This window comes from Paenibacillus favisporus (assembly GCF_040545415.1).
Classification (GTDB): domain Bacteria; phylum Bacillota; class Bacilli; order Paenibacillales; family Paenibacillaceae; genus Paenibacillus_AQ; species Paenibacillus_AQ favisporus.
On sequence record NZ_JBEPLV010000001.1, the window covers coordinates 975,415 to 1,033,085 of the forward strand.

The 57,671-nt window shown below is 54.9% G+C and carries 48 protein-coding genes (1 of these 48 running past the window's edge); 44 read left to right on the top strand and 4 right to left on the bottom strand.

Annotation, left to right across the window (positions count from 1 at the left end; genetic code table 11):
- From ggt to ABID47_RS04810, 33 genes are all read left to right on the top strand, one after another.
- Window positions 1-305: the final stretch of a gamma-glutamyltransferase gene (gene ggt, locus ABID47_RS04650; protein ID WP_354495073.1), read on the top strand. The gene continues 1,276 nt to the left of window position 1, outside the view; 305 of the gene's 1,581 nt are visible here — the last part of the coding sequence; its start codon lies beyond the left edge, outside the window; its stop codon occupies window positions 303-305.
- A gap of 189 nt (window positions 306-494) precedes the next feature.
- Window positions 495-2,174, top strand: coding sequence for a CocE/NonD family hydrolase (locus ABID47_RS04655; protein WP_354495074.1), 1,680 nt, complete (start codon window positions 495-497; stop codon window positions 2,172-2,174).
- Window positions 2,175-2,343: 169 nt separating this feature from the next.
- Window positions 2,344-3,711 carry an amidohydrolase family protein gene (locus tag ABID47_RS04660; RefSeq protein WP_354495075.1) on the top strand — a complete coding sequence of 456 codons (1,368 nt, stop codon included), beginning with the start codon at window positions 2,344-2,346 and terminating at the stop codon, window positions 3,709-3,711.
- Between the two features lie 55 nt (window positions 3,712-3,766).
- Window positions 3,767-4,471, top strand: coding sequence for an NAD(P)H:quinone oxidoreductase type IV (gene wrbA, locus ABID47_RS04665; protein WP_354495076.1), 705 nt, complete (start codon window positions 3,767-3,769; stop codon window positions 4,469-4,471).
- A gap of 230 nt (window positions 4,472-4,701) precedes the next feature.
- Complete coding sequence (locus tag ABID47_RS04670) at window positions 4,702-5,514, top strand: ABC transporter ATP-binding protein (RefSeq protein WP_145024327.1); 813 nt, start codon at window positions 4,702-4,704, stop codon at window positions 5,512-5,514.
- A 56-nt stretch (window positions 5,515-5,570) separates the two neighbouring features.
- Window positions 5,571-6,479 (top strand): ABC transporter permease, encoded by a 909-nt coding sequence (locus tag ABID47_RS04675; protein ID WP_435530584.1) that lies wholly within the window; start codon window positions 5,571-5,573, stop codon window positions 6,477-6,479.
- A gap of 51 nt (window positions 6,480-6,530) precedes the next feature.
- On the top strand, window positions 6,531-7,313 hold the full coding sequence (locus ABID47_RS04680; protein WP_354495077.1) for a cysteine hydrolase family protein: 783 nt from the start codon (window positions 6,531-6,533) through the stop codon (window positions 7,311-7,313).
- Window positions 7,310-7,762 (top strand): cupin domain-containing protein, encoded by a 453-nt coding sequence (locus ABID47_RS04685; protein WP_145158892.1) that lies wholly within the window; start codon window positions 7,310-7,312, stop codon window positions 7,760-7,762. The genes ABID47_RS04680 and ABID47_RS04685 overlap by 4 nt, the downstream gene beginning before the upstream one ends.
- A 17-nt stretch (window positions 7,763-7,779) precedes the next feature.
- Window positions 7,780-8,982, top strand: coding sequence for an amidase (locus ABID47_RS04690; RefSeq protein ID WP_354495078.1), 1,203 nt, complete (start codon window positions 7,780-7,782; stop codon window positions 8,980-8,982).
- A gap of 15 nt (window positions 8,983-8,997) precedes the next feature.
- Window positions 8,998-9,828: a creatininase family protein gene (locus tag ABID47_RS04695; protein WP_354495079.1), complete on the top strand. Its 831-nt coding sequence runs from the start codon at window positions 8,998-9,000 to the stop codon at window positions 9,826-9,828.
- A complete protein-coding gene (locus ABID47_RS04700) occupies window positions 9,825-10,706 on the top strand; it encodes a fumarylacetoacetate hydrolase family protein (RefSeq protein WP_354495080.1) in 882 nt (293 codons plus the stop codon). Before ABID47_RS04695 ends, ABID47_RS04700 begins: the two co-directional genes overlap by 4 nt.
- A 76-nt stretch (window positions 10,707-10,782) precedes the next feature.
- Window positions 10,783-12,102 carry an FAD-binding oxidoreductase gene (locus ABID47_RS04705; protein ID WP_354495081.1) on the top strand — a complete coding sequence of 440 codons (1,320 nt, stop codon included), beginning with the start codon at window positions 10,783-10,785 and terminating at the stop codon, window positions 12,100-12,102.
- Between the two features lie 93 nt (window positions 12,103-12,195).
- On the top strand, window positions 12,196-13,518 hold the full coding sequence (locus tag ABID47_RS04710; protein WP_354495082.1) for a 5'-deoxyadenosine deaminase: 1,323 nt from the start codon (window positions 12,196-12,198) through the stop codon (window positions 13,516-13,518).
- 60 nt (window positions 13,519-13,578) lie between these two features.
- On the top strand, window positions 13,579-14,538 hold the full coding sequence (locus ABID47_RS04715; protein ID WP_354495083.1) for an XdhC family protein: 960 nt from the start codon (window positions 13,579-13,581) through the stop codon (window positions 14,536-14,538).
- Window positions 14,535-15,191 carry a nucleotidyltransferase family protein gene (locus ABID47_RS04720; RefSeq protein ID WP_354495084.1) on the top strand — a complete coding sequence of 219 codons (657 nt, stop codon included), beginning with the start codon at window positions 14,535-14,537 and terminating at the stop codon, window positions 15,189-15,191. The genes ABID47_RS04715 and ABID47_RS04720 overlap by 4 nt, the downstream gene beginning before the upstream one ends.
- Before the next feature lie 194 nt (window positions 15,192-15,385).
- Window positions 15,386-16,348 (top strand): FAD binding domain-containing protein, encoded by a 963-nt coding sequence (locus tag ABID47_RS04725; protein WP_354495085.1) that lies wholly within the window; start codon window positions 15,386-15,388, stop codon window positions 16,346-16,348.
- Window positions 16,342-18,618: a xanthine dehydrogenase subunit D gene (gene pucD, locus ABID47_RS04730; protein WP_354495086.1), complete on the top strand. Its 2,277-nt coding sequence runs from the start codon at window positions 16,342-16,344 to the stop codon at window positions 18,616-18,618. The genes ABID47_RS04725 and pucD overlap by 7 nt, the downstream gene beginning before the upstream one ends.
- Window positions 18,615-19,145 carry a (2Fe-2S)-binding protein gene (locus ABID47_RS04735; RefSeq protein WP_354495087.1) on the top strand — a complete coding sequence of 177 codons (531 nt, stop codon included), beginning with the start codon at window positions 18,615-18,617 and terminating at the stop codon, window positions 19,143-19,145. Before pucD ends, ABID47_RS04735 begins: the two co-directional genes overlap by 4 nt.
- The gene (gene uraD / locus ABID47_RS04740) at window positions 19,142-19,651 is read left to right on the top strand and encodes a 2-oxo-4-hydroxy-4-carboxy-5-ureidoimidazoline decarboxylase (RefSeq protein ID WP_354495088.1); all 510 of its coding nucleotides are present in this window, start codon (window positions 19,142-19,144) and stop codon (window positions 19,649-19,651) included. The genes ABID47_RS04735 and uraD overlap by 4 nt, the downstream gene beginning before the upstream one ends.
- A 16-nt stretch (window positions 19,652-19,667) precedes the next feature.
- Window positions 19,668-20,648: a factor-independent urate hydroxylase gene (gene pucL, locus ABID47_RS04745; protein WP_354495089.1), complete on the top strand. Its 981-nt coding sequence runs from the start codon at window positions 19,668-19,670 to the stop codon at window positions 20,646-20,648.
- Complete coding sequence (uraH, locus tag ABID47_RS04750; protein WP_354495090.1) at window positions 20,645-21,004, top strand: hydroxyisourate hydrolase; 360 nt, start codon at window positions 20,645-20,647, stop codon at window positions 21,002-21,004. Before pucL ends, uraH begins: the two co-directional genes overlap by 4 nt.
- 20 nt (window positions 21,005-21,024) lie before the next feature.
- Window positions 21,025-22,446 (top strand): allantoinase AllB, encoded by a 1,422-nt coding sequence (gene allB / locus ABID47_RS04755; RefSeq protein ID WP_354495091.1) that lies wholly within the window; start codon window positions 21,025-21,027, stop codon window positions 22,444-22,446.
- Window positions 22,443-23,702, top strand: a complete 1,260-nt coding sequence (locus ABID47_RS04760) for a Zn-dependent hydrolase (protein ID WP_354495092.1) — start codon at window positions 22,443-22,445, stop codon at window positions 23,700-23,702. Before allB ends, ABID47_RS04760 begins: the two co-directional genes overlap by 4 nt.
- Window positions 23,699-24,970 carry a pyridoxal-phosphate-dependent aminotransferase family protein gene (locus tag ABID47_RS04765; RefSeq protein WP_435530585.1) on the top strand — a complete coding sequence of 424 codons (1,272 nt, stop codon included), beginning with the start codon at window positions 23,699-23,701 and terminating at the stop codon, window positions 24,968-24,970. Before ABID47_RS04760 ends, ABID47_RS04765 begins: the two co-directional genes overlap by 4 nt.
- A gap of 309 nt (window positions 24,971-25,279) precedes the next feature.
- A complete protein-coding gene (locus ABID47_RS04770) occupies window positions 25,280-26,335 on the top strand; it encodes an ABC transporter substrate-binding protein (RefSeq protein ID WP_354495093.1) in 1,056 nt (351 codons plus the stop codon).
- 280 nt (window positions 26,336-26,615) lie between these two features.
- Window positions 26,616-27,470: an ABC transporter ATP-binding protein gene (locus ABID47_RS04775; protein ID WP_354495094.1), complete on the top strand. Its 855-nt coding sequence runs from the start codon at window positions 26,616-26,618 to the stop codon at window positions 27,468-27,470.
- Window positions 27,463-28,119 carry an ABC-2 transporter permease gene (locus ABID47_RS04780; protein ID WP_354495095.1) on the top strand — a complete coding sequence of 219 codons (657 nt, stop codon included), beginning with the start codon at window positions 27,463-27,465 and terminating at the stop codon, window positions 28,117-28,119. Before ABID47_RS04775 ends, ABID47_RS04780 begins: the two co-directional genes overlap by 8 nt.
- A complete protein-coding gene (locus ABID47_RS04785) occupies window positions 28,116-28,481 on the top strand; it encodes a GntR family transcriptional regulator (protein ID WP_105442306.1) in 366 nt (121 codons plus the stop codon). Before ABID47_RS04780 ends, ABID47_RS04785 begins: the two co-directional genes overlap by 4 nt.
- A 259-nt stretch (window positions 28,482-28,740) precedes the next feature.
- Window positions 28,741-30,489 carry a sensor histidine kinase gene (locus tag ABID47_RS04790; RefSeq protein ID WP_354495096.1) on the top strand — a complete coding sequence of 583 codons (1,749 nt, stop codon included), beginning with the start codon at window positions 28,741-28,743 and terminating at the stop codon, window positions 30,487-30,489.
- Entirely contained in the window at window positions 30,482-31,912 is a 1,431-nt protein-coding gene (locus tag ABID47_RS04795) for a response regulator transcription factor (RefSeq protein ID WP_354495097.1), read from the top strand. The genes ABID47_RS04790 and ABID47_RS04795 overlap by 8 nt, the downstream gene beginning before the upstream one ends.
- A gap of 180 nt (window positions 31,913-32,092) precedes the next feature.
- Window positions 32,093-33,769: an extracellular solute-binding protein gene (locus ABID47_RS04800; protein WP_354495098.1), complete on the top strand. Its 1,677-nt coding sequence runs from the start codon at window positions 32,093-32,095 to the stop codon at window positions 33,767-33,769.
- Between the two features lie 93 nt (window positions 33,770-33,862).
- Entirely contained in the window at window positions 33,863-34,753 is an 891-nt protein-coding gene (locus tag ABID47_RS04805; protein ID WP_116229958.1) for an ABC transporter permease, read from the top strand.
- Window positions 34,754-34,775: 22 nt separating this feature from the next.
- Complete coding sequence (locus tag ABID47_RS04810) at window positions 34,776-35,660, top strand: carbohydrate ABC transporter permease (protein WP_354495099.1); 885 nt, start codon at window positions 34,776-34,778, stop codon at window positions 35,658-35,660.
- A gap of 176 nt (window positions 35,661-35,836) precedes the next feature.
- Here the strand turns inward: ABID47_RS04810 and ABID47_RS04815 are convergent, their stop codons facing one another.
- Entirely contained in the window at window positions 35,837-37,210 is a 1,374-nt protein-coding gene (locus ABID47_RS04815) for a serine hydrolase (RefSeq protein ID WP_354495100.1), read from the bottom strand.
- A gap of 757 nt (window positions 37,211-37,967) precedes the next feature.
- Between ABID47_RS04815 and ABID47_RS04820 the strand changes: the two genes are divergently transcribed.
- The 3 genes from ABID47_RS04820 (at window position 37,968) to ABID47_RS04830 (ending at window position 41,104) form a co-directional block, all read left to right on the top strand.
- Window positions 37,968-39,299: an ABC transporter substrate-binding protein gene (locus ABID47_RS04820; protein ID WP_076171508.1), complete on the top strand. Its 1,332-nt coding sequence runs from the start codon at window positions 37,968-37,970 to the stop codon at window positions 39,297-39,299.
- 75 nt (window positions 39,300-39,374) lie between these two features.
- Window positions 39,375-40,268 carry a carbohydrate ABC transporter permease gene (locus ABID47_RS04825; protein ID WP_354495101.1) on the top strand — a complete coding sequence of 298 codons (894 nt, stop codon included), beginning with the start codon at window positions 39,375-39,377 and terminating at the stop codon, window positions 40,266-40,268.
- 2 nt (window positions 40,269-40,270) lie between these two features.
- On the top strand, window positions 40,271-41,104 hold the full coding sequence (locus ABID47_RS04830) for a carbohydrate ABC transporter permease (RefSeq protein WP_354495102.1): 834 nt from the start codon (window positions 40,271-40,273) through the stop codon (window positions 41,102-41,104).
- A gap of 101 nt (window positions 41,105-41,205) precedes the next feature.
- Here ABID47_RS04830 and ABID47_RS04835 read toward each other — a convergent pair whose 3' ends face one another.
- On the bottom strand, window positions 41,206-42,117 hold the full coding sequence (locus ABID47_RS04835; RefSeq protein ID WP_354495103.1) for an EamA family transporter: 912 nt from the start codon (window positions 42,115-42,117) through the stop codon (window positions 41,206-41,208).
- Between the two features lie 110 nt (window positions 42,118-42,227).
- Between ABID47_RS04835 and ABID47_RS04840 the strand changes: the two genes are divergently transcribed.
- On the top strand, window positions 42,228-43,121 hold the full coding sequence (locus ABID47_RS04840; protein ID WP_354495104.1) for an AraC family transcriptional regulator: 894 nt from the start codon (window positions 42,228-42,230) through the stop codon (window positions 43,119-43,121).
- 24 nt (window positions 43,122-43,145) lie between these two features.
- Here ABID47_RS04840 and ABID47_RS04845 read toward each other — a convergent pair whose 3' ends face one another.
- Window positions 43,146-44,036, bottom strand: coding sequence for a LysR family transcriptional regulator (locus ABID47_RS04845; RefSeq protein WP_354495105.1), 891 nt, complete (start codon window positions 44,034-44,036; stop codon window positions 43,146-43,148).
- 173 nt (window positions 44,037-44,209) lie between these two features.
- Here ABID47_RS04845 and aroC point away from each other — a divergent pair, with 173 nt between their 5' ends.
- From aroC to ABID47_RS04880, 7 genes are all read left to right on the top strand, one after another.
- A complete protein-coding gene (gene aroC / locus ABID47_RS04850) occupies window positions 44,210-45,265 on the top strand; it encodes a chorismate synthase (RefSeq protein ID WP_192715439.1) in 1,056 nt (351 codons plus the stop codon).
- A gap of 140 nt (window positions 45,266-45,405) precedes the next feature.
- Complete coding sequence (locus tag ABID47_RS04855; RefSeq protein WP_354495106.1) at window positions 45,406-46,110, top strand: hypothetical protein; 705 nt, start codon at window positions 45,406-45,408, stop codon at window positions 46,108-46,110.
- Window positions 46,053-46,820 (top strand): CD3324 family protein, encoded by a 768-nt coding sequence (locus ABID47_RS04860; RefSeq protein WP_354495107.1) that lies wholly within the window; start codon window positions 46,053-46,055, stop codon window positions 46,818-46,820. The genes ABID47_RS04855 and ABID47_RS04860 overlap by 58 nt, the downstream gene beginning before the upstream one ends.
- A 12-nt stretch (window positions 46,821-46,832) precedes the next feature.
- On the top strand, window positions 46,833-48,188 hold the full coding sequence (locus ABID47_RS04865; protein WP_354495108.1) for an ATP-binding protein: 1,356 nt from the start codon (window positions 46,833-46,835) through the stop codon (window positions 48,186-48,188).
- A gap of 176 nt (window positions 48,189-48,364) precedes the next feature.
- Complete coding sequence (gene mraY / locus ABID47_RS04870) at window positions 48,365-49,318, top strand: phospho-N-acetylmuramoyl-pentapeptide-transferase (protein WP_251676642.1); 954 nt, start codon at window positions 48,365-48,367, stop codon at window positions 49,316-49,318.
- Between the two features lie 121 nt (window positions 49,319-49,439).
- Window positions 49,440-51,032 carry an amidohydrolase gene (locus ABID47_RS04875; RefSeq protein ID WP_354495109.1) on the top strand — a complete coding sequence of 531 codons (1,593 nt, stop codon included), beginning with the start codon at window positions 49,440-49,442 and terminating at the stop codon, window positions 51,030-51,032.
- A 363-nt stretch (window positions 51,033-51,395) separates the two neighbouring features.
- Entirely contained in the window at window positions 51,396-52,391 is a 996-nt protein-coding gene (locus ABID47_RS04880) for a phosphotransferase family protein (protein ID WP_354495110.1), read from the top strand.
- Window positions 52,392-52,450: 59 nt separating this feature from the next.
- Here the strand turns inward: ABID47_RS04880 and ABID47_RS04885 are convergent, their stop codons facing one another.
- The gene (locus ABID47_RS04885) at window positions 52,451-57,394 is read right to left on the bottom strand and encodes a S8 family serine peptidase (RefSeq protein WP_354495111.1); all 4,944 of its coding nucleotides are present in this window, start codon (window positions 57,392-57,394) and stop codon (window positions 52,451-52,453) included.
- Window positions 57,395-57,671: the final 277 nt, after the last annotated feature.

Sequence of the window (57,671 nt, forward strand, 5' to 3'; positions counted from 1 at the left end):
AGCCGCAGACGCAGACGGCGCTTCTGACCCGGATCGTCGATTACCGAATGGACCCTCAGGAAGCGATTAACGAACCTCGCTGGGTGTGGGGAAGGACATGGGGCGAAGCCTCCACGGAACTGAAGATGGAAGCCAGGGTGGGGAAGCAGGTGCTCGGCGGGCTGGCCGCCATGGGGCATGAGGTTCGAAAGATCGGCGACTGGGATGCCTTGACCGGGCATGCGCAGGCGATCCTTCTGGACGCTCACGGTTTTCGGATCGGCGGCTCGGACCCCCGCTCCGACGGAGCGGCGATCGGCTGGTAGTTCACCATATCATAAAGAAGTTATGAAATATGACATAGTAAACGGGTTCCTTGTGGCCGATGTCCAAACATCGGCCTATTTATTGTGCTTCGTCACAAAGATGCCTCCTGAACCGTTGTAGACTCCTGTATTGTCTGTTATAAAATGTAACATCTAACGAAAAACAGGATCGCACTGGGGGGGACAGCCGTGGAATTCGGACATGTGAAAGTGGAGAGGAAAGCAGCCTGCGTCATGCGGGACGGCATCACGCTGTATGCCGACGTTTACCGTCCGGCGGAGGAAGGAACATACCCGGTACTGCTGATGCGGCAGCCGTACGGCCGGAAAATCGCCTCAACGGTTACATACGCCCATCCCGTTTGGTACGCTGCGCGGGGGTATATCGTCGTCATTCAGGACGTACGGGGGCGCGGGGATTCGGAGGGAGAGTTCACGCCATTCGTGAGCGAAGCCGAAGACGGCTATGACACTGTCGAATGGGCCGCAGGGTTGGAAGGGGCCAGCGGAAAGGTCGGCATGTACGGCTTTTCCTATCAGGGAGCGACGCAGTGGGCTGCCGCTTCGCAGCATCCGCCGCATTTGGCTGCCATCGCGCCTGCGATGACTGCGGCCGACCTGTACCACGGCTGGATGTACACATTCGGCAGCTTCGATCTGCAGAGCTGCCTGCCCTGGGCCTATCAGCTGGCCAGGGATACGGCGAGAAGGAAGGGCGACGCGGAAGCCGAAGCGGCGTGTTCGCGCGTGATGAGCGATCCTTCCGGTGTGCTGGCCCAACTGCCAATGGCGCAGGGACACCCGCTGCTCGAAGCTTACCTCCCCGCATATTTCGATTGGTTGGGCCATCCCTCGTATGATGAGTATTGGTCCCGGCTGAACTGGCTGGACGCCTTCAAGGAACAGCCGGTTCCGGCGCTGCATATCGCGGGCTGGTACGATTTTCTGCTGGAAGGTACGCTGCAGTCTTACAATGCACTGCAAGCACAGGAGATGAGGGCGGACTGCTTCCACCGTTTGGTGGTCGGGCCATGGACGCATATTCCATGGGGCCGCAAAGCAGGCGGAACGGATTACGGACCGAAGGCGGACGGCGATATCCACCTGGAACAGCTGGCCTGGTTCGACTATTGGCTGAAGGGGAAAGGCGGTTCAGCCCTCAAGGAGCGGCATCCGGTCCGTTATTATGAAGCCGGCAGCGGCGTTTGGGTCGAAGCCGAAGCGTATCCGGCCGGAGCGGAGGGCGACAGCCGGTGGTATTTAACCGGTACGCAGCTGCCTGCGAACGGGGCTTCCGGCGGCGGCCGGCTCTCTGTGAGCGCAGGCGCGGAGCCCGGCCGGGCTGCGGACGTGTTCGTCTACGACGCGCGCCTGCCGATGCCGCTTCGCTCGGTGCTCCCGCAGGACCGGAGCGCCCAGCAGGACCGCTTCGAAATCCTGGTGTATACCGGGGAGCCTGCCGGCGAGCCGCTGCGGATCCTTGGCGCCCCGGAGGTAACCGTCTCCTGCCAGGTGATGGACGGTCCTACCGACCTTACGGCCATCCTCACGCAGGTCACATCAGCGGGCGAAGCGAGGTTTCTGTCCGTGGGGCGCACGGAGATCGGCGCTTCCGGCGGCATCAGCGGCTGGGAGACGGCGACGATCCGGATGCGGCCGCTGGCCGCCGAGCTCCCGGTCGGTTCAATGCTCCGGCTGGAACTGAGCGGCAGCGCATACCCGCTGCTGCTTCGCCACCCCAACGGCATTCCGCTGCAGGAAGCCGCACGCCAAGGGCCGGATGCGCTGCAGATTGCCACAGTGGCGGTGGATGCCAGTGGAGGCGCCTCGTGGCTTCAGCTGCCGATTCTTGGTGACACCTCGGAATAAAGCGGACTATGAAAAGAACCATTGCGTGACAACGGAGCGGGAGCCTGCATTCAAACGCTTATTGCCCGCCGGGTCGAACGCATACGCCCTTTATGTCCTCAGAGCCTGGCGCACGAAAGTGCAGAAGTAGAAAACATAAATACCGACGGATGAAAGGAGCGGGATTGATATGGAACAAGAAGTGGTGATCTTCAACGCCTCCCTGCCGCTGCAATCAGAGGAGACGCTGTACACGCTGGCTATCGGCGGCGGAAAGTGGACGTCGGTGACGGCCCAAACCGGTGAAGTGGAGGCTCCTGAGGCGGTATGCCTGGACAAATGGAACGGATCCACTGCGGATGCGCGTCTGCTGCTCGACGCAAAGGGAAAAATCGTTCTGCCGGGTTTCGTGGACGCCCATATGCATCTGGATAAAGCTTTTTCGCTCCCGGAGGTCGGGAATGTCTCCGGCACGCTTGGCGAAGCGGTCGTCAATTACGCCGCAGCCGCCCCGAGGTTTTCCAAGGAGGAGATCAAAGCACGCATCATGCGCTCGGCGCTGCAGTCCATTTCTTACGGAACGGTGGTGCTGCGCAGCCATCTCGATTTTCACGTCAAGCATGGAAAAGACGTCGCGATGCGCACCATCGAAGCTGCGATCGAAGTCAAAGAGGAGCTGAAGCCGTATGCAGAACTGCAGCTGTTCCCGCTGCTCCCATATTTTGAGCTCAGTGAAGCAGCTCTGGATACAGCCGAGGAATCGGTTGCGATGGGCGTGACGGGATTGGGCGGCGCCCCTCATCTTTCCCCCAACCCGGAACCCGACATCGACAGGCTGTTCGCCTTGGCCGATAAGCTGGGCTGCCCGGTTGATCTGCATACGGACGAGAGCGACGATCCGAACCAGCGGACGGCAATCCATATCGCTCGGCGCGCGATGGAATACGGCTGGAGGGGAAAAGTCACGGCAGGGCATTTATGCTCATTAGCCGCCATGAAGGATGAGGATGCCGCCATGATCATTGGACTTATGGCCGAGGCAGGCATGGGCGCCGTTACTCTTCCCGGAGCGAATCTGTACCTGCAGGGCCGGCATGACGCCTTCCCGGTGCGCAGGGGGGTCACCCGAGTCAAGGAGCTGCTGGCGGCCGGCATTCCGCTGGCAGCGGCTTCAGACAATATGCATGACCCGTTTCATCCGTTCGGAAGGGGGGACCTGCTGCTGATCGCCCTGGTTACTGCCTATGCCGCCCATATGGGCAGTCCTGCCGAGATGCGCGAAGTGCTGCGGATGATCACCGAGTACCCGGCCAGGGTAACGGGTGCTGACGGTTACGGCATCCTGTCGGGGAACCCGGCCCATTTTGTGGCGCTTGATGCCAGGACGCCGGAGGAACTGTTGACCATGCTGCCGGAACGCCGCTGGGTATGGCGCGGCGGCACCTGCCTGAAAGCAGCCCCGGCGAAGGAGAAATGGAGCTCCGCATTGTTACAGGGCTATTGGGAAGACTCGTGCGAACGAGTCGACTTTGTCCAGAAACGTGCGCTCATGCTATGATTCGATCCGTTTGAAGGCATGATCCGTTTCCACTATGCAATGAGGAGGTATGAGGATGAGCCGCACATTGGTGCTTTATTACAGCGCATACGGCCATGTCTTGGACATGGCGCGGGCGGCCGCTGATGGAGCGCGCAGGGCGGGAGCCGATGTCCGCATCTGCCGCATTCCCGAGCTGGAATCAGAGCGTAACCGGACCCCGTATCAGGATAAGCACCGCACCGGGGAGCCGGGTGAATCTTCGCAGCTGAAGACCCGTTTTAAGACGGTTGACCGCTTCGCCAAATACGAAGAAACAATGCGCCGGCAGCAGGACATACCGGTGGCCACGAACGAAGATTTAAGTTGGGCGGACGGCATCGTCTGGGGATTTCCAACGTATTACGGCTCTATGCCCGCGCAGGTCAAACTGTTTCTGGAATTTGCCGGGGACCTGTGCGCCGACGGGAGCCTGGAAGGCAAACCGGCGGGTCTGCTGACGAGCACCGGATCGATCCATACCGGGCACGAAGCGAATGTGCTGACGTCAATGGTGCCGCTGTTTCATTTCGGCATGATCATGGTCGGGCTGCCCTATTCCGAAAATCCGGAATACTTGACCGCCGATCCGATCGGCTGCTCTCCTTACGGAGCTTCCACATTGGCGGGTCCTGACAGCAGCCTCAAGCCGGATGAACGCGAACTGATGATGGCCGGCCGGCTCGGACGGCGCGTGGCGCTGTGCGCGGAGGCACTGAAGGCCCAAGGTTTTTTGAAGTAACCGGTAACGGCAGAAGGTGGCATCGATCGCCGAGGTATTTCATGAAAGTCCGGATGAATTCCGGACTTTTTTGTGTTAGGTAAAATGACATTTATGATCATATCTTTCGTAAATGAACCCAAAAGAATTACGTTTTATTGTAATTAACCACAAAAACAACGGATATTCATTGAGCAGCATAGGCATAGATGTTATTTATTATTACATAAAGGATTGGAGGAGGGCTGGAAATGTATACAGCACAGCAAACCGCAGCAAATCCGCAGCCGCCCGGAAGTCCCGGCGCTCCCGAGCTATTGGTCGGCATGGACCAGATCGGTAAGGTATACCCGAATGGAACGATTGCCGTTCAGCAGGTCAATCTGCGAGCGGGGGAGGGGGAGTTCCTTTGTTTTGTCGGACCGTCGGGATGCGGAAAATCGACCATGTTTAACATGATTGCCGGCTTGACCGAGCCGTCGACCGGCCAGCTTTCGGTCCTCGGTACGACGCCGCGCGAAGCGCGGAAGCAGAACGAAATCGCTTTTGTGTTCCAGGAGCACACCCTGCTGCCTTGGGCGAAGCTTCTGGACAACGTGACGATGCCGCTCACCCTCCGCGGCGTTCCGAAAAAGGCTCGCAACGAAGAAGGTGAACGCGTGCTGGAATTGGTTGGACTCAAAGATTACCGGAAAGTACTGCCGAGACAGCTCTCGGGAGGCATGAAGATGCGGGCGTCGATCGCCCGTGCGCTCATAGCCCGGCCGAAGCTGCTGCTGATGGACGAACCGTTCGGGGCGCTGGACGAAATCACCCGCCAGACGCTGCAGGATGAATTGCTGGGCATTTGGCGCCAGGATCAGAAGATGACCGTGCTTTTCATTACCCATAACGTGTTCGAAGCGGTGTTTCTATCCACCCGGGTTGTCGTCATGACGCCGCGGCCGGGGAAGATTTCCGATATCGTGCCGATTGAGGCGCCGTATCCGCGTACGGATGAATTCCGGACCACGTCCGAGTTCGGCAAATATGTGCGCAGCATAACCGAAGTGCTGAATCACTGAGGCTCGCAGAAGCCGGTGCTTCCTGGATAATGGGAAATTTAGAGGTGCATGGAAACATGCCACTTACGAAAGGAGTCGTTGAGGTCATGGAAAAAGCAGCAGTGAGCGCGGTTCCCGATGCGGCGAAGCAGGCTTCGCCGGCCGTGCCTATGGTCAGGAGGAGTGTCGGCAGCGGCAGCCATGTCTGGGGGAAAATGGTATCTCGGGTCGTACCGCCGCTGAGCGTATTCGTCTTCGTCGTCTTTGTATGGGAAATGGTACTGCGGCTGACCGGCACCCCAGAGTACTTGCTGCCCAAGCCGTCCGATATCGTTCAAGCGGTGTCGCAGAACGGGCACAATCTGGTGGTGTCAGTGAGCACGACCATCATGGAGGCAGTCTTGGGATTTGCCCTTAGCGCCATTCTCGGCGTGGCTGTTGCCATTTTGCTTGCGCTGTCCAAAACGGTCGAACGGAGCGTGTACCCTTATGCGATCATTTTGCAGACGATCCCGATCGTGGCGATTGCGCCCATCATCGTCATCTGGTTTGGGGCCGGCATGAACGCCATCGTTATTATAGCCTTTCTGATCAGTTTCTTTCCGATTTTGTCCAATACGCTGATCGGGCTAAACTCGACAGAGCAGAACATGAAGAATCTGTTCTATCTGTATAACGCCACGAAGATGCAGACGATCTGGAGGCTCAGACTTCCGGCAGCGCTGCCCTACATTTTGGCCGGCTTTAAAATCTCCTGCTCCCTGTCGGTCGTCGGGGCCATCGTCGGCGAGTATATCGCGGGCATCGGCGGGCTGAACGGCGGGCTCGGTTACGCGATTACGGTCGCGGCAACGCGGATGCAGACGGCGTATTTGTTCGCCTGCGGCTTGTCGGCCGCCGTGGTCGGCATCGTCTTTTTCCTGCTGATCAATGCCCTGTCGAACCGGCTTCTGCGTTCCTGGCATGACTCGGCCATCACCGGCTAACCGCATCCGCCAAGCCGAGCGGCAAGTTTGTAACAAAGGAGGGGAGTTCCCATGCACAAACTGGGGAATTCGAAAAATTACTGGAACGTGTCGGAGGAGCTGGCCGATTTGTCCAGGAGCGATCCCAAACCGCTCGTCACCGTGACCCTGCCGGCGCTGCCGCAGCGGATCACACTGGATCTCGCCAAAACCGCCGTCGTCATCATTGATATGCAGAACGATTTTTGCAGCCCGGGCGGGTGGTTGGACTCTATCGGAGTCAATACCGCCCCGCTGTTGGCCCCCGCCAAGCCGCTTCAGCGGCTGCTTCCGGCCCTACGCGAACAGGGGGTTCCGGTGCTGTGGGTCAACTGGGGCAATCGGGAGGACCGGATGAACTTGAGCCCTTCGGTGCTCCACGTATATAATCCGGACGGTGTCAGCCATGGAATCGGCAGCCCGCTGCCGGATACAGGCTCCAAGGTGCTGGAACAGGGGAGCTGGGGCGCGGCGCTGATTGATCGGATGGTACCGGAGCCCGGGGATATCCGGGTGGATAAATACCGTATCAGCGGTTTTTGGGATACGCCGCTGGACAGCATTCTCCGCAATTTGGACGTGAAGACGCTGCTGTTTGCCGGTGTCAACCTTGACCAGTGCGTGATGCATACGCTTCAGGATGCCGTATGCCTCGGATACGACGCCATTCTGCTGGAAGACTGCTGCGCGACAAGTTCTCCGGCTTACTGCGCGGAGGCTGCCTTATACAATATCAAACAGTGCTATGGCTTTGTTGCCGGTTCCGAGGATCTGCTGCAGGCCTGCGCACGAAAAGAAAGGGATGAATTGATATGATCGATGGTCTGGTTCTGGGGCATTTCGAGCAATGCGAGGTACGCAAAATATCAAGCAAGGATTCCAACAAGTTTGTCATGCTGTGCGACGGGACGCAGGTGCCGTTCGTGTCCGTTGTGGAAATTTTCGATGCCGGCGGACAGACGCCGCCGAACGAGCACAGCGGAGCGTATGAGTATTTTTACGTGCTGGCCGGAGAAGGCATTGCCATCGTAGGCGATATGGAAACCGGGATTCGCACAGGATCGTTCTTCGTCGTTCCTCCCGGCAACAACCATCAGGTCAAAAATACCGGTGAGGGCAGGCTTTACGTTCTGACGACCATGGTGCCCGACGAGAAGTTTTCCGATTTGATCAAGTCAGGTCCGGCGGCAAGCCTGGACGAGGAGGATTTGGCGGTGCTGCGCGGAGCGGCTCTCCCGGGAGCAGCCGCTCCCGCGAACTCATAACGATTGGAGGAACTCGTATGCAGCCAGAATGCACGCCGTGGATTCGGTTGGGAACGGAGGCGAGACACGCGGAAGGCGGTCCCCTTCAAGGGCTCAACTTTGCCGTAAAGGACGTGTTTGCCGTGGCGGGACACACCAATGCTGCCGGCAATCCCGATTGGCTTCACACGCACAAGCCTGCCGTGAAGCATTCGGCCGCCGTGGAACGTCTTCTCGGCAGCGGAGCAAAGCTTCGTGGAATGACTCACACCGATGAGCTGATGTTCAGCCTGAACGGGGAAAATGTGCATTACGGCACGCCGCTGAACCCAATCGCTCCAGGACATATTCCCGGCGGTTCCTCAAGCGGCTCGGCGTCTGCTGTTGCCTCCGGGGAAGTGGACTTTGGCCTTGGCACCGATACTGCCGGTTCGGTGCGGATTCCCTCCTCTTTTTGCGGTATTTACGGATTTCGCCCGACACACGGCGGCGTGCCCATGGAGGGCGTCATCCCGCTGGCTCCGGCCTTTGACACGGTCGGCTGGATGGCACGCCGGGCAAGCACCTTGCTGCAGGTCGGCCGCGTGCTTCTTGAGGAACCGCTTGATGACGGCGGGGGATTCGCTCGAATGATGCTGCCGGTTGAAGCGTGGGCAGCTGCCGAGCCTGGCTGCGCCGAATCGCTCCGCGGTGCGCTTGAATCTTTCGGATCGCTTGGAACGTTCGAACCCATCCGTTTGACGGACGGGGAACTCGCGGCGTGGGCCGGCATTTTCCGCACGATTCAGGGGTACGAAATATGGTCCGCCCATGGCGCATGGATCACGGCGCAGCATCCCCGATTCGGTCCCGGCATCGCCGAAAGATTTGCCTGGACCGCCACGATTTCCGAGGGAGCGTACCGGGAAGCGAGCCAGCGGCAGCAAGCGATTGCTGCCCGGCTTGAGGCCCTTCTCGGAAGCGAAGGCGTGCTCGTCATCCCCACAGCGCCTTGCGGAGCCCCTGTGATCGGGCTGCCCGGCGAGGAAATTGAAATGACGCGCACGCGGATCCTGCAGCTGTCCTGCATCGCCGGGCTGGGCGGGCTGCCGCAGGTTACACTGCCGCTGGCTAAGACGGACGGTCTGCCGGTCGGGCTGTCGCTCATTGCCGGCAGAGGCCAGGACCTGAAGCTGCTTCGATGGGCAGCGGATATCGAGGCGTCGATGCAGCCCGCGGCCGTGATCAACCAAATCCAATAGCAAAGGAACATGCCGATGTTTACACGATACGAAGGAGCAGCCTGGGAGGAGAGATTCCTGCCAAGGCTGACCAGCAAGCAGATTAAGGAGCTTCCCAAGGAAAGCACGCTGGTCATTCTGCCGGTCGGCGCGATCGAACAGCATGGACCGCATCTGCCGGTCATGACCGATACGCTGATCGGGGAGGCTACGGTGACCCTGGCGCTCGAAAAGCTGAAGCCCGATGCGCGGGTGTGGCTGCTGCCGCCGGTTTCGTACGGCAAAAGCAATGAGCATCTCGGCCTGCCGGGAACCATTTCGCTGTCGGCAACGACCCTGCAGAGCGTGATCATGGATATCGCCGAAAGCCTGCGGCTGAGCGGTTTCCATAAGCTGCTGCTGTTTAATACGCATGGCGGCAATACCGACTTGCTGAACGTGGTGTCCCGGGAAATCCGCATTCGCCACGATATGCTTGTCTTTTATTTATCGCCCTCCTCCCTGGGAGGGGCGGAGGATCTCATGCCCGCCGATGAACTGGAATACGGCATTCATGGCGGGGACTACGAAACGTCGATCGTGAAGGCCATCAAACCGGGATGGGTGCAGGATCAATGGCTCGTCTCAGAGACCCCGTCCATGACCGGGCAGAAATTTTTGACCCTTGAGGGGAAAATACGCTTCGCCTGGCGGATGGCGGACATTTCCGATAGCGGCATATGCGGCGATGCGACCCAGGCGACGGCAGCCAAAGGCAGCATCATTCAGGAACGGGTGACCGACATTCTAGCGGAGGTGTTTCGTGAGCTGAGCGAATTCGAGTTCGGCGATATCCGGGCCAAGGCGGAAGCGGGAGCCGAGCGATGAGGCTCGTCACCTTGGCGGGAAGCGGGCCAGGCAGCGCGGGAATCGTCGCAGCTAATCGGGTATTTCCATTAACCGGGATCAATGAATCGCTTGGAACGGTTTGGCCGACGACCGTTCTGGAACTGCTGCGGACCGGCGAGGCGGCGGCGCTGTCCGGATGGCTGCGGGAACGAGGGAAGGAGGTGCTGACCGCCATCCCCTCCGTTCCCCTGGAGCAGGCACATCTTGGCCCCTTGTATCATGGTGCGGTCAATGTCTGGGGCGTTGGCGCGAATTTCCGGAAAAAGGCCGCGGATATGGCCGTGGTGCCGCCGGAGCAAGAGCCTATCTGTTTCTTGAAGCCGGCAAGCACGATGATCGGCCCAGGCGAAGCCATTCTGCTTCCGGACGGGGCCGGACGCATTACTGCCGAGGCGGAGATCGGCCTGGTGATCGGTAAGACCTGCAAGCACGTCAGCCCCGAAGAGGCGCCGCATGTACTTGCCGGCATCGTTCCGACGCTGGATATGACTGCCCAGGACATCCATGCCCGCAACCCGCGTTTTCTTGGACGCTCGAAAAGTTATGACACCTTCTTCAGTTTCGGACCGGAGCTGGTCGGCATGGACGAAATCGGGGACCTGGATGCACTGGATATACAGACCGTGCTTAACGGATCGGTCCGGTACAGAAGTAGTGTATCCGACATGATCTATTCCCCATGGATGATACTCTCGTATTTCTCGCGGATGATGACCCTTTACCCCGGCGATATCATCATGACCGGGACACCGGGATCGGTAGACGTCCAGGATGGGGATATGGCCGAATGCCGGATCGGCTCCCTGCTTCCCCTGCGGAATCCGGTCGTTCAGGAACGGATTAGCACCGTTTTATGAAATCGAAAAATTGTCCTCACGAAATGTTCTTCTATATGGAGTAAGCTGTGAATCCAAAGAAAGCGGGTGGTTCCTCATGTCAATGGTATGGAAGCCTGAAATGCCTGAAGCGTTCAGCGCACTGAAGCTGCTTACCGACGAAACGGCGGTCGAAAAGCTGTCGAAGGATTTTTATTGGTATTCCCCCGTGCTGAGCGGAAAACTGAAGGACAAAAAAGCGGATGCCGTTCTCGTACCCGCTACGGTCGATGAAATCCGTGAAGCGCTGCGCATTGCTTACCGGCACCGGATTCCCGTCACTGTCCGCGGAGCGGGAACCGGGAACTACGGACAGGCGATCCCGCTCGAAGGCGGCCTGGTGCTGGACCTCAGCGGCATGAACGAAATCTTGGAGATTGGCAGCGGCTATGCCCGTGTACAGTGCGGCGTCAAGCTCGGCGTCCTGGAGAAGACGGCCCGGGAGCAGGGACAGGAGCTGCGGATTTACCCGAGCACTTTCGCCAAGGCGACGGTCGGCGGGTTCGTGTGCGGCGGCTCCGGGGGCGTCGGGTCGATTACCTGGGGCGACCTGTGGGACGGCAACGTGCTGGAGGCGACCGTCCTGACGATGGAAGAGGAGCCGCAGGTTCTCCGAGTCCACGGCGAGGATCTCAAGGACTATATTCATAACTACGGGACGACGGGCATCGTCACCGAGCTGGTCATTCCTTTGGCACCCCGGACCGAGTGGGCACAGGTGGTGGTGAACTTCGATCGCTTGGAAGATGCGGTCCGATTCGGGGAAGCGCTGGCGGAGGAAGCGGCCATCCCCAAACGGCTGATCACGCCGATGGAGTGGCCGATTCCCTCCTTCTTCAAGCCACTGGAAAAAGTGATCGCACACGGCAAATCGGTGGTTTTTACCGAAATCGCCGGGCATGCTGCCGAAGCGCTGCCGGCACTTGCCGCAGCTTTCGGCGGGGAAATCGGCTATGTCATTGACCCCGAGAAGTACCGCAAATCGATCGGGCTGTCCGATTTTACCTGGAACCATACGACGCTCTGGGCGCTGAAGCGTGACCCGGCCTATACCTACCTGCAAGCAGGTTTCAAGCGGGACTGCTACTTGGAGCAGATCCGGACGCTGAAATCGATGTTCGGGGACGAAATGCTGCTGCATTTTGAATGGATCCGCTCGAGGGGCAAACTCCAGCCGAACGGCCTGCCCGTCGTCCGCTACAGCACGGAAGAACGGCTGTACCATATCGTAGACACCTGCCGGTCCATCGGCGTGGAAATTTATGATCCCCATACCTGGCTGCTGGACAATGGTGGACGCGGGGCAATACCCGGCATGCAGGAACGCAAGAGGCATAACGATCCGCTCGGCCTTTTGAATCCGGGGAAAATGGGCTGAGCAGCCGGGCGATGCGAGGAAGAACCGTGTCCGGGAGAAGCGGCATTCGTGCGGCAGCTCCCGGACTTTCCGTACAAGAAGGGGGAAGCGCCTTTGACAACGACGATCATACGCAATGCCATCATCATGACAATGAATCCGGCCGACGAAATTATCCATGGCGATGTTCGGATTGAGGACAACCGCATTACTCATATTGGACCCGGCGCGCCGAGCGAAGCCGACCGGGTGATCGAAGCCGGGGGCAAAGTATTGCTGCCCGGCTTTGTGCAAACGCACATCCATTTATGCCAGACGCTCTTTCGCGGACGGGCCGACGACCTGGAGCTGATTGATTGGCTAAAACAAAAAATTTGGCCGCTCGAAGCCGCGCATGACGAGGAGTCGGTGTACTATTCGGCGCTGCTTGGCCTCGGTGAACTGATCCGCAGCGGGACGACGACCATTCTCGATATGGAAACCGTGCACCATACCTCTATGGCCTTTCAGGCGATCGAGGAAAGCGGCATTCGGGCGTTTTCCGGCAAAGTGATGATGGATCACGGCGATGAGGTACCCCTGGCGCTTCAGGAGGATACGGATCGCTCCCTCCGGGAAAGCGTCGATTTGCTGCAAGTGTGGGACGGGGCTGCCGAGGGGCGGATCCGTTATGCGTTCTGCCCGCGTTTTGTCGTCTCCTGCACCGAGCGCCTGCTGACCGAAGTCCGGGATTTGGCAGAGCATTACGGTGTTCTGGTGCACACGCACGCGTCGGAAAACCGGGGCGAGATCGCCATGGTCGAGGCCGAACGGGGGATGCGGAATGTGATTTATCTGGACCATATCGGCCTTGCCCGACCGAATCTCGTGCTCGCGCACAGCATTTGGCTCGATGAGGAGGAAAAGCGGATCATCCGCGAGCGCGGCGTCAAAGTCACCCACTGTCCGGGATCCAACCTGAAGCTGGCATCCGGGATTGCAGAAGTGCCGGAATTGATGCGAAGTGGTATCCCGGTCGGCCTCGGCGCGGACGGAGCCCCGTGCAACAACAACCTTGACATGTTTCAGGAAATGAGGTTATCCGCATACATGCAGAAGGTGGAGCACGGCCCGACGGTCATGAACGCGAGGACCGTGCTGCGAATGGCCACGATTGGCGGAGCGGAAGTGCTTGGCATGGAACGGAAGATCGGAAGCATTGAGACGGGAAAGCTTGCAGACCTGATTTTGCTGGACCTGGAAGATTATCATGTCTATCCTTCCTTTGACGCGGATTGGTTCTCACGGGTCGTCTACGCCGCCACCCGCGGGGATGTTGAAATGGTGATGATCGACGGTCATGTTGTGATGGAAGGAAGGCAGGTGCTGACCCTGGATAAGCCGCGGGTACTGGCCGGAGCGAACCTGGCCTTGCAAAAGCTGCTCCGTAGATTGTAATCCTACTCCAAGGAACAGGATCGCTGTTTTTTAGGGAAATGCATGTAAGGAGGAGTTCGGATGGAGACGGAAAGTATTCTCCGGTACGTGCAGAATGAAGAGGGGACGGCGGTGCTTGCGAGCCTGGTATCGGTTCGCGGCCATGCTTACCGCAAGTCCGGAGCCATGATGCTGATGGACGCGGATGGACACCGCATCGGCAACATCAGCCCCGGCTGTCTGGAAGCGGATCTCGCTGCAAGGGTTCCCCGGATTCTCGAGCGCGGCCGGTTCGAATGGGTGAGCTATAATACCGAGCCTGGCGTCGACCCGATCTGGGGAGAGGATATGGGCTGCGGAGGCGAGCTGGTCATTTTGCTGGAGCCGATCGAAGGCCGTCTTCTAGCGGTGCTTCAGGAAGCGGCCAAAATCGTCCTACAGGGGACGGCTGTCCGGCTCATTCGGGAACTCCGCAAAGATCAAGAGATGGATTACCGGCTTGAGGAAGACGGCCCCATACAGGATTCGGTTGCAGGGCGGGGAGTGTTCTTCTATGCGACCCGGCTGGCTCCGAGCCGCCGGCTTATCATTTTCGGCGCCGGGGAGGAAGCGGCGGCGCTGGAGGCGATGGCGCGCTCCATCGGATTTGCGACAGCGGTGGCGGATTGGCGCGAGGATTGGTGCAGCAGGGAGCGGTTCCCGCTGGCCCAAACGGTTGTTGGCGATGCCGGCAGGATCGTTGAGGAGCTGCGCATCGGCATCCGCGATTACGTCGTCCTTGCCAGCCATCATTTGCGCCGCGACCAGGAGATGCTGCAGCGCCTTCTTCCACTGCAGCCGGAGTACGTCGGCGTCATCGGCTCCGCGCGGCGGATCGGGCTGCTCTTTGGTGAGCTGCCGCTCCCGGACTTCGTGGATGCTCCTGCAGGTCTTCCCATTGGCGCGGAAGGCGCCGCCGAAATCGCCGTCAGCATCGCGGCCCGGCTGGTGCAGTGGAAGAGCGGCGCTGAGGCGGCTGTTCGGGACAGGCGGCGTGCATGAGCATCATGGGCGTATACCTTGCGGCGGGAAGCAGCCGGAGAATGGGCTGCCGCAAGCAGTCCTTGGAGCTTGCACCAGGTATGCATCTGGCCGGCAGCGGCTTGGCGGCGCTTCGGGACAGCGGCGTGAGCGGGTTGATTGTAGTCGTTCATCCCGAAGACCCGCTGGTATGGCTGGACGCCGGCCTCCTTGCAGACCAAGCGGACGGCCCTGGCATTGTCGTCGCTGTCTGCCTGGAAGCGGATCAAGGCATGGCGCTCTCGCTGCAGTGCGGCATCCGTGCTGCTTCCGATGCAGGTGCCGATGCTGTGCTTGTGGCGTTGGCCGACCAGCCGTACGTGTCGCCGGCTTGGCTGATGCAGCTGATCGACGCGTGGCGATCGGCTCCCGGGCTGGATTATGTGATGAGCAAGGCGGAAAGGGAGGCGATGCCGCCTGCGGTTCTGTCGGCAACGATGTTTGAGGTGGCTGCCGGACTGAAAGGGGATCAGGGGGCGAAGCGCCTTCTGGATTCTTCGCGGTTTCAAGGGCTCCGCTTGGCCCCTGCTAATCCTTTGCTTCTTTTGGATATTGACACGCCGGAAGAGTGGGCGGAGGCCAAACGAATATGGATGCTTCAGACGAACCAGCATCCCCCTATGTGTAAGAAATGATGACATAATTTTGAAGAGTCGTGCCCAATTTTGGCATCGGGCACAATGCGAACAAACATGATTGTGCATGACTCCTAAATCGAAGTTAAGTTTATTTACACAAACACGGTGGCGGCGTATAGTGTGAAAAACCAACCAATCTATTCCATTAAAACACCAGTATGCATTCAAGACACTGCAAAGGAGAGATGGCCATGGATGCTGCCTTCAACCCGGTGATGAGTGCACCGACTGTATGGCATCCGGCAAATGCCCGGGAAGCCTATTTGCTGAAACGCCGTTTTGGTCAGCAAGCGGACTATGTCGCTGGCGGCACACTCCTCCGTACGGAATGGGAAGCCGGAACACGGAGTATTTCCCCGCATTGGATCGACCTACAGCGTGTGACCGGCATACGGGAGGTGTTCATGCAGGCCGGAGGATTGTGCATCGGTTCCCAGGTGACCCTCGGGACATGCCGGAGACATCCGACCCTAGCCAGCCTTTACCCTTTGGTGGGGGAAGCCATCCGCAGCACGGCAGCGTCGTCCGTACGAAACGTGGCGACGCTTGGAGGTAACGTATGCTCCGGCGTGGGGGACGTGCTGCCGGCGCTGCTCCTCTACGACGCAGAGTTGGAATGGCAGGATGAACACGGCCCCGTGGCGCCGCTGCCTTTGACGGAATGGCTGGAGCTTCGTGCCGCCGATGCCTTGGACCCTAACCGGATCCTGCTGACGATCAGGCTTCCTGCAAGGGTGGATGCAACCGGGATCCAACAGGCATCGGGCGGCGATAACGGCTTGCCTTCGCTGCTTCGGATCGCGGTCTACCACAAAGTAGGGAGACGCGAAGCCTTCTCTCCGTCGCTCGTAACGACGGCGGTGTCTGCGGAAATCGATGCCGCCGGCTGTTTCCGGCAGGTGAAGATCGCGACAGGCGGCGGGAAAGCAAAGCCAGCCCGCCTTGACGCTCTTGAAGCATGGCTGGAAGGGAGCAAGGCAGACCTGAGCCGGCTTCCGGACGTTTATGAACGGGTCATGGAAGAGTACAGACCGGCTGGCGATATATTCGCCGGAGAATCCTACCGCCGCAAGACGGCAGCATCGCTGATCACCGCAGATTTGTGGCAGCTGCTTCAACAGACTGCATCCGAAGGAGGGGAGACGCTATGCTGAACCGATCCAGCAGCGGAACGCGCTGGAGGGTGCGTCCGGACGGCCCGGATAAAGTGACGGGGCAGCTCAAGTATTTGACGGACATGAGCGCGCCGGATATGCTGTACGGCCGGGTGCTGCGTGCGGCTTATCCGCATGCGGCCATCCGGTCCGTACGGACGGAACGGGCGTTGGCGCTGCCCGGCGTGGAGGCGGTCCTGACCTGGAAGGATGTGCCCGGGCTGAACCGTTTCGGCATCGCCCGCGCCGACCAGCCGGTCTTCTGCGAGGAGCGTGTCCGGTATACAGGCGATGCCGTGGCGGCCGTCGCAGCGGCTACACCGGAAGCCGCCGAATACGCCCTTCAGCTGATCGAGGTGGATTACGAGCCGCTCCGGGTTCTTACCGAGCCTGATGAAGCTTTGGCCGAAGGTGCGCCGCAGCTTCATCAGGACGGCAACATGCTTCACCGAAGCGAGTACCGCCGTGGCGATGCCGACGAGGCGTTCGGGATGTGCGCTCATATCGTGGAGGCGACCTACCGGACGCCGCGCCAGATGCACACCTATATGGAAACGGAAGGCGGGCTGTTCGTTCCGGGAGAAGACGGGAGACTTAACGTCTACTCTCCTACACAGCACGGCCTGATGGACCGGCTGCAGCTGGCGCGGATTTTGGCGGTCCCGCCGGAGTCGATCCGGGTCGTGTCCAGCCCGATCGGGGGCTCCTTCGGCGGGAAGGACGAACTGAACGTCCAGCCGTACGGGGCGCTTCTCGCCAGGGTGACGGGCAAACCGGTGAAGATTCACCAATCCCGCATGGAATCGGTACGGGCCGGCCTGAAGCGCCATCCGATGACCATCCGCATGAAAACCGGCGCGGACGCATCGGGACGTATCCTTGCCCATCAGGTCAGAGTTCTGGCCGATACGGGCCCTTACGCCACGTTGGGTGCGGAGGTGCTGAACTTTGCGACGGAGCATGCCGTTGGTTCTTATGCCTTCGGCGCCGTCGATGCCGTAAGCATCTCGGTGTTCACAAACAACGGCATGTCCGGCGAGTTCCGGGGATTTGGCGGCAATCAGGCGCTGTTTGCGCTGGAGGGCCAGATGGACCGTCTCGCCGAGGCGCTCGGCATGGACCCATGGGAATTCCGCCGCATCAACCTGCTTCCGCCGGACGGGACCGGACCCTTTGGTCAGCCGATTTCGGTGACTGGCGGGGCCCTCAAAGTATGGAATGCCTTGAAGGAATCTAGGTTATGGCAGGAACGGGAACATCTCACGGAAAGCGGGAACCGGCGGCCCTGGATTCAGACTGGCGTCGGAGCTGCTTTCGTCATGCATGGTGCAGGCCTTGGTTATGGCATTCCCGACCCGTCGGGCGGACGGCTTCTGCTCGCGCAAGACGGGAAGGTGGAGGTCGCGTTCGGTTTCGAAGAATGCGGACAGGGGCTGCTCGCGACGCTGGAGCAAATGCTGGTCGAGATGTACGGTCTGGACGCTTCCGATCTCAGGCTCGTCATCGGGGATACCGATGCGGTGCCGGACAGCGGCTCCAGCACTGCGTCCCGTGCGACCAGCATGATGTGGCAGGCTCTGAAGCGGATGCAGGAGCCGTTTACAGAACGGCTGCTGGCCGCCGCTGCCGAAGCTGCGAGCGTGTCGGTAGAATGTCTCCGGATCGGTAACGGAGGTATTTACGACATTTACACGCAGAAGCGGGTGATGACGTACCAGGAACTGGCCGCCGCCGCGAAGGATCCCATCCGTGCCGAAACGAGCTTTGCATACCCTGTGTCCCCTACCAAGCGGATCGGAGCTCACTATTTATATTCGTATGCTGCGGTTTGTGTCAGGATCGAGGTGAACCGGTTGACCGGGCGCATTCGGCTGCTGGACCAGTTCCATGCCGTGGCCGCAGGCCCGGTCATGAACCCGCAGGGCTATCTCGGCCAAATCGAGGGAGGGAGCGGGATGGCGCTAGGCTTTACGCTGAGTGAGGATGCCGTCATGGAGGAGGGAATATACCAAACCGGAAACCTCGACACCTACCTCATTCCGACCGCAGCCGACTTGGCTGGTCCCGTCGAAGTGCTGCCGATCGAGGATCTGCCGGAAGGCGACGAACACGGACCGAGAGGAATTGGCGAGATCGGCTCTGTCGGGCTTGCGCCGGCCATCGCAGCGGCTGTCCGGCAGGCGACGGGAATTTGGCTGGAGAAACTCCCTGCGAATCCGGCATTGCTGCAAGATGTATCCTTCCTTGGGAGAAAGGGGGAGATGGTATGAAATCCGAAACGGATCGTATCCGGCTGAAGCCGTGGACCTGCGAGATCAATGGCGGGCGGGTGTCGTTGAACATATCGCCGTCCAGACGGCTCCTCGACATTCTCCGCGACGATTTGGGCATGACCGGGACGAAACGGTCATGCGACATCGGTCGGTGCGGCGCCTGCATGGTGCATATGGACGGCGTGCCGGTCAACAGCTGCCTGGTCCCTGCGTATCAGGCGGAAGGCCGGTCCATTACGACGATCGAAGGCATCGGACGGGATGGACTCCATCCCGTGCAGCAGGCTTTTTTGGAGGAAGGGGGCTTTCAATGCGGTTACTGCACGCCGGGAATGATCATGACCGTCATTGCGCTGCTTGATGAACATCCCGATCCGGAGCCGGAACAGGTAGAGGAAGCGCTGTCCGGCAATCTGTGCCGCTGTACGGGATACGCGGCGATTCTAAGGTCGGTCCGGAGAGCATCGGAACGGATCATCTGGGAAAGGCGCGGTCCCGGAGGGAAGGAGGATGCGCGCATATGATCACGATCAACGAACTGAACGAAGGGACGGCCGAATCGTTCGTCCGGCACCTGGGCGGCGTCTTCGAGCATTCGCCTTGGGTGGCGGAACAGGTATGGGAGCTGCGGCCGTTCGCATCGGCTGCGGAGCTGCACGAGCGGATGATGGAGCAGGTGTACGCAGCGTCTGAGTCCCAGGTGCTGGCGTTGCTTCAGGCGCACCCCGACCTTGCCACCCGCATGCAAGTCACAGCATTTTCGGCTCAAGAGCAGCGGGGTGCGGGTTTGGATCAGCTGACAGGGGAGGAATACGAAGCCTTTACATCCATGAATGCGCAGTATGTAAGCAAATTCGGTTTTCCTTTCATTATGGCCGTAACCGGATGCACCAAAGACGACATCGCGCAAGCGATGCGGCAAAGAATGGATCATGATCCGGAGCGCGAATGGACGCAAGCGCTGCGCGAGATTGCCCGAATTACGCGAATCAGGCTGGGACGAATCGTCACGGATCGCAGCCACGAATAGAAAGGATGACCTAATCATGCTGAAAATAAACTCCGGACGCACGCTTTATTACGGAAAAGGAGACGTCCTTGTTTACAGGACTTACGCAGAGCCGTTGGAAGCGGCCCCAATACCGGAATCTCCCTTTGTCGGGGAGGATAATATTTTGTTTGCCCATAACATCCGTTTTGCGGTCAGTGGTGACGCTCTGCTGACTTCGTTCACCGACGGGGACAACGCGCAGCTGGTGGCCACCGATTCCATGAAAAATTTTATTTTGCGCCAAGCTGCAACCTTTGAAGGAGGGACGACGGAAGCGCTGCTGCATTTTTTGGCCGTACGGTTTATGGAGACTTACGGCCATATCGACACCGTGCGGCTCTCGGCCAACCGGATTCCCTTTCTTCCTCTGCCGGTGCCGGGCCCGGGAGGGTTTCTGGATAACCGTCTCGTGTACAGGCGTTCTTACAACGATCATGCCGCCGCGGAGATGAAGCTGGCGCGCGGCGCCGAGGGGTATGATCTCGACGAGGCGTGGAGCGGCCTGTCGGACCTGCAGCTGATCAAAGTCAGTGGCAGCTCGTTCTATGGCTTTATACGTGATGAATACACGACGCTGCCTGATGCCTATGACCGGCCGCTCTTTATATTTCTCGATATCCGCTGGAGATATGACGACCCGCAGGATGCGATCCGTCCGGAGGCAGGCAAGCATGTGCCTGTCCAGCAGATACGCGACATTGCCCAGAACGTCTTTTATGAATTCGCGACCCCGTCGATCCAGCATTTGATCTGGTTGATCGGGCAGCGGATTCTGATCCGGTTTCCACAGCTGGCCGAGGTCCGCTTTGAAACGAGCAACCGGACATGGGAGACGGTCGTGGAACCCGCGGACGGCTTGTCTTCCGGGGTCTTTACCGAGCCGCGCCCGCCATTCGGCTTTCAGGGCTTTTCGATGACCCGGGAAGATCTAATTGCCGCACCGGAGCCGGCTGAAGGCACCGTCAGTTCCGGATGAGCGGGCGGATTTCGACACATGTGCTCGATACGTCCCGCGCGGTGCCTGCAAGCGGCCTTAAGATAGAACTCCGGCTGCTGGGGCGGGAAGCGGAAGGGGGACGACTGCTGGCATCCGGTATAACGGGAGCTGATGGGCGCCTTTCGCAGCCGCTGTGGGACGGCGATTTGGTACCCGGGGGCGAATACGAGCTGACGTTTTGGGTTGGCGATTATTTCCGTGAACAGGCGGCGGCTGACGGGATTTCGTTTCTGGACCTTGTTCCGATCCGGTTCAGGGTGTCTAACGGTGATGAAAATTACCATATCCCGCTGCTGCTGGCGCCGGGAGGGTACAGCACGTACCGCGGAAGCTGATAGAAAAAGGGGGGCGGAGCATGGATGCGCACGAAGAATGGATCATACGCGGCGGAAACGTCGTGCTTGAGGACGAAGTCGCAAAGATGGATATCGCCATTCGCAATGGAAAGATCACCGAAATCAAAGACCGCATCTCGGGGACGTCCGCTTCGAAAATCGTAGAAGCGGACGGCCAGATCGTCATGGCCGGCGTGGTGGATATGCATGTCCATCTCAATGAGCCCAACTTCGGACATTGGGAGGGGTTTGAGACGGGCTCTGCCGCGCTCGCGGCCGGTGGCTGCACGGCGTACGCGGATATGCCGCTGAACGGAAACCCGCCGACGGTTACGCTGGATGCGCTGCGGCACAAAGAACGATTGGCGCAAGGCCGGTCGGCGGTGGATTATGCCTTGTGGGGCGGACTGGTGCCAGGGCGATTGGACCAGCTGCGAGCGCTGGCCGATGCCGGCGTCATCGCATTCAAGGCGTTCATGTCAAATCCCGGCGGGGAAGGGGAGGGGCGATTCCGTGAGGTAGGGGAGGACGAACTGAGGGAAGGGATGCGGCACATTGCCGGTCTCGGTGGCCTCCTTGCACTGCATGCCGAAAGCGACGAAATGACGTCACGCCTGACTGCCGAGGCCCTTGCCGCAGGGCGGACCGATGCGGCAGCTTATGCGTTGACCCGCCCGGTCGAAGCCGAACTCGAGGCGGTAGCCTCCGCACTTGCCCTTGCGGAAGAGACGGGATGCCCCCTGCATTTCGTTCACATTAGCAGCCCCGAAGCGGTCGATCTGATTCAGGATGCCAAACAGCGCGGCCTTGACGTAACGCTGGAGACCTGCCCGCATTATTTGACTTTGAGCGAGGAGGATATGATCCGCATCGGACCGGCGGCCAAATGTGCGCCGCCGCTCCGTTCGGCCTTTCTAATAGAAGGCATGTGGGAACGTCTAAAGGCGGGTGCGATTGATTTCATCGCTTCCGACCACTCGCCCTGCCCGGAAGCGATGAAGGCCGTGACCGAAGACGGCGGCTTCTTTGGAGCATGGGGCGGCATCGCGGGTGCCCAGAGCACCCTGCTGCTGATGCTGGAGGAAGGATGGATCAAGCGGGGAATTCCGCTTCCGCAGCTCTCGAAGCTGTTGTCGGAACGTCCGGCCGGAAGATTTGGCCTTGGCCGCCGCAAAGGCAAAATTCAGGTGGGAATGGATGCCGATTTGGTGGTGATTCAGCCATCGTCTCCGCACGCCTTGCGCAGAGAGGATCTGCTGCAGCGCCACCGGCACAGCCCCTATATCGGCAGGATTTTCAGCTGCTCCGTAGCTGCGACGTACTGCCGGGGCCGCCTGGTCTATACGTCGGAGGCGGGGATCGTAAGTCCGGGTGCCGGCCGGCGGTTGACACCGCTGAAGCCGCACACTGCCGGCCGCAGCGGGGAGGTTGTGGCGCCATGAATATTGCCGCTGAATCTGGTGCTTTTGCCGATATGATGCGTCTGCTGGAAGATCTGGGCCGGATCGGGCGCGAACCCGGGGGCGGCGTCACCCGACTGCTGTATTCGCCGTCCTGGCAGGAGGCGCAGCGGCTGCTGGCCGGCCGCATGGCAGATGCGGGGCTGGAGGTGCGTTATGACCGGGTCGGGAACCTCTACGGGCGGCTGCCGGGCACCCGTCCCGATCTACCCGTCGTTCTGACTGGCTCCCACGTGGACACCGTTCGCGCCGGTGGAGACTACGACGGAGCCGGCGGCATCGCCGCCGGTATCGCCGCGCTGTCCTATTTGAAGCGGCGGTTCGGGATGCCTGTCCGTACGCTCGAAGTGGTCTCCTTCTGCGAGGAAGAAGGCAGCCGGTTCCCCTTAACGTATTGGGGCTCGGGCAGTATTGGCGGCCGCTACCGGATCGGCGATGGAATCGGCATTTACGACGCAGAGGGTGTATCGCTGGATGAGGCCATGAAAGCAGCTGGCTTCGGACACGGGAGCCAACCCGACTGCCGCCGGAGGGACATTGGCGATTACGTTGAGCTGCACATCGAACAGGGCGTCGTGCTGGAGGCAGCCGGACGGCGAATCGGCGTGGTCGAATCGATCGTCGGACAGCGCCGGTACGGGATCGCGGTGACGGGCAACAGCAACCATGCGGGAACGACGCCGATGTCCTACCGTGCCGATGCACTGGCCGGAGCGGCCGACATGATCGTCCGGGTGGAGGAAATGGCGAAGCGGGCCGGTAACGGAGTGGTAGCGACCGTCGGGCGGATCGAAGCCTTGCCCAATACTCCGAACGTCATTCCCGGCGAGGTACGCTTCTCCTTGGATATCCGTCATACCGAGAGTTGGATGCTGAACGAGTTCAGCGAGTCAGCTCTTGAAACGTTCCAAGAGATAGCCGCCGCAAGAAAGCTGCAGGTGAAGGCCGACTGCTGGCTGAAGACAGAGCCTGTCCCGATGGACGGTACATTGGCGGGACGGATCGAGCGGCTTTGCATGGAGGCGGGTCTGCCGTACCTGCGCATGGTCAGCGGCGCGGGACACGACGCGCAAATGATGGCCGCCGTCAGCCGCGCGGCCATGCTGTTCGTTCCGAGCCGGGGCGGGATCAGCCATGCCAAAGAGGAGTACACGGAACCGGCTCACCTTGCGGAAGGAGCGGCGGTTTTAGCTGCCTGCCTGCATGAGCTTGCCTATACGACAGGAGTGGATGGATGATGAATAGGGTATCCGGGGGAAGCTGGAATGAATTTGTGCCGATTTCGCGCATCATTATGACGCCGGGACCGGTTGAAGCCGACCCGCGCGTGCTGCGGGCCATGTCTTATCCCATTCTTGGTCAATTCGATCCGGCATTTACGGAGCTGATGAATGAAACGATGGGAATGCTTCGCGAATTGTTTCGTACGGACAACCGATGGGCGTACCCCGTCGACGGAACGTCGAGGTCCGGGATTGAAGCTGTGATGGCAAGCCTGATCGAGCCGGGAGACAAGGTGCTCGTCCCGATCTTCGGGCGTTTCGGCCACCTGCTGCACGAAATCGCCGAGCGGTGCGGCGGCAGGGTCATTACACTGGAGAAGCCGTGGGGTACTGTGTTCGACCCTGCCGAATTGATCGAAGCCATCGGCCGCGAGCAGCCGGATGTCGTCGCCATGGTACACGGGGAGACTTCCACGGGCCGAATGCAGCCGCTGGCCGGGATCGGCGAAGCCTGCCGTCGCCACGGCGCGCTGCTGATCATTGACGCCGTAGCAACCATCGGCGGCACGCCGGTTGATACGGACGCCTGGCAGCTCGACGCGGTCATCGGCGGCACGCAAAAGTGCCTTTCCGTTCCGTCAGGCATGGCGCCGATCACGTATAACGACCGCGCAGAGCGGAAAATTGTTGCCCGCAAACGCATTGAGCGGGGACTGCGCAGCAATACCGCTTCCCTCCCGTTACAGGAGGCTCCTCCGGGGCCTAGTCCCATCCAGAGCAATTATCTGGATTTGGCCCAGCTGCAGGATTACTGGAGCCCCAAGCGGCTGAACCATCATACGGAGATGACCTCCATGCTGTATGCGCTTCATGAAGGACTTCGCCTGGTGCTGGCCGAGGGACTGGAGGCGCGTTTCAAGCGGCACCGTATGCATGAATCCGCGTTGATGGCCGGGCTGACCTCGATGGGACTGTCCATGTACGGTGACCCGCTGTCCAAGCTGCCGATGGTGACCTGCGTGCAGATTCCGGAGTGCGTAGACGGGGAGATGGTACGTTCGATGCTGCTGCACCAATTCGGCATCGAAATTGCCAGCTCCTTTGGGCCGCTTGCGGGTCGGATTTGGCGGATCGGCACCATGGGATACAGCTGCAGGCAAACGAATATCCTGCACCTGCTGGGTTCGTTGGAGGCGGTACTGCTCCGGGCCGGCGTCAAGCTGCCGGCGGGTGAAGCGGTGCAGGCGGCATTAGACGCGTATGAAGAAGCGCGAGTGGGTTAGGTTCAGGCACCATCCATCCGTTTGCCTTTCGACTAAGGGTGTCGAAAAGCGCAAACGGCTTTTTTGGATTGTGCCAATGGAATTTTGGAATTTACGGGCCCGGGCGGGTGAAGACAGATACAATTTAGTCAGGTTCATGTAAGTATAATTCACAAAATAAAGGTGGTAATGTTAGGGGATAGGCGTTCGATACACATTTAATTTGATTTTTTGTTCGTGATTACAAATCGACGGCATATTTGTTGACGCTAATTTGACGTATCTCCTATGATAGGCATAGAAAGTCAAGTCCTAAGGGGGATGGATAACATGGCAACGAAAATGACAGCGAACAAACGCAGTGTTAAGAAGATGATGGCATTGTCCTTATGCGCCGTATTGATGACGGGAATGCTGGCCGCCTGTTCGGGGAAAACGGCAGCTCCGGAAACAGCATCCTCCGGGGAAAAGACGGGGACGGCTTCCGCAGAGCCGAAGCTGGAGAAATCCACCTTGGTTCTCAACTGGTTCGCCGAACCGGAACACGGCGGCAACTTCGCGGCCGTCCAGCAAGGCTTCTATAAGGACGCGGGGCTGGACATGACGCTGACGCCCGGGGGTCCGCAGGTATCCTCCACACAGATCGTAGCTTCCGGCAAAGCCGATTTCGGCATCGCGAACGGCGACGATATTCTGGTCGCAAGGCAGGAGGGCATTCCGATCGTAGCCATCGCCGCCTCGTTTCAGAAGAGCCCGCAGGTGCTGATTTTTCACAAGGAAGCGGGAATCCAGGACTTCTCCGACCTGAACGGACATGCGGTCTACGTCGCTCCGACGGCGAGTTTCTGGTTGTACATGAAAAGCAAATATAAGCTGGATCAGGTCAAGGAGCTGAAGTATACGGGATCGTTGGTCAATTTTGTGAACGACCCTAACGCTTTGACGCAGGGATACATCACTTCCGAGCCTTATACTTTGGAAAAACAGGGAGTGGACGCCGGCACGCTGCTGATCGCGGATTCCGGGTATAACCTTTACGCCAACGTCTATTTTACGACCGAGAAGATGATCAAGGAGCATCCGGACAAAGTCAAAGCGTTCGTTGAAGCGACGGTAAAAGGGTGGGATTACTACAAGAACCTCGCCGAGGAAGTCAATCCAGCCATCCACGAGCAAAACCCGGATATGGATCTGGATATGATGAAGTACAGCGCCGAGAAGGAGATGGATCTCGTATTCGGCGGTGACGCGGCGGAGCAGGGCGTCGGTACCATGACGAAGGAGCGGTGGGAAGAGGTGCAGAAGCAGCTCATCGAAGTCGGCGTTTTGAAGGAAGCGGAGCCGATCGCCAACGTATTTACCACCGAGTTTTTACCGGCCAAATAAAGCAACTCAGGCCATTCCGCCGTATCCTTCCTCTCGCAAGTCCAGAACAAGGAGTGGCCAAAATATTAACCCTTTAGACCCAAAGAAAAGCAGCGCCGACGCGGCGATGCTTTTCTTTTTTTGTATGCGATACAACTTTTGGAGAACGCCGGGCGGTTTTGAATTCATGCCTTTTGAATAAAAACTTTTCAACATTCCGCTTTCCATCCATTGACTTGAGCATTGCTGTGATGATATATTGTGCATACACGATATACACAATTTATCGAGGAGGAACGGTATGCTGGCCTTAGACATTCGAAACTTAAGTAAAACCTATCCGAATTTCCAGTTGAAAGACGTCTCATTTCAGCTGGAAAAGGGATATATTATGGGATTTATCGGCGCCAATGGCGCAGGAAAGACAACGACGATCAAATCGATTTTAAATCTGATTCGTACCGACAGCGGTGAAGTGCGAATTTTAGGCAAGAACATTGCCGAACACGAAATCGAATTAAAGCAGGACATCGGATATGCGTTTGGCGGCATCGATTTTTATACCCGGAGCAAAATAAAAGCCTTGACGGAAGTGGTTAAAAGGTTCTATTCCAACTGGGATGATGAAATTTATTCGTCTTATTTAAGAAGATTCAAATTGGATGAGAACAAAAAAATCGTCGAGTTGTCGACAGGGATGAGAGTAAAGTACAGTTTGGCCCTTGCCTTATCCCATGGCGCAAAGCTTCTGATTCTTGATGAACCGACAAGCGGGCTGGATCCGATCGCCCGGGACGATCTGCTCGAACTGTTTCAATCGCTCGTCGCGGAAGGTGAAATCAGCATTCTGTTCTCAACGCACATAACATCGGACTTGGAAAAATGCGCGGATTATATTACCTATATCCATAACGGGCGAATCATCAACAGCGCCGAAAAAGAGGAGTTTATCGACTCCTACCGTTTGCTGAACGGTAGCGCGAGCCAGCTGGATCAGGTGAAGGAGCTGTTGATATCCTATAAAACGAACTCGTTCGGCTTTACGGGTTTGATCCATGCCGAAGACTTCGATCCGTCCCTGGATATACAAGCGGCCCGGCCGACGCTTGAGGAAATTATGATTTATTTCGCGAAACAGGAGGAACTGTATGTATAACTTGGTGATGAAGGATTTAAAATTGGGAATCAACCCGTTGTTTTTTATTATGCCTGTTGTCCTTGGCGCGTTGATGCTCATTCCAGGCTGGCTCTATTTTATCGTGCTGCTGTATTTTTGCTGGATCACGGTTCCCAATATATTTGGCCAATTCCGGGCGCAAAACGATTTGATGTTTACCTCGATGATGCCAGTCACCAAAACAGACATGGTAAAAGCAAGGGTGCTCGTCATTGTCATTCTGGAAATGCTGCATCTGGTGATGGCCGTCATTTTTGGAACGATCAACATCTTCCTGTATCCGGATCTGACCTACTATTTCTTCGGGCCATATGCGGGTTTTTGGGGATTGTGCTTCGTGATGCTAGGGATCTTCAATATGCTCTTTATCCCTATGTACTACAAAACCGCGTATAAGTATGGCGGGGCGCTATTCGCAGGGGTTGCCGGAGCAATGGTTTTTGCCACACTCGCCCAATGGATCGGAATCCAAAATTCTTTTGTGTCCGACATGTTCAATGGAGACGGCGTCCACAATGCGGCGCTGCAAGCATCCATCCTGATCGCCGGAATCGTTATTTTCATCGCACTCACTGTGATTGCTTACAAGATTGCGGTTAAACGTTTCCACAAAGTGGAGATCCAATGAACATTGCGATTTCGAACAATTCCGAAAAACCGATCTACCAGCAGCTTTTCGAACAAATCAGCGCCCAAATTTTGAAAGGGGAGCTGGAAAGCGGCTATAGTTTACCGCCGATCCGGCAAGCGGCCCAGGAGCTGCGCGTTAGCGTCATCACCGTAAAGAAAGCCTGGGAAGAACTCGAGCGATGCGGTTTGATCAACACGGTCACGGGAAAAGGGTGCTTTGTCGCCGATTTCTCACCCGAAGACAAGCTGCGAATACGCGATGAAATGATTTTGAAGCAGATGGTTAACGATACGGCATACTACAAATCCTTCGGCCTTACTCTGGATGAAGTGATGGAACTGATGAAGAAAATTTATTAAGCACCGCCTGATTGAGCTTGGAAAAAGACATCCGTAAAAGCCCAGCGGAACAGCGAATGAACGATCGCCGTTTCTGCCGGGCTTTTTTTTGCCGTTGTCAACGCAGTTACCGCATGCAGAGCATTTTTCCGGGCTAAAGCGATAAATCGTTAATGCATGCCTGGCTTCGCCTGTGTTAACCTACATCTGATCTTCTCCCAATTCATTTTCCGAGACCTGAAGGAGGGGCCGAGCCAAGCATGAGAAAAGAGGGACTGCCATGATGACTGTCATGAAAACAAAGTGGAAGGCGCGTATCTATCATTATTTGACCTTGAAACGAAGGATTATGATCATTTTTCTGTTCAGCTCATTGATTCCGTTTGTCAGTATCGTGCTCATCTCGTATTTCACCATTTACTCCATCCTCACCAACAAAATCCAAAACGGCATCCAGAGCAACCTCAAGCAGGTCGAGCTCTCCCTGGAAAACTCCATCAACAACCTCAACCATGTGTCGCAGCAGTTCGCCGTAGGCGGAAGCGTCGGAAACAAGCTGAGTGAAATGCTGTCGGCGGAGGAGCCTTTCGAACGGGCGAAAACGCTCAGCGATTTGAAGGAGGAGCTCGGCCTGATTACGTTCACCAACCCCAGTATCGGACTGGCCATGTATTATTTTATGAACGACCGTCACTATGAACTGGAGAATACGGGCGTCAAGGACAGCTTTGCTCCCGATAAGCTCCCCCTGCTGGCCCAGTACAGCCAAATTTCGTACTACGGACCGCATGTGAGCAACAGCCGTTTTGACAACCAATACGTGCTTTCGGCCATGCGCAAAGTGGACCTGCCTAACCTGGACGGCGTGTACATTTACATGGAGACCGGCTTTAAGCTGACGCAGAACATATTGAATAATGATGCCGTCGGCGGGACGGCTTCCCATGTGTTTGTGGATAACGACGGGCGGATCGCCTACAGCGACGCCCCGGATTCGTTTCAGGTCGGAACGAAGTTTCCGCATTTCGATCAGGCCAAGTCGTCGGGCACGGAACAAGGCTACTACTGGTTTAAAGAAACAAGCAATCAAGGCTGGAGCATCGTCTCGTTAACATCCAAGGCGGACTATAACCGCGAAATGAACCGCTGGTTCGTGCAGATCGGCCTGTTTTCGCTGCTGTTTCTCGGCATGAGCCTGCTGCTGGGTTGGCTGTTGTGGAAAATGGTCTACCGCCCGCTTCGCGGCTTTCACCGGGAAATCGAACAAATGGCTGACAGCCGCATCGGCAGTCCGGCTGCCCGCACCCATATTCCGGAATTCGACCTGCTGGTGCGGCGGTTTCAGCAAATGAAGCATCAAATTTGGGAATTGTTCCGGGAAGTCGAGGCCAAGGAAAAAAGGCGTGCGGATCTGGAGGTAGAGAAGCTGCTGTATCAGATCAACCCGCATTTTTTGATGAACAGCCTGGATACCGTCCGCTGGATCGCGGTCATGAACGGGCAGGAGGAAATCGACAGGCTTGTCTCTTCCTTGAACAAACTGCTGCATTACAATCTGGGAAAGCTCGGCCAGACGTCCACCATTCAGGAGGAGATTGATGCGGTAAAGCAGTACCTGATTTTGCAGCAAATCCGCTACGATTTTCAGTTCGACGTCCATATCCACGTTGATCAGGAGGTGCTGGATGTGCCTATTCCCCGGTTTATTTTGCAGCCGCTCGTCGAGAACGCCCTCTATCACGGATTGGACGACGACGGCTATATCCAGGTGGATGTACGGCAGTTGGATCAAATCGAGATCTCCATCCGGGATAACGGAGCAGGCATTCCCGAGGACAAAATCGAGGCGCTGCTGTCCGCAGAGGTCGGGAACCGGAGTGCCGGCATGGGCATCGGGATGAGCTACGTCAACCGGATCATCGGGATGCATTACGGCGGAAGGGCCAAGCTCGAGCTATCGAGCAGGCTCGGAGAAGGGACGACGATCAAGCTTAGCTTACCTAATGAAGGAGGTGCGGACCATGATTAAAGTACTCGTGGTCGATGACGATAAACTGGTCCGGAAAGGGCTCATTTCGGTGATGCCCTGGCAGGATTTCGAGATGGAGGTAATCGGGGAGGCGAACAACGGAGCAAAAGCGCTGGAATTTCTGGACAATCATGAAGTCGATCTGCTGCTGACGGATCTGGAAATGCCGGTCATGTCCGGTATGGAGCTGATGCGCTTGGTGCGTGAACGGCATCCGGAGGTTTACATCGCGGTGCTGACCCTGCATCAGGATTTCGAATACATCCAGGAAGCGATCCGGCTGGGAGCGATTGATTATATCGCCAAGGTCCAGCTGGAGAAGGAACGGTTCGAGGAGGTGCTGGGACGGATTCATCGCCGCATCACAGAGCAGGAAGTGCGGCTTCGGAAGCTGCGCATACAGCCCGGGGCAAGCAGCCCTGACGAATCCTTTGCGACGGACCGTGGTTATGCGCTGCTGTCAGTGGTCCGCGATCCGGAACAAGGTGCTGTGGTGGAGTGGGCGGTCCGGTATGCGGAGCGTTTTGCTGAATTGGGGCGCCAAGTCTTGTTCTTTACCCTTGGGGGAGGGGAGAAGGGGGAGGAGGGGCTGGATGAGCTGGTACGATTGGCTTCAGCGGACGCCGGGTGGACGCTGATCCGGTTAAAGGGTATCCAGGGCCGAATGCCTTCCGAAGTGTATGACCAGGTGCGGAGGTACTGCGAAGGGGAGTTTTTTTATGAATATGACCCGGCCGTAAAGGTCATGGATCGATCCTTGTCACTGCTCGCGCAGAGCGTGAGCCCCGTAAATGATGATCTTACATTCACCGTAATGGCCCAGTGGCTCTCGCCGGGCTGGATCTACCGGGAAGGTTTGTTGCAGGCAAATCTGCAGGAGCTGAAAGAACTGCGGCTGCCGCAGGCGGAGCTCTCGGGGCGGCTGTACGTGCTGGCCGACCGGTTGGACCAGCTGGCCGGTAAAACCGGAACGACTCGCATTCGCCTGCCCGCTCCGCTGAATTCCTGGTTCGAGGTCGAAGCGTGGTTTAACGGCGTCCGCAAGCAGCTTCGCGAAGAATGGGGCAGGGCTCCTTATTCGCCCGAAGTTGTTCAGAGCGTGATGACAGCCGTATCCATGCTGCACGAGGAGCTGGACCAGCCGGTGACGGCGGCGGAAATCGCCCGCAGGGTCAGCATGAGCCGCAGTTATTTCAGCCAGTGCTTCAAGGAAATTGTCGGGACCAACTTCAATGCCTACCTGCGCCGCATCCGTCTGGATCAAGCCAAACATTACTTGCGGAATACGACCAAAACGGTCCTCTGGATCGCACAGCACGTCGGCTATGAGGACGAAAAGTATTTCAGCCGATCTTTCCGGGAGTATACCGGGCTGCTGCCGAGCGAATATCGGAATCAATCGGATCAGGATAGAGAAGGGTAGAGAAATGTCCTCCGGCAAGTAGGAAATTCGTCGAAAACGCTTCAGTGAAACCGCTGACATCCTCCCGATTGAAGTCAATTGTCTATCCCAACCTGAAACTTCCGTCTAACCGGGAAAAGCGGAACCCTGTGTTACCTTAGAGGTGCAAGCAAACCAAGAGCGAAAGAAGGGGCGAAGAAGATGAGAGCAAAATCCATGATGAGCCTGGCGATAGCGGGCCTGATGCTGGTTCTGTCGGCCTGCGGCAGCGGCGGCGCTTCGGAGAAGGAAGCCGACGTATCCAAAGATCCGGTGGACCCGTTCGGCAATTACAGCGAGACGGTTACGATCAACATCGGCAAAGAGGTGGACTCGGCAGATAAGAGCCTTCCGCCAGGAGACTCACCGGAAAATAACGTCTATACCCGGTACGTCAAGGACAACCTCAATATCGATACGAAGATTATTTGGCAGGCCGGCGTCGGCAAGGATTATCAGCAAAAGGTAAATCTGGCCATCGCCAGCAACGACCTTCCGGATGCTCTTGTCGTAACGGACACGCAGCTGCGGCAGATGGTCAAGAGCAACCAGCTGGCCGACCTGTCGGAAGTATACGAGCAGTATGCCTCCCCTGTGCTGAAAAAGATCATCGATTCGACGGATGGGCTTGCGATGAAATCCGTCACCTTCGACGGAAAAATGTATGCGCTGCCAAACGTGACGGCGGAATCGGACATGCAGCATATTATGTGGATTCGCAAGGACTGGCTCGACAAGCTCGGTCTTGAAGTCCCGCGTAACGTCGAGGAGCTGGAGAAGGTCGCCAAAGCCTTTGTGGAACAGGATCCGGACGGTAATGGCAAAAACGACACCATCGGCATCAGCGGCCCGCAATCCGGCGGACTGCTCAATGCGGATTTCATCAATCCGAACAACAACAACTACGGATTTGATCCGATCTTCGGCGCCTATCACGCGTATCCGGGCTTTTGGCTGAAGGGCGCAGACGGGAAGCCGACCTACGGATCCATCGAACCCGAAACGAAGGAGGCGCTCGCCAAGCTCCGGGACCTGTATGCCAAAGGGCTGATCGATCCGGAAATGAGCATCCGCAAGGACGCGCAGGAGCTGATCAAGAACGGCACATCCGGAATCTACTTCGGCCTGTGGTGGGCAGGAGGGTACGGCCCGCTGGCGGACGCCATCAAAAACAATCCGAAGGCGAACTGGCAGGCCTACACCCTGCTCGACAAGAACGGGGAGTTCACACCTCATATGGGAACGCCGTCCAACCAATATCTCGTCGTCCGCAAGGGCTACAAGCATCCGGAAGCTGCGATCAAAATGGAAAACCTTCTGCTCCGGGACGAATCCAAATTCGACGTCAGCGTCGGCATCGGGAATTACCCGCTGCGCATCGTGTTTGCGCCAATGGACGAAATGTACGTGACCTACAACGCGATGAAGGAAGTGCTGGCCGGCACCAAAAAGCCGGAGGAGCTCGATCTGCCGGGCTATAAGCTGCTGAAGGCCGATGCCGAGAACATTAAGAAGGTGAAGCTCGAACCATACGATAAAATGGACATTCAGTATTGGGACCCGAATGCGGATTTAGGCGCCTGGAAGCGGCTCTACTCCACCTTGGTCGGCATTGCGCCGCTGATGGAGCCCTATAAAAAGACGTACAGCCTGACCTATTCCCAAACGAAAACGATGGAGAGCAAGTGGGCGACACTCGACAAGATGGAGAAGGAAACGTTTCTGAAAATCATTATGGGAGCGGCCCCGCTGGACACCTTTGATCAGTTCGTGAAGGACTGGCGGAAGCAGGGCGGGGACGACATTCTCAAGGAAGTCGCGGAAATCGCGCAGCAGTAGGCTTTTAACGCTCCAACGAAAGGCAGGTGCCGGGAACCGTTCCGGCGCCTCCCCTATTTAAGCATATGACCCGGAAAAGGAAGGGGCTGCAAGATGATTAACAAAGGATTCGCCAAGCACTATTACTTGATGCTTCTCCCCGGAATGATCTGGCTGACCCTGTTCAGCATCGTTCCGATGTTCGGCATCGTCATGGCTTTTCAGGATTACAACCCGGGCCTCGGAATTCTGCATTCGGAATGGGTCGGTCTTGAAAACTTCAAATACATGTTTTCCTTGAACGACAGCGTCACGATTCTGGTCAACACCCTGGTGATCGCCGTGCTCAAAATTGTAGGTAATCTGGTCATCCCGCTCGTCTTTGCCCTGCTGCTGAATGAGCTGCGGCTGCGGTATTTGAAGCGCTGGATTCAGACGATCGTATACCTGCCGCATTTTTTGTCCTGGGTTATCCTTTCGGGGATTCTGCTCGATATCTTCGGCTACACCGGCCCGGTGAACCAAATCTTGTCGGTGTTTCATATCAAGCCGGTCCTGTTCTTCGGGCGGGCGGACCTGTTTCCGGCCCTCATCGTAGGAAGCGACGTGTGGAAGGAATTCGGGTTTAACACGATCATTTATTTGGCCGCGCTGACGGGCATCAACCCGGCTCTGTACGAGGCGGCTGCGATCGACGGGGCTACCCGGTTCAAGCGGATGCTGCACGTGACGCTTCCCGGCATCGTCTCGGCGATCGTGCTGCTCTCGGTGCTCAGCCTTGGCAATGTACTGAACGCGGGCTTTGAGCAGATCTTCAATCTATACAACCCGCTGGTCTATTCCAGCGGCGACATTATCGACACCTGGGTCTACCGGACGGGGCTGGTCAATCTGCAGTTCAGCCTGGCGACCGCCATGGGCCTGCTCAAATCGGTGGTCAGCTTCCTCATGATCACGATCTCCTATTATCTCGCTTACCGGTTTGCCAACTACCGTATCTTTTGATGACAAAAGGAGTGCATGTTCAATGGTAAAAGACAACACGGCAGGCTCCCGGCTGTTTGATATTGCGCTGATCGTGATCCTGGTAGGCATCGCAATCTTATGCATCCTGCCCATCTGGTACACCCTTGCCGTATCCCTCAGCAACAATGCAGCGGCAAGCTCGGGCCGGGTCGGGCTGTGGCCCGTCGGTTTCAACCTCGGTTCTTACCAGGAGCTGATGGGAGACCGCAAATTTTTTAACTCGTTCTGGATATCCGTGCAGCGGGTCATCCTCGGGGCGGGGCTGAACTTTGTGGTCATTCTGCTGATGGCGTATCCGTTATCCAAAAATGCCAAGGAGCTGCCGTATCGCAATGTACTCATGTGGATCCTCGTGTTTACGATGCTGTTTAACGGCGGACTGATTCCCTGGTACATGACGGTGAAGTCGCTGGGGCTCATCAACAACATTTGGGCGCTCGTTCTCGGCAACAGCGTGCCGGTATTCAGCGTCATCCTTGTCATTAACTTTTTCCGTAATCTGCCTAAAGAGCTGGAGGAGGCAGCGCTTGTCGACGGTACGGGTCCCTGGCGGATGATGATCCAAATCTTTGTCCCGCTCGCGGGGCCGGTCATTGCTACGGTTACGCTGTTCAGCATCGTGTATCATTGGAACGAATTTTTTAACGGGCTCGTGCTGATGTCGGCGGCGGACCATTATCCGCTTCAGACGTATATCCAGCAGATGGTGGTGGTGATCGATGCCAACACGATGACGGCCGAACAGATTCAGCGGATGAGCGAACTGTCGAACCGGACGCTGAATGCGGCCAAAATTATCATTGCGATGATTCCGGTGCTGGTCATCTATCCGTTTCTGCAGCGGTTCTTTATTACGGGGATTACGCTGGGCTCCGTGAAGGAATGAGGGGACACTGGCAAAATGGATCAGGGAACAGCCGCTGATCCAGTATCGCCCTTGCGTGCTGAGCCCGACGAAAAAGCAAGGAATAAAGACAAAAGGGATGCCCTTACGCCGATACGACGGCAGGGCATCCCTTTATGTGTTGAATAAAGCGGCAGCTTAGATGAAGCCGGACCGGATCAGCGAGTAAAATTCCACATGCCGGTGATGAATCGGGACCCGTCCTGCCGGTTTGCAGGTTGGTCCGTCCTTCGAGCTGCAGCAGGCTCCATCATTCCTAATTGGAGAGCTCGGCTGACATAACCTGCGGCCCAGGAGGGAACGGTGCCTTCGTTGGCTTCGGGAGCTTCCTCTGACGCCGAGGCTTCGCGGTGAATAAACACATAGGCGCGAACCGCAATCGCAGCCATCTCGGCGCGGGTGATTACCGCCGTTCCGTCAAACCGGCCGTCGCCGGTTCCTCTTACGAGACCGGCTTGACGGGCTGCGGCGATATCGCCTGCATACGGACTGTCTTCGCCGATATCGTGAAACCGGCTCGAATGATCCGCAGCGGATGCCAGGCCAAGCTCTCTGGCGACCAGGGAAGTGAACTCGGCGCGGGTGAGCGGACTGCCGGCGGATGCTTCCTGATCCTTGACCAGCTCGCTGTAGATGGCTCTGGCGGCCTTTTGCACGATGGGATTGCCGATCCGCTGCGCTTCGTCGAAATCCTGGGTTGTCGTTACCTGCAGCAGCACGGAGACGGCAAGCTCATGCCCCGGTACAAGGAAATACCCGGCATCGTGGGTGACGTTGGCGTTTTCCCCGGTTTTATGGGCGATTGGCGCAGGCAGCGCTGCTCCAAACTTGGTGTTGACCTCCTGCCGGGCCATCCAGGCGATGATCTGGTTTCTCGAGGAGACGCTGAGGAAGGAACCCTGATAGATTTGGCCGAGCAGCTCCGTCAAATCCGCGGCGTCGATGTAATTGTCCTGGGCGGGGGAGGGGGCAGCCGCAAACATTTTGCGTCCAAGGTGCATCGTCCGAAGGTCCAATTGGTCCATCAGCTGCTGGACCCTGTCCATGCCGACCTTGTCGATGAGCACGTTGGTCGCCGTGTTGTCCGACTGGGTGATCATCAGACGGGCAAGGCGTTCCAGCGTAAGGTCCTGCGGAAAGCTTTCGTTCTGCAGCGATCCGCTGCCGCCCACGACGTCTTCGGGTGTTACCGTGACCTGATCGGCCAGGGACAGCTCGCCCCGATCAACCTGCTGCATCAACGCGGATACGACGGCAAGCTTGATCGTACTGGCCGGCATGTACGGCTCCCGCGATCCAAGCAGCAGTGTTTCATGCCCGTAATGGCCGCTGAGGTCGCGGATGCCGACCGACATGCGAATCCCATCCTTCTCCGCCTGCTGGAGGATGGGAGTCAGGGCTGATGCGATAGCAGATAATCCTTTTTCCGGAGAAGCATCGGACGCTGCCGGAAGCAAGCTGGTCAGCAGGGCAGTAGCGGCAATCGTCGTCATCAGCGTTCTTCTTAATACCGGTTTCCGTCTGCGGGTCATCAAACATCCCTCCAAAAAAGAAATGTTATATAAAATGACATGATCAGTTGGTGTATACCTCTTATTATAAATGGATGTAATATTAGTTTACAATCTGTTTTTGTGAGCGTTCACTTTTTGTTCATAACATTCTGTCGATGCCGTGGATTTGACAAAATTACTTACATAGGCTCGGGAATAAAGTGGGAGCTTGGGCTCCGTTTTTTTTATTTTATAAAAACATAAAATAGTAGGGACGTTAGAAGAAACGTGCAGAAAAATGTCGATTGGTTGGGGTGGAATGCAGAGAATGAGGATAACGATCGCTAAGTAAAGGGAGAGAAGAGCTAGTATGGGCAGCTAAATGAAGAAAAGGACGTATTGGAGGTAAATGTGACCCCTGTTATTATGTTTTAAAAAAATATAAAATGTTTTAGATTTTATATTTACAACTCCATTTCCTGTATGTTATTTTATACTTGCAAACGGATTCATTCAATATGTATTGAATTATTTTAGAAAACATTAAAACCGAGGAGGTCATCTTCGCAGCAACCTACCGAAGCTGCCCCGGTTCAGCTTGCGGAAGCGGCGCCCGGAAAAATGGTTCCTGAGATGAGGAGCCGCCGGAGCCCGGCAGGGGAGTTGAAATCAGACACAAATGAAAGCGCTTTATTCATGTTTTTAGGTCACCCGTTCTTGGTCAGTCAGATTTGTTTTGTCCTGCAAGTGCTTGGCGGCAAGAAAAATCATTGAAGCTTAGGGGAGGATCCTGGATATGAAGAAAAAATGGCTGATGCTGCTGCTGGTCGTCACGATGACGACGATGTTGTGGGGATGCGGCAAGTCTTCCAATAGTGCGGAAGGCAAAACGTCCGTCCTGGACGGAGGGGCCGGCGACACGGCAACCGAGCTGTCCTACTGGACATTTGTGGAGCTGCACGGGCAGCATTTCAAGAAGATGCTGGAGAAATGGAACGCGGCGAACCCGGATCGCCAAATTAAGCTGAACGTCACGGTCATGCCGTATGACGACATGCATAACAAGCTCTCGATCGCGGTACAGACAGGCGTTGGGGCACCGGATATTGCAGACATTGAGATCGGCAAGTTTCCCGATTTTCTGAAAGGCACCCCTCAGCTGGAGCCTCTGAACGACGTGGTCGAGCCTTACAAAGATACCATCGTCCAGTCCCAGATCGATATGTACAGCAAGGAAGGGAAGGTTTACGGACTCTCGACCCACGTCGGTGCGTCGGTTGCGTTCTATAACACCGAAATTCTAAAGGAAGCCGGCGTGGACTACAAATCGATCGTCACCTGGGACGATTTCAAGAAGGCAGGCATGCAGGTGTACGAGAAGACCGGCAAATACATGGGTACGGCGGATACGAGCGCCGGTTGGGAGGCATCGATGATGCTGGCTCAGCAGAAAAGCGATTTTACCGATGATGCGGGCAATCCGATCGTCAATTCGGACGCCATGGTCAAAGGATTGAAGGTGCTGAAAGATCTGCAGGATAACAACGTCATCGCCACAATTGCCGGCGGACAGCCGGATACGGAGGAAGCGTACGGCGAGTTTAACGAAGGAAAATATGCGACGGCTTTCATGCCGCTGTGGATGATGTCACGTTACACGAACTACATGCCTGACCTGTCCGGTAAAATCGCACTTGCGCCGATTCCGGTCATGGAAAAAGGAATGCCGCGCTCTTACGGCGGAGGCGGGACCGGTACCGTCGTCACGAAAACAGCCAAAGACGTTCAGCTGGCCAAAGACTTCATTGCGTACGCCAAGCTGTCCCTCGACGCGAACATTGAAATCTGGAACACGCTTGGCTTTGACCCGATCAATATGGACGTATGGAACATGAAGGACGTGACGCATAATCCCGAAAACCAATTCGTGAAGTATTTCGTCAACAACCCGTTTGACGTGCTGAACGACATCAAGGATGAAATCCGTCTGATCAAATCGACGCCGGCTTCGCCGACGATCAACAACGTGCTGTACACGACGACGCTCAACGAAATTTTCGAGGACGGACGTGACATTAAGGAAGCGCTGGACGACGCGCAGGCACAGATCGAACAGGAACTGAAATAGCCGGCATGCCCGGAACCAGAGCTGCTCTTGTCTTTTCGGGGAGCGGCTCTTTTTCAAACAGAAAGGAGTAGAGACATGATCAAGCGTTTTATATATTCGCAAAAGGTCGCCCCGTACGTGTTCGTGTTCCCGTTTGTCGCCATTTTTCTGGTGTTCTGGGTTTACCCGCTGCTCAGCTCGTTCGGCATGAGTTTCCAGCATGTCACCCTGGGGCAGGAGGCCGAGTGGACAGGGATGGATAACTATCAGAAGCTGATGGGGGACAGCGTGTTCCTGATGTCGATCGGCAACAGCGCGCTGTATATGGTGCTGACGCTGGTCATTCTGATTCCGTTTCCGATGCTGCTTGCGGTGCTGATCAACAACAAATGGATGTGGGGCCGCGAATTTTTTAAATCGGCTTTCTTCTTTCCTGCACTGACATCCGTGGTGGTGGCGGGGACGATTTTCCGTCTGATGTTCGGGGAGATGGAAGGGTCGCTGATCAACAGCGTCCTTGGTGTTTTCGGTATCGAGCCGGTGAAATTTCTGAAGGGGCATCTGACCGGTTTTGTTGCCCTGCTCGCCCTGGCGACCTGGCGGTGGACGGGAGTTAACATCCTGTACTTCCTTTCCGGTCTCAAAAATATTCCGGAGGAATACTACGAAGCCGCCTCGATCGACGGCGCCTCCGCATTCCAGAAATTCACGAAAATCACGATGCCGCTGCTGAAACCGACTACGATTTATGTGCTTACGATCAGCATTTATGCGGGACTGGCCATGTTTATCGAAAGCCTCATGCTGTGGAACGGCAACAACTCGCCGAAAAACATCGGCCTTACGATCGTCGGATACTTGTACCGCCAAGGGATCGAGAAGAACAATCTCGGCTACGCCGCCGCGGTCGGCATTGTGCTGCTCGCCGTGACGATGATCATTAATCTGACGCAGCTGGCGTTCTCCGGCATGTTTAAGAAGGAGGATTAGGGATGAAAAAGAACACCGCGCTCAACATCGTCCTCGTCATCATTTTCGCCGTCATCTGCTTCCTGATCTTGCTGCCGTTCTACGCTATAACGCTCGCTTCCTTCAAGCCCGGCGAAGAGCTGATCCGGTACGGATTGAACCTGAAGCTTGATTTCTCGGTCATGAGTCTGGATAACTTTGTTTTCTTGTTCACGGGGGATCATGCGTATTTTACGTGGTTCTTCAACTCGCTGCTGCTGACCGTGGTGCAGGTCGTTCTGACGCTGCTGGTCAGCGCGACGGTAGCTTACGGCTTTGCCGCTTATGATTTTAAGGGGAAAAATATCCTTTTTATATGCGTACTGCTGATCATGATGGTTCCTTTTGAAATATTGCTGCTTCCTTTATATACGCTTACCTTTAACCTCGGCATGATGAACTCGTACTCGGCAATTATTTTGCCGGGCATCGCCAATGCGGCGACGATTTTCTTCTTCAGGCAGTATCTGTCCGGCATTCCGAAAGAGATTATCGCCTCCGGCCGGGTGGACGGTGCGAGCGAGTACGGCATTTACGCCAGGCTGATCCTTCCTGTCATGAAGCCTTCCTTCGCGGCGATGGCCATTCTCAACGGGATGAACAGCTGGAACAACTTTTTGTGGCCGTTTATGGTGCTGAGCGATTCGCACAAGTACACGCTGCCGATCGGTTTGAAGACGCTGCTGACGCCGTACGGCAACAACTATGACCTGCTCATCGTCGGCTCGTTCTTTTCGATTCTGCCGATCTTTATCCTGTTTGTTGCCTTCCAAAAGTACTTCATCGACGGCATGACGGCCGGTGCGGTGAAAGGATAGATTCGTTTCTGAATAGCTGCATACAACCCGCGAGTACCGGCAAATTTGCCGGTTTTTCTTTTGAGCAGCATATGAGAAATTCGATATATGAAAAATTCATATTAGCTGGACGACGACTTCTTATTCCAAGCCAGAAGCAAAATCAGTCCGATGATACACCCTGTACCCAGCCATTGAAAAAAACCAAAAGGCTCTTTTAGCCAAAATACGGTTGTGATCACGGCTGCCAGCGGCTCCAAACTGCCTAAAAGGCTTGTTTCTTGAGGTGAAAGGCTTTGTAAGCTTTCGATGTAAAACCAAAATGCGATCATCGTGCCGAAAAGGACCACGAAAGCAAGGTATAGATAGGCGTCGATCGTCAAGTCTGTAAAGTCGGTGTGCCATGGTGGATGGATCACACTTAAGCCCAAACCGCCGATGATCATCGCCCAGCCGACAATGACTAGGGAATCGTATTGCCTCAGCAGCGGGACGGCATACAAGGTGTAGAACGCCAAGGCCGCGCCTGATAAAATACCCCAAACTACGGCTGGAAATGGCACGGAAAGCTCCGAGATCGAGCCGTTGGTTAATAAGAAGAAGCAACCCGCTAAAGCTAGGATCACGGTGAGCAAGTCTTTTCGCGTGAAAACCATTTGCTTCCGCAACATTAAATAGAAGATGATCATGACAGGCGCCAAATACTGCAGCAGCGTTGCCACAGCGGCATTTCCATGTTGAATCGATGCCATATACGTATATTGAACCGATAGCATGCCAACTAATCCGAAAACAAGGAGCCGCAAAGCGGTCCGACGGTTTCTCCATACCCCAACGATTTGCGAGCGGTCTTTGACCCAAAATTGAATGGTTAACAGTAAACTACCGGCGATGAGCAGGCGTACCGTGACCAGTCCGTTAACATCGATTGCGGTTTGCTCAAAGAGCTTTTTGGCGACGGTGCCGCTCATTCCCCAGAATATCGCTCCTGTAATGACAAGAAATAACCCTTTTCTTCTAGCTGTTGGATTCATAGATCGATTCTCCGCCTTAAATATAATAATAGTGTTATAATAGGTAAAAAATTTTGTTCGGAATACCGAAATTGGATATAAAAATATAACAATATTGAGGTGGGTTTTTTTTGCAAATTAAAGATTTCAGGATTGGCGGCAATTTGAAGGAATTAACCGAGCACCGGACGGTCGTGCTTCCGGTTGCCTGCTACGAAACGACGATTAACCAAAACATACACGGTCATATTCCGCTTCATTGGCATGATGAATTGCAATTCGTTCGGGTTGTCAAAGGGGAAGCCGAGTTCCAAATTAACGAAGAGAAGCTCGTTGTTCGGCAAGGGGAAGGGATCTTCATCAACAGCGGCCGCCTGCACATGGCGGTAGATCGGAACGCATCGGGCTGTGTGTATATTTGCCTGAATGTCTCCCCTGACTTTGTCGTATCACGGGAGCTATATGGAGCCTATGTTGCTCCGTATATTCAAGCGACGAATCTGCCTTATTTATACATCGATCCTAATCAGGCTTGGGGCGCCAATATTTTAGATGCCTTGGTGAACATTCATCAATGGATTCAGCATCAACCGCCATACTTTGAACTGGATATGACGATGCAGCTGGCTTTCATTTGGAAAAACCTGATCCTGAACGGATTTCAACTGCAATATGACCAGGTGGAAGCGGTAAAAAACGAGCGGATGAAGCAGATGTTAAGCTGGATCGATATCCATTACGCCGAAAAAATCGCGTTAAATGATATTGCCAGAGCCGGTCAATTGAGCCGCTCGGAATGCTGCCGCTATTTTAAACGAATCCTCAACACGACTCCGCTGAATTATGTGACCGATTACAGGCTTCAGAAAAGCGCAGTCCTCCTGCAGCAAGCCGATTCCAGCATTACCGAGGTGGCCTACCAAGTTGGGTTTAACAGCACCAGCTACTTTATAGAAAAATTCAGAAAGGCGATGAATATGACACCACTTGCTTACAAGAAATGTAAAATGGATGCACGTTCATAATCGGAACGCGGCGAGGACAGCCGGTCAAAGAGACCGGCTGTTTTGTATGTTCAAAAAGGCCTCTGCAGCGAGCGACAGAGACGAATGCTTTCTGACAGCTACGCCTACGTGTCGGTCCGGCAGCGGAACTTCCATAGAAAGCTCCAATAAAGCACCCTCATCGATCTTTGAAGCTACAAACGCTCTCGGCAAAATAGCTGCGCCATACCCCCGCTCGGCAAACTCCGCCAGCATATCCAAGCTGTTCAGCTCGAAATCGGCCGCCGCTTCCACGCCTTGGGATTGAAACCAGGCTTCGATATAGGAGCGGGTCGCACTTCCCTGGGAAAGCATTAACAGGGGCAGCTCGGCCAATTGTGCAGCGGACAAGGGGGCTTTTGCCAGAGCGGCAAAGGGTTTCCCTGCCACCACACCATACGGCGAGACAAAAGTATCCACGACTTGAATCTCCGCATCCTTCACCGGAAGATAAACGTAGCCCAGATCAAGCAAGCCCTGCTGTAACTGCTCCAAAATCTGACCGGTCTTTTGCTGCGAGACTTGAACCCGAATGTTGGGGTATTGGGACCGGAAAATATCGAGCAGAGGAACGATATAGTCGCGGATGATCGCTCCGTTGGCACCGATCCGTAACCGCCCTTCGTTCAGCTGTCCCAACTGCTTCATGTAACGTTCGGCGTAATCCAGTTTATCGAATACTTGTCTGACTTGATCGTACAAGGCATGCCCTTCTTCTGTTAAAACGATTCCTTTGGATAAGCGGTCGAACAGCTTAACACCAAGCGCGTCTTCCAGCTGCTTGATCGCATAACTGACGGAGGGCTGTGTCATATTTAAGCGCTGCGCGGCTTTCGTCATATTCAAGGTTTCCGAAGCATGAAGAAAAATCCGGTACCATTCCGTGTTAATCATCATTTGGCATCAATCCATTCTATGGCAAGAGTCGAATATTACAATTTCATTTATTACAAGTATACCTCTAAACTAGTACATAAGGACAATACATGATGTTAGATGGAATGAACTAAAGAGATGGTTGCAAGTTCAATGCAAAACTTTAGATCAATCTATATAGAGGGGGAATTTTTATGCCGGGAAGTACTTTTGGTGAACGGTTTAAAATGACGACGTTTGGTGAATCGCATGGAGAAGCCATTGGAGTCATTATCGAAGGCGTCACTCCAGGGCTTGAACTAAACGAGGACGATATTCAAGTTCAGATGGACCGCAGAAAGCCGGGCCAGTCTTCGGTCACAACGCCGCGTAAAGAATATGATAAGGTCCGGATTTTATCCGGTGTGTTTGAAGGCCGGACAACAGGGACTCCGCTCAGCGTGATGCTGAATAATACGGACATGCGTCCGTCCGCATACGATGACATCAAACAGATGTATCGCCCGGGGCACGCGGACTTTTCTTACGATCAGAAATATGGCATTCGGGACTATCGGGGCAGCGGGAGGGCTTCCGGAAGGGAAACGGCGGCACGGGTCGCGGCCGGAGCGGTTGCGCGGAAACTGCTGGAACGGCGGGGAGTCTCCGTCATGGCCTATACGACCGAGGTCGCCGGTATCCGCTGCGAAGCCTTCCATCCCGATGCCATCGAACGAAATCCTGTTCGCGCCTGTGATCCTGAAGCGGCGGCGAAGATGATCGAGCGGATCGAACAACTCGCGGCAGAGGGCGACAGCTGCGGCGGCATCGTTGAATGCCGGATCAGCGGCGCTGCGGCAGGGCTTGGGGAGCCCGTGTTTGATAAGCTGGATGCTGAGCTGGCCAAGGCCATGCTTTCGATCGGCGCGATCAAAGGAATCGAGTTCGGGACCGGTTTTCGGGCGGCATCCATGCTGGGAAGCGAACACAACGATCAAATGGACGAGAACGGGTTTATTACGAACCATGCCGGAGGCGTTATCGGTGGAATCAGCACCGGGGCCGACATCATTTTCCGGGTTGTCGTGAAACCGACTTCGTCGATCTCCAAACCTCAACGAACGGTAGATACGGAAGGAAACGAAAGGGAAATTACAACGATCGGAAGGCATGATCCGTGCATCTGTCCGCGAGTCGTACCGGTGATTGAAGCGATGGCCTGTATGGTGATCGAAGATCACTATAAAAGACAAGCGGCGCTGCTGTACTAGCCTCATTCGAGGGTAAAGTTGACTTAACCTATTCATTGCCTATTTCCGTTACATGATCAAGTGGTATGATGACGACAGATCAGATGCGCGTAGCTGACACTGAAACATCAATCATTTGTGTATGTAAAGGGGAACTGTACATGAGTAAGGATCATATCATTAAGTCCATGCTTTCCGAACAGGTGAGCATGACACCCAACGGATTTCTCGCCGATGCGTTAAATCCGCAGCAATTTGCCAAAGTCTACGAATTGTTTTTTGACAGCATCTTAAAAATCAGCGCATCAGATATAACGGGCGTCGAAGGCTACGGTGAGTTCAATGAGAATTGTAAAACGGAGTACAGCACCTGCAGGGAGTTTCTCGTTGACACATTCGCGAATGATAAAGAAGGATATTGGTATCATTGGAAGGAGCTCTATGATACGACGATTCTGGATCGTGAATTTGTCGAAAAATACTTGATGGAGATGGAAGCCAGAATCGAGTATTGTGAAGGCAGACGTTATTTAGTGAACAATAATACGTTTTTTGAAATTATGATCACCGATGGGAAAACGCAGGTTGGTTTCCCGGACTGGAGCCGGTCCGGCATATGCGACTTCCTTCTGGATTTTGCCATTATGGACTTAAATAAGCCCTATTTGAACATTCCTGAATTGTTATTCGAATATTGCAGTAAACGAAACATCGTCATCCCGGATTTTAAAGAAAGATTTTTATGTATGGCGTATTATAAGGGAATCGATGTTTTGCGGTGGCATGCGTCGATCGATGACGAGGAATCGTGCATGTCCATCATGAAATCCATCAGCGAACTGAAGGATCGAATTTACGCTCTATAAAAGGTGATCGTATGAAATATGAAAATGCCGGCGAGGTTCTGCCTGAGGAGCTGCTGAAAGAAATCCAGAAATACGCCGCCGGGAAACTGTTGTATATACCGAAGGGTGAGGAGAAAAAAGGCTGGGGAGAAACGTCCGGCTACCGGGATCGCCTGCAAAGGCGAAATGTGATGATCCGCAACAAATATGCCAACGGGATGACGGTTTCGGAGCTTGCGGACGAGTACTTCTTATCCCTGGATTCCATAAAGAAAATCATTTATTCGAAGAAAAATGACAGGCATATCACTTATGCTCCGACGGTACGCTCGGCAGTACAATATGCCAATAATGGGCTGCTGGAAGAATGGATTCAGTGCTACCTGATGCTTACGAGGCAGGTGGCTTCGACGCTGCATGATGATTCAGGAGAGAAAAATCATTATTTTGGCGTCGTCAAGTTTCCATTACGCTTGATCCAGATGGATGGAATACAGCTAGAGGCAGATGATTCGGCTGAGGCGGATGATCACGCTGCGGATCTTCCGCCTCTTCTTATTGAATATGAAAGTGGCAAATTTTACTGTATCGAACAGAAAGAACTGTTCACCAGACTAAAACGGCGCAAAGTAAATGCTTATTCCACGATCATTGTCTTAAAGGAATCGGCGGATTATAAAAGGTTCATGAAGCACTATGGTCACGTGCTGTTTTTTATAGATCATGCATGATGATGAGCGCAGATGCGGAAAAATTTACAATTTAATGAGAAGGAATTTATCCTGGGCCCCGAGAATGCTTATTTACCACAGTCGAAGGGGCTACAGGAAATGCATATTGAATCCAACCTAATCCTCAATGTTTTCATCATATTACTGCCTATCATGTTCTATCGTTTTGTGTGTAAATCGAAAAAAACCGTGCTCTATTTCCTGCTGTTTCTTGTACCTCTAATTATTACAATGTCATTCCCTGTCAAAGTGTTTAATACGTTTTTAGATTTGCGGGGAATACCGCTTGTGGTGGGCTCCTTATACGGCGGGTTGTATAGTGCCTTACTGCTATTCGCCAGTGCAATTATTTATCGGCAAGTGTTGGGTGATATTCATATTGTTTATTATGCGCTGTCTCTAGCGCCGACACTGGTGCTGGTTTGCCTGGCGATTCCAGTATTTAACCGTGCGAGCTTATTGAAGCGGATGCTGATCGTGTTTGGTCTTTGCTTTTTTTTACGTATTACCGTCTTGAATATTTATTATTTGCTTAATGGCAGCCCATCGTACTTCCTGGATTCATTTGTGCCTTCCTTGCCAATCGTTCTGATGCAGTGCGCGATGTCGGTTCTATTGGTGTACATATTGGAAACGGTCCGTCGCGACGTCAAGATTCAAGAAGGGATGATCGAAGCCGAAAAGCTGAAGGTCGTCAGCGAAATCGCCGCATCGGTCGCTCACGAAGTGCGAAATCCGCTCACTACTGTACGGGGATTTGTTCAACTATTGGGTGAGCCGTCCTTGACGGATCAGAAGCGTAAGGAATTTTCCCTCATTACCCTCGTGGAATTGGATCGGGCGGGATCGATCATTTCCGATTACTTGTCATTAGCCAAACCTCAAAACCAGAAATTGGAACCGATTTCACTGAACGAAGAGTTTTTGGAAACCTCCCATGTGCTGAGCTCCTATGCTAATTTACAAAATGTGAAAATGGTCACCGAATTTCATTCCTCCGGTATCATTTATGGAGACAAATCCAAGTTAAGGCAAGCTATCATTAATTTGTGCAAAAATGCGGTTGAAGCGATGCCGGACGGCGGTACATTAACGATTAAATACTTTGTGGACGAAAGCGACAATAAGGCCAGAATCTATATCTCGGATACAGGCGTAGGCATGACGAAAGAGCAGGTCAAAAGGCTGGGATCCCCATATTACTCCACTAAATTAAAAGGCACGGGGCTCGGAACCATGGTAACTTTCAATATCATACGCGAGATGAACGGACAGATTTCGATTGAAAGCAAGGAAGGCGAAGGAACGACTTTTATTATTACATTGCCGCTACATACAAAAAAAGAGGAAGCTGCTCCTGGGAAGTGAATGGTGAGGTTGAAGGTACATATCAAGGTATATAGTAGGTACATATTTTCCATAGATGGATAGCATCGGATAAGTTAATCTCAAAGAGATTTTGCCTTTGGGGAATGTTTGTCTACACATCCGAATTATTTATAATGTAAGGAAACTATATTTTTCAATGAGAAGGGGTTCGTCATATGTTTGGAATTATGGCTGTTTCCGGCTTATCTTTCCTTCTGGTTGCCGTACTGACGCCATTGCTGATTTGGACCTTGCGAAGGTTGAAGCTGACGCAGCCGATCCGCGCCGAGCTTCCGGCAGATCATCAAGCCAAACGCGGTACGCCGCTGATGGCCGGATTAATCCTGCTGATCGGGGTAGCGATTTCGCTGCAATCACAACCGGCATCCCTTATGCTGCTCCTATGCGCTACGTTTCTGTTGTTCAGCTCGGTTGGCTTTCTCGATGACTTCAAAAAGGCCTTCTGGCAAGACCCAGCCGGCATTTCCGGCCGTACGAAGCTGGTGCTTCAATTTGCTTTTACGGGCATCCTGTTGTATGTATTGCTCCATTCGTTTGGCGTAACAAGTGATATCGCGCTGTTTCAAGGATACCATCTGCAGCTGCCTGTTTACGTATATGTGGCCATCATACTGCTGTTTGTGGTAGGTTCTGCGAATGCGATCAACTTTACGGATGGATTGGACGGACTGCTGATCAATGTGGCGATTCCGACGTATTTTTTCTTCTTTTTGATTTCGGACAAACCTGAGGTGCAGACATTTTCGCTGGTGATGATCGGCTGTCTGCTTGGACTTTTTCTTTACAACATCTATCCGGCAAGGGCGTTTATGGGGGACACGGGATCGATGGCGATCGGAGGGTCGCTTTCCATTTTGGCCGTTATTGAAAAGGTTGAAATATTGATACCGATCCTGTTTTTTATCTATCTTGCGGAGCAGTTGTCGGTCATTTTACAGGTGTGGTATTACAAAAAGACGAAGCTGCGGTTATTTCGAATGACCCCGATCCATTTCCATTTCAGTCTGAAATATGGATGGAGCGAAAACAAAATTGTTACGATCTTCGGTTTTATTTCGTGGATTTGTGTGCTGATATGCTGGCTGATCTGGAAATACGTGATGCATTGAGCGATAGATTGATTGATATGAGGCAGCAGCGGTCAAGGGACCGGCTGCTTTTTTTGTGCTATTCTTGTAGCAGTCAAACTTATCGATGATTGAGGAATGAAGCGATGGAGGAGGGAGCGTCATGGCCAAGTGCTGGACGAACGGAACCATCTACACGATGGAACAGGAACATAAGACGGTTGAAGCGGTAATGACCGAAGGAGGACGCATCATTGCTGCTGGCGATACGCGGGAACTGAAAGAGAGATTTCACGGCCGGATCGACGAGGTGATCGATCTTGGCGGGGGCACCCTGTTCCCTGGATTTGTGGACAGTCATATTCACCTGATCGGCCACGGGGAGACCTTTCTCAAGCTGCAGCTTTCCGGTCTGAAGCACCGGGGCGAGCTGCTGGACAAGATTGCCGGACAAGCCCGGCGCCTTCCGCCAGGCACGTGGATCATCGGGGAAGGATGGAACGAAAATGAGTGGGAGGAAGCGCTCCTCCCGACTAGAGTGGATCTGGACCGGGCCGCTCCGAATCATCCCGTGATGCTGCGGCGCGTCTGCCGGCACGTGCTGACCGTCAATACAATGACCCTGCAGGAGACTGGCGTTAATGAAAACACAGAGGTGCCAAGCGGCGGAGTCGCGGGAAAAGGCAGTGACGGATGCTTAGACGGTATTTTTAAGGAGCAGGCCCAGGATCTGATCCTGCATCGGATGCCCGGGGTGACTCAGAGCTACCTGGAGACTGCGCTGACGATGGCCATTGAGGACTGCTGGAGACAGGGGATCACCGGATGCCATACGGAAGATCTGAGCTACTATGGCGGCTGTACCCGAACGCTGCAAGCGTTCCAAAAGGTCATTATGGAGGGGCAAAAGAAATTCAGAACGCATCTTCTGATCCACCATCTTGCGCTCGACGAATGGCTCGAGGAAGGAAGGCGGCTTGTGCCTGAATCCGAGTTCCTCGAATACGGAGCGATGAAGCTCTTTGCGGACGGATCCCTGGGCGGAAGAACGGCCTTGCTCAGCCGCCCCTACGCAGATGATTCAACCACGAGCGGCGTGGCCGTTCATTCGGATGAGGAGCTGGACCTGCTGGTGGCCAAGGCAAGGAGCGCTGGGCTTGCGGCGGCTGCGCATGCCATTGGCGATGGGGCCGCAGAGAAGGTGCTGCACGCATTGGCCGCACATCCATGCCCGGCGGGCAGGAGGGACCGGCTGATTCACGGGCAGATTTTGCGGGATGAGCTGCTGGCGAAGCTGAAGGAGCTGCCTGCTATCGTCGACATTCAGCCGAGCTTTGTCACCTCTGATTTTCCGTGGGTGCTGGACCGGGTCGGCGATGCGAAGGGCCTGCATCTATACGCTTGGCAGACGCTGCTTCGCAGCGGGATTCCTTGTGCCGGCGGATCGGATGCGCCGATCGAAAGCGTCTCGCCTCTTCTTGGCATATACGCTGCCGCAACCCGTATGAAGCCGGGGGATGCTCAAAGGAGCGTGTATGGTTCCGATGAGCGGCTCAGCATGTATGAAGCGATCTCGCTGTATACGACAGGCAGTGCATATGCAGCAGGGCATGAACTGGACCGGGGACGGATTCAGCCGGGATACGCCGCTGATTTTACTGTTCTGGAACGGGACCCGTTCGGCGAACCGCCGGAATCCATTTTGGAAAATAAGGTTCGGATGACGGTTGTCGATGAAACGATCGTATACGGATAGCCTGGTGGGAAGGAACACAGCCGTTGAAGGCGAAAGAAGAGTACTTTTGCAGCTAGGTCATTTTAAAACGGAGTAAATTGAGTTGTTTTGTTTCAAAAACTCACTATATGAAAAATTCATAATAGAAAAATCGTCACAACACCGACCCTAGATTATCCAAGCTAAATCACCATGACAACGTACTTAACAGCAGATCATTTGGAAAAAAGGAGCTACGAAAAACCATAATTTTTATTATGTTAACTTAGAGATCTAGTGTAAGTGTGGTTATTCGAGCTTTTAAAGGTCGATTCATACACGTGAGCAAGGAATCGATAACCTATTATCAGAAGAAATCCTTGATCGGATCGGAGGCGAGTATGGATGAAAGAAGGCTGGGAGCGAACGGAGCAGCCGCTGGAACTAAGTCTGGAAGAACTGAATCAGATCGCAGCCCCTGCATTTCCTGGCCGTGAGATAATCTCATTCCGGCGAATAGGCGTGGGTCTTAGCAACTCCAATTATAAAATTCAGGTAGAGGGGGACGGCAGGCCGTATGTATTGAGATTTTTTCGCCGGGGGAAAGACATTGCCGGCAAAGAAGTCGCCCTTACCCGACTCGTTCGGGAACGGGTACCGGTCGCCGAATTTGTGTATGCCGATACGAGTTGCAGCAGGTATCCGAAACCTTGGGCGGTGCTGGAATGGAAGCCTGGTGTACTGCTGAGCGATATAATCCGGGATGGTACGCTTGAGGAGAAAGCATCCGCGGCAGCCGCAGCCGGCAGAACGCTCGCCCATATTCATGGATTTCCGTTTGAAGCTTCCGGTTTTTTCGGCAGCGATTTGATGGTCACGCAGCCCTTCAGCATGAGCGGCGAGCGATTTCTTGCATTTATGGATGACGTGATCTTCCATAGTCCATGCGAAGCTTGGCTGGGAGAAGAGCTTAGCCGCGAGCTGTGGGCATTTTGCAAACGATATGGGCCCATGTTATCGGCTAGTCAGGAAAAACCCGTGCTGGCCCACTCCGATTATAACGGCTTAAATATTCTGATGGAGAAAGGTTCCGAGGGGTACTTCGTTTCGGCCGTGCTCGATTGGGAAGAAGCCTTTGCCTGGAACCGGCATGCGGATCTCGGCAATATGCTGCGTTATGAGGCGAACGGTTCGTGGATCGAACAGCACTTCATAAAGGGTTACGAGGCGGAGGGAATGGTGCTGGAAAAGAATTGGAGGCTACTGTCCAGTCTGGAGGACCTGGTCGCCTTATGCGACATGCTGAGCCACTCGACGGCGGAGACGCCGAACCGGGTACAAGATTTGCGCCGATTGATCGCGGGAACGGTACGGGATGGGGGAAGCGCTGAATTAATATGATTGAATAAAATGAACAGGTGCTGCGGGAAAAGACCCCGTCAGCGCCTGTTTCATCGATTTTATTTGGATTGAATGTCCTGTAAAACCCGGTAAAGAATAACGCCTGCTTCTGCCCGTGTAAGTTTTCCTTTGGGGTCAAAGGAGTGATCCGGGTTACCCTGCAGATATCCTTGCTTCACTGCATATGCAATCGCGTTTAATGCCGATGGCTGAATGCTGTTTTGATCGGTAAATGCTAGTTCAGTGGCGTTCGAGTTTGTAAGATCTGCCTTGAGTGCTTGAGCGAGCAGCACGGCCAGTTCTTCCCGTGTCAGTGAATGGGCAGCACCCGTTTCGGCGGTACGGTCACTCCAAGTTTTTCCTGTGTTCAAAAGGCGGTCAAGGAGCGTAAGAAATTCTGCTTGTGTTACTTGATCATTAGGTTTGTAGGTTTCAGTCGTATCTTTGCCTGTAGCAAGATAATGGGAGGCGATGACTTCGATTTCGTCCTTGGCCCAATGATTGTTCAAATCGGCAAACGTTTTGTTGGATTCAAATGCGGCATACGAACCGGATTTGTTTAAAGAGAACGTTACCGAATTTGCCGAGTTGCTTCCTGGCTTCAGGTAAGTCCAAAGATTGTTAGAATCCACGCTGAAAATGCCTACTTTGTTCCGGTTTTTGATTTTTGCAGGATCCAGCTGCAAGGTCACAGTGACCGGTGAAGCCAGCGAAGCTGCAGGTTCGCTCAAGACAAGCGCTCCGGACACGAAGTTTGTTGTCCCGCCGGTTGGCGATTGAGGAGTGCCAGCCGGATTGGATGAGTATCCCAAGCCAATGGTTAACCCGTTAGTTGTAATAAAGCTGGACAAATCATCTGCCGGAACCGACAGTTCCAAGCTTTTTCCTTTAATGATCAAACCTTTATTGCTTTTCGTCAGCTGATCGGCTACCGCTTTGCTAAGCTGGATATTGAGCGTATGATAGGTTTCAACGTCGGTATCGCTGATATCCAAAGTCACGGCTTTGGTATCGGCATTGCTCAATTGATTCGTTACATACGCCGCGTCTATTGATAACGAAGCCGTTTTTTGATCTCCGGTGCCTTGCTCGACCAGCGAACCAGCTGCAAGCTTTTTGCCAGCGGGTACGGTGGGAGTCACGATGCTAGAACTACTGGATACCGAGCCTCCACCCGAACTACCTGTTCCAGGATTCGGATTTGGACTAGGGTCTGGATCAGGATTTGGATTAGGGTTTGGGTCTGGGCCTGGGCCTGGACCTGGACCCGGATCAGGGTCAGGAGTCGTGCAAGGAATCGTTGTAGATGCGATGTCTTGTTCTGCAGTCACTTCTTCGGCGTCAGGTGTTGAAGCCGGAGCGTCTAGCTTGGCTGCCTTGACTTCAAAGGAGCCGGTTACATCATCAGTCAAGCCGGGGTCCGGCTGGGTGACAGGTTCATCTGCTTGGATCTGCTCGGAATCAGGTGCCTGATTTGGATCTGTACCCGTTACTTGATCCGGAGTCTGAGAACCATCTGGTTCTTCCGCAGGAGTTACCTCAATGCTTGTGCCTGTGAACTGACCGGTTTGAACTTCTTTTCCCTCTGTATTCATTAGGGTAGCCTTCGTAACTTCAAAATCGTATTGCCCCGCTTTTGTTCCTTTAAAGGTGAATTTTGCAAGTGTACCTTCTTTGACAGGGTGATTAAATTGAATGCCAAAGGTCGCTGTCTTTTTTCCATCCTTTGTGTCCGTCGACTCAGGGCTCGTTAGCGACTCAACGGGGCCGTTTGAAGTTCCATCAATGACCGGTGTGATGTGATCCAGTTCAGTATACACATCGTAAGTTACGTTTACCGTCATGGCTTGGATTTCTTCAGAACCTTTAAAATCAACTTTTACATCGAATGGCTCATTCACCTTTGCTTGATTTGGTACTGAAAGGGAGACATCTGTATTTTTTGGCGTTTCTGGCTTTGCCGTGTACTTATAGGTTTTAACGGGTTTTGAAGATCCGTTGCCGGCATCGTCCGTGACGTAAAGATCGATCGTATTCAGACCGTCTTCTAACGGAACTTCAATCGTATAGTTACCTTCCTCATCGATTGTTGCAGGATATTCTTTACAGAGTTTCGTTTTGGAGACAGTATTCGTTGCCTTTATATGGATCAGGTCCTGCAGATTCGTGCCGTCATAGAAGTAATCCAGCAGCAAATCTCCATTGATCGTTCCTTGAAGCAAGCCGACATTCGGTTTATCCGGATTGACTACAAGCTCATCTGGCACCAACGCATCCGGTGCAGTGTTGTCGACCAGGAACTGCGACAGCGAGTCGGTCACGACTTCGGCGGTTTTGTCGCCTTCCTCGACCGTTACCGGAACGATGCCGTAGACGCCTTCCGGATCCAGGTTCACGCGTTTTCTTCCAGGTTCTGTAGCGATATCCACTTTGCCGTCCCATTCATAGGAATAGTAGAACGGGTCCAGCTTGTTCTGGAAGTCGCGGTCGTAGATATATCCTACGTACTCGCCGTTCCCTTCGTCATCAAAACGGTAGACGTCGAATTCATAATCCACCAATTTTTTGTTGAGCGCATAATAAAGGGTCGAGCCTTTGCCTTCTTTGGTGCTGGACAGGTAAATCGGATCGAGTTCTACGTTCGAAATATCAGCCAGGTTGTAGGTTTCGCCGACATACACGCTGAACGGCACATGAAGGACATGCCCGTTCCCGGCTTGCGTAAAGATAAGCTGACCGTCATACAGGCCATCTGCGGTTCCTTCCGGAATGTTCAGGGATACGTTCAGATCGGCAGTCAATTGGCCTGCGGTCAGACTTACCGAATCCGCTGCCGGCGTCAACACTGGCCCTCCGCCATGATTCCATTTGACCTCAATCGAATAGGACTGATCCGTATTCGCGATATTTTCCACCGTCAGCTTGCGGGTGACGTCCGCACCTGCACCCTGCAGACCGAAAGAAATGCTGCCGGAGTACGAGGTTTGGTGGGTATCATCCTGAAGCTGAGCCGGAAGCGATTCTTCCACCTTAACGATGGCATCCGCCTCGGCAGAATTTTTCAGGTCAACGCGGCCGGCGCCTTGCTCGTTGGTGCCATACTCACGGTTATCCCGGTCTTTGATCAAGACCGCATTGTTCGTAAGCAGAGCCTTCACGTCATCCGGCTTCAGTTGAAGCCCTTCTTCGCGCGTCTTCTCCAGCATGAGGGCAGCCGAACCTGCCACATGCGGAGCAGCCATGCTTGTGCCTTGCAGTTCCTCATAAGCGTTGGTATAGTCGCCGCCAAAAGCTGGAATGGAAGACTTGATGCCCACGCCAGGCGCGGTAATGTCCGGCTTGATCGTATAGTTCGGCAGAGCAGGACCTCTGGAGCTTAGGTCTGCGAGCAGGTCGACTTCGGCTTTATAGCTGAACGTTACGTGGTTATTGCCTTTGGCAATTTCGCTCTTCAGCTTCTTGCCGCTTTCCTGGCTGATCGTGTACGCTGGCACGACGTCTTCCTCGCCATTCAGCGTAGCCCCGCCGATTTCGCCAGGCGCGTTATTGTAAATGATGACAGCCACGGCGCCGTTGGCTGCCGCATTTTTCGCTTTCTCAGCGAAAGAGATTTCTCCACGCTGCACAAACGCCGTTTTGCCCTTGACGTCAATGTTGGCGTAATCGGAAGTACGGCCGAGGCTGGCGTCCACAAGCTCCAAGTCCGCGCCTTCCGTTTCCAGCTTCGGCGATGTCGCCGCCAGCTGGGCGTAAGTAATGCCGATGGTGTCGGATGTGAAAATCGGCGTTTGGAGCGGCGGCGTCGAGGCGCCAACGGAAATGGCCAGCTGTGCCGCAGCCGGACTGCCAACCGTTTCCGCATCCGGTCCTTCATTGCCGTTGGAGATAACGACGGTGACTCCCGCCAGCGCCGCGTTGTCCGCTGCGATGGCATCCGGCGTATACGAGTTGTTCATATTGGAGCCCAGCGACAGGTTAATGACGTCCATTCCGTCGCTGACCGCCTTTTCAATCCCGGCAATGACGTTTTCGGTCGAGCCGCTGCCATAAGGACCGAGTACGCGGTATACGTACAGATCCGATCCCGGTGCTACGCCGCGGACCCAGCCCTTGCCCGCATCGGGGTGCTCAGGGTCGCCTCGTCCGGCAACGGTTCCGGAGACGTGCGTTCCGTGATACGTATCATAGGTGCTGCCATTGCTGTCGACCGGTTTGCTCGGATCCGGGAGCGTTTCCATCGGATCGGCATCGTTGTCGACAAAGTCATATCCGCCTTTGTAGGCGTCCTTCAAACTGGGATGATTGTAGTCAATACCGGTATCAATGACGCCGACCTTGATACCTTCCCCGTCATAACCTGAATCCCACATGTCTTCCGCACCGATCAGCGGAGCGCTTTCATCCATGTTCGGCGTCATTTCATGCCCGTCTGCAACCGGCAGGGCGTGCATTTCCTCATTCGGGAAGACGGCTTTGACGTTCGGCAGTGTCAGCAGCTTATCCACTTCGTTCGCCGGGAGCGTCACGGAATAACCGTTAAACACTTTGGAATATTCCCGTTTGAACTTGGCGCCGGTTTTCGATAAGGCTGCCGATTTAAAGGCGCTGTGCTCCTGATTCAAAATGCTGCTGTAGCTGCCGAGGGATGAACGGGCTTTTGATGACGGTTTGGCCTCAAAGACCTTAAGCGGATCGTTCTTCAGCTGAACGATGACCGTTACCGGTTCGCTGCTGTCCGATGGATCTACGAAGTTTTGGGGCTCATCCGGCGCCGCAGCCGCCAGGCTTTGAACAGGGGATGAGGTGCCTTGGGCCGGAGGGTTAAGCTTCCAGTCCCCTTGGCGCAGGGAAGATTCCAGATGGATGGCCGAATGGTCGGCCGAGCGGAGATCGGGTGCAGCAGCCGCCGACACGCTGGCGTTCGGATAGGCGACACCAATAGCCAGCAAGGCACTTAACAACAGCGTCGAATAAGTACGGATGGTCGATGAACCTTTTTTCAAAAGATGTCCTCCTTTATCGAATGAAATAGGAAATCATGCCGAAAAAACGATCCTCCTTTGCGCGAAACTAATTGAACACTAGTAAAATACATTTTTCATTTTACAATTTTTGCATTCTATTGGGATGAGACAAAAGGTTGATAGGTACTTTGGGCAGGGTGGGCGTTTGCTGTCGAGCAGAGGTGTCGAAATGCTCCAAAACGGCGCTTTCTGTGGCACAACGGATATTTTTTGCCTTATCCTATCGGTTAGATAGGTTTATAGAATCGTTATCGTA

Excerpts from the sequence above, each read along its gene's own strand:
- wrbA (WP_354495076.1), top strand. The coding sequence starts at position 3,767 with ATGAGCCGCACATTGGTGCTTTATTACAGCGCATACGGCCATGTCTTG.
- aroC (WP_192715439.1), top strand. The coding sequence starts at position 44,210 with ATGCCGGGAAGTACTTTTGGTGAACGGTTTAAAATGACGACGTTTGGT.
- ABID47_RS04790 (WP_354495096.1), top strand. The coding sequence starts at position 28,741 with ATGATGACTGTCATGAAAACAAAGTGGAAGGCGCGTATCTATCATTAT.
- ABID47_RS04810 (WP_354495099.1), top strand. The coding sequence starts at position 34,776 with ATGGTAAAAGACAACACGGCAGGCTCCCGGCTGTTTGATATTGCGCTG.
- ABID47_RS04775 (WP_354495094.1), top strand. The coding sequence starts at position 26,616 with ATGCTGGCCTTAGACATTCGAAACTTAAGTAAAACCTATCCGAATTTC.
- ABID47_RS04690 (WP_354495078.1), top strand. The coding sequence starts at position 7,780 with ATGCAGCCAGAATGCACGCCGTGGATTCGGTTGGGAACGGAGGCGAGA.
- ABID47_RS04670 (WP_145024327.1), top strand. The coding sequence starts at position 4,702 with ATGTATACAGCACAGCAAACCGCAGCAAATCCGCAGCCGCCCGGAAGT.
- uraD (WP_354495088.1), top strand. The coding sequence starts at position 19,142 with ATGATCACGATCAACGAACTGAACGAAGGGACGGCCGAATCGTTCGTC.
- ABID47_RS04820 (WP_076171508.1), top strand. The coding sequence starts at position 37,968 with ATGAAGAAAAAATGGCTGATGCTGCTGCTGGTCGTCACGATGACGACG.
- ABID47_RS04675 (WP_435530584.1), top strand. The coding sequence starts at position 5,571 with ATGCCACTTACGAAAGGAGTCGTTGAGGTCATGGAAAAAGCAGCAGTG.
- allB (WP_354495091.1), top strand. The coding sequence starts at position 21,025 with ATGGATGCGCACGAAGAATGGATCATACGCGGCGGAAACGTCGTGCTT.
- ABID47_RS04785 (WP_105442306.1), top strand. The coding sequence starts at position 28,116 with ATGAACATTGCGATTTCGAACAATTCCGAAAAACCGATCTACCAGCAG.
- ABID47_RS04765 (WP_435530585.1), top strand. The coding sequence starts at position 23,699 with ATGATGAATAGGGTATCCGGGGGAAGCTGGAATGAATTTGTGCCGATT.
- ABID47_RS04855 (WP_354495106.1), top strand. The coding sequence starts at position 45,406 with ATGAGTAAGGATCATATCATTAAGTCCATGCTTTCCGAACAGGTGAGC.
- ABID47_RS04825 (WP_354495101.1), top strand. The coding sequence starts at position 39,375 with ATGATCAAGCGTTTTATATATTCGCAAAAGGTCGCCCCGTACGTGTTC.
- ABID47_RS04695 (WP_354495079.1), top strand. The coding sequence starts at position 8,998 with ATGTTTACACGATACGAAGGAGCAGCCTGGGAGGAGAGATTCCTGCCA.
- ABID47_RS04880 (WP_354495110.1), top strand. The coding sequence starts at position 51,396 with ATGAAAGAAGGCTGGGAGCGAACGGAGCAGCCGCTGGAACTAAGTCTG.
- ABID47_RS04770 (WP_354495093.1), top strand. The coding sequence starts at position 25,280 with ATGGCAACGAAAATGACAGCGAACAAACGCAGTGTTAAGAAGATGATG.
- ABID47_RS04735 (WP_354495087.1), top strand. The coding sequence starts at position 18,615 with ATGAAATCCGAAACGGATCGTATCCGGCTGAAGCCGTGGACCTGCGAG.
- ABID47_RS04835 (WP_354495103.1), bottom strand. The coding sequence starts at position 42,117 with ATGAATCCAACAGCTAGAAGAAAAGGGTTATTTCTTGTCATTACAGGA.
- ABID47_RS04845 (WP_354495105.1), bottom strand. The coding sequence starts at position 44,036 with ATGATGATTAACACGGAATGGTACCGGATTTTTCTTCATGCTTCGGAA.
- ABID47_RS04660 (WP_354495075.1), top strand. The coding sequence starts at position 2,344 with ATGGAACAAGAAGTGGTGATCTTCAACGCCTCCCTGCCGCTGCAATCA.
- pucL (WP_354495089.1), top strand. The coding sequence starts at position 19,668 with ATGCTGAAAATAAACTCCGGACGCACGCTTTATTACGGAAAAGGAGAC.
- mraY (WP_251676642.1), top strand. The coding sequence starts at position 48,365 with ATGTTTGGAATTATGGCTGTTTCCGGCTTATCTTTCCTTCTGGTTGCC.
- pucD (WP_354495086.1), top strand. The coding sequence starts at position 16,342 with ATGCTGAACCGATCCAGCAGCGGAACGCGCTGGAGGGTGCGTCCGGAC.
- ABID47_RS04680 (WP_354495077.1), top strand. The coding sequence starts at position 6,531 with ATGCACAAACTGGGGAATTCGAAAAATTACTGGAACGTGTCGGAGGAG.
- ABID47_RS04830 (WP_354495102.1), top strand. The coding sequence starts at position 40,271 with ATGAAAAAGAACACCGCGCTCAACATCGTCCTCGTCATCATTTTCGCC.
- ABID47_RS04705 (WP_354495081.1), top strand. The coding sequence starts at position 10,783 with ATGTCAATGGTATGGAAGCCTGAAATGCCTGAAGCGTTCAGCGCACTG.
- ABID47_RS04725 (WP_354495085.1), top strand. The coding sequence starts at position 15,386 with ATGGATGCTGCCTTCAACCCGGTGATGAGTGCACCGACTGTATGGCAT.
- ABID47_RS04815 (WP_354495100.1), bottom strand. The coding sequence starts at position 37,210 with ATGACCCGCAGACGGAAACCGGTATTAAGAAGAACGCTGATGACGACG.
- ABID47_RS04700 (WP_354495080.1), top strand. The coding sequence starts at position 9,825 with ATGAGGCTCGTCACCTTGGCGGGAAGCGGGCCAGGCAGCGCGGGAATC.
- ABID47_RS04685 (WP_145158892.1), top strand. The coding sequence starts at position 7,310 with ATGATCGATGGTCTGGTTCTGGGGCATTTCGAGCAATGCGAGGTACGC.
- ABID47_RS04805 (WP_116229958.1), top strand. The coding sequence starts at position 33,863 with ATGATTAACAAAGGATTCGCCAAGCACTATTACTTGATGCTTCTCCCC.
- ABID47_RS04875 (WP_354495109.1), top strand. The coding sequence starts at position 49,440 with ATGGCCAAGTGCTGGACGAACGGAACCATCTACACGATGGAACAGGAA.
- ABID47_RS04795 (WP_354495097.1), top strand. The coding sequence starts at position 30,482 with ATGATTAAAGTACTCGTGGTCGATGACGATAAACTGGTCCGGAAAGGG.
- ABID47_RS04800 (WP_354495098.1), top strand. The coding sequence starts at position 32,093 with ATGAGAGCAAAATCCATGATGAGCCTGGCGATAGCGGGCCTGATGCTG.
- ABID47_RS04780 (WP_354495095.1), top strand. The coding sequence starts at position 27,463 with ATGTATAACTTGGTGATGAAGGATTTAAAATTGGGAATCAACCCGTTG.
- uraH (WP_354495090.1), top strand. The coding sequence starts at position 20,645 with ATGAGCGGGCGGATTTCGACACATGTGCTCGATACGTCCCGCGCGGTG.
- ABID47_RS04720 (WP_354495084.1), top strand. The coding sequence starts at position 14,535 with ATGAGCATCATGGGCGTATACCTTGCGGCGGGAAGCAGCCGGAGAATG.
- ABID47_RS04715 (WP_354495083.1), top strand. The coding sequence starts at position 13,579 with ATGGAGACGGAAAGTATTCTCCGGTACGTGCAGAATGAAGAGGGGACG.
- ABID47_RS04760 (WP_354495092.1), top strand. The coding sequence starts at position 22,443 with ATGAATATTGCCGCTGAATCTGGTGCTTTTGCCGATATGATGCGTCTG.
- ABID47_RS04865 (WP_354495108.1), top strand. The coding sequence starts at position 46,833 with ATGCGGAAAAATTTACAATTTAATGAGAAGGAATTTATCCTGGGCCCC.